This window comes from Rhabdonatronobacter sediminivivens (genome assembly GCF_013415485.1).
In the GTDB taxonomy this organism is placed as follows: Bacteria; Pseudomonadota; Alphaproteobacteria; order Rhodobacterales; family Rhodobacteraceae; genus Rhabdonatronobacter; species Rhabdonatronobacter sediminivivens.
On record NZ_JACBXS010000004.1, the window covers coordinates 1 to 57,671 of the forward strand.

Below are 57,671 nucleotides of genomic sequence, written 5' to 3' on the forward strand. Positions count from 1 at the left end.
TCGGGATCCACAGGTTCCTCGGGGTCCACAGGCTCCTCGGGGTCAACGGGCTCCTCGGGATCCACAGGCTCCTCAGGGTCCACAGGCTCCTCGGGGTCAACGGGCTCCTCGGGATCCACAGGCTCCTCAGGGTCCACAGGTTCCTCGGGATCCACGGGCTCCTCGGGATCCACAGGTTCCTCGGGGTCCACAGGCTCCTCAGGGTCAACGGGCTCCTCAGGGTCAACGGGCTCCTCAGGGTCGACGGGCTCCTCGGGATCCACGGGCGCCTCGGGGTCCACAGGCTCCTCGGGGTCAACCGGCTCCTCGGGGTCGACAGGCTCCTCGGGGTCAACGGGCTCCTCGGGATCCACAGGCTCCTCAGGGTCCACAGGTTCCTCGGGATCCACAGGTTCCTCGGGGTCCACAGGCTCCTCGGGGTCAACGGGCTCCTCGGGATCCACAGGCTCCTCAGGATCCAGAGGCTCCTCAGGGTCGACGGGCTCCTCGGGGTCAACAGGCTCCTCGGGATCAACGGGCTCCTCGGGGTCCACGGGCTCTTCGGGGTCCACGGGCTCTTCGGGGTCCACAGGCTCCTCGGGTCCGTCGAGCACCGCGAAGATGGGGTAGGTGGTTTCCTGCTGGAACGCATCCCGGTCGTCGCCCGGATAGGTGTTCAGCGGTGTGTCGCTGCCGATGGCCTGTGCGCCGAACAGGGCGGGGGCCAGGAGGGTGATCTCCTCTGCCGCGCCAATCAGGTCGACGGTGATGGCCGCGGTGCTGACCAGCTTCACGCTGCCATCGGCCGAGACCGCGTAATCCAGTCGCAGCGGCATGTCGCCACCATCCAGCAGCACATCGCCCGACGCCGCCGCGTGCAGCAGCGCACCGTCAGGCTGGCGCAGGTCCAGCGGGCGGCCCGCGGAGCCGATCCCGCCGTCGAATGCCGTCAGCCAATAGGCGCCCTGCCCCAGGCGGACCGGTTCGGAACCGTCATTCGCGATATCGCCTGCGGTGGCGGTCAGAACCACCTTCGCATTCGCCCCGGTGGCATACCCGCCCCCAAGCGACAGCCCGCCGCGCACATAGAGGTCCAGCGTCACATCGCCGCCCTGCAGCCCGATCAGGCGCAGATCGCCGCCGTTATCGATGACCGCCAGCCGGTCCAGCACCGTCAGGTCCAGCGCGCTGACGGCAGTCTGGAACCCCATGCCATCCACGCCACGGATATTCGCGGCTTCAATGCGCGCCATCCCCTCGGGCATCATGAACTGGATCGAACCGGATGTCCCGGCCACCAGATCGCCGCCCGAAACCATGCTCAGACCGGGCGCGTCCCTGTCGGTATTGGCGGATACCAGTTTCTGCACGACGATATCACCGGCCGCTGCCAGACGCGCCGTGCCTTTTTCCAGCATGATGCCCGCCGAAGGCGCCATGATCAGCGCGCCATCGGTCGCTTCCAGATCCAGCGCGCCAGCAACGCTCAGCCCGCCATCGAGGGTGATCTTCAGTGCGTGCAGGGTCAGGTCGGCGCCGAAATCGCCGCCCTCGGTCAGCGCGACCGTCCCGTCGGGGGCGTGGATGGTGGCGTTTGCGCCAGCCTGCGCCCTGCCGATGAACAGCCGCCCTTCCTGTGCCGTGGCCAGGAGATGCGCCGCGCCATCTGCGCGCAACTCAAGCATGACCTGAGGCCCAGCCAGCACCAGCGGCGCAGAGGCGGTTCCCGGCTGCCCTCCGTCAAGGGTGACAGCCTCCGCATCCAGCCGCCCCAGAACCTGGGTGCCGGGCGCGGCGGTCAAGCTCACCGCGGAGGCCAGCAGGTCAGGCACACTCAGCATGGCCCCGTTTGCCGATAGCATGACCGGCGCGCTGGCGGTGATCCGGTCCACCTGGACCATCCCGCCAGCGGCAACCTCCAGCGTCCGCCCGACGGCCATGGCGATCTGCGCGCCCTGGCTGAAGGCTGCGACATCGCGGCCCGCGGTCAGCACGGCGGCGCCGCCTATCTCCAGGGCGTCATCGCCGTCAAAGCGAAGGTCACGACCGGCACTGACGGTCAGGCCATCGGGGGTGCGCGCGCGCAGGCTGCGGCGCAGGGTCACGTCATGGCCGGGGCCGCTGCGCAGCACTGCGCTGGCGGCATCGATTCCGCCAAGATCAAGCACCAGACCCTGCGCGGCATCCAGCCGCAGGGTTCCGGTGCCCATGTTGGCGCCTTCCAGTGTCAGGGCACCGCTGTCCGCGAAGGTCGCGTTCAGGAAGCTGCCCGCCGGGTGGACACCGATGTCCAGCCTGCGGATATCGGTCTGCAGCGGGGCCTCTGTGCTGCCGGCAACGCCCATCAGTCGCAGATGCGCCAGCCCGCCCGCCGCAAGTGCGCCGCGCTTCTCATCTTCAAGCAGCAACCCGCCCTGCACGGCAAGCGTCAGGTCGCTGCCCGCCATGATCGCCGGTTCCGGCAGGTCGCGGCCGCTGAGGGTCAACGTGCCGGGCAGGGTCAGCGTGGCATCTTCGCGCGCCGTGATCTGCTGCAGCCGCAGCACATCGCCCAGCAGGTCCAGCCAGATATTGGTCGCCGCGGCGGTGTTCACGCCATCCGGGTCGGTCAGTTCCAGCACCAGCGGGGCGTCCTTGGCCCCGATATCGCCTTCGGCACTCAACTGCGCCTGCCCCACCAGCGCCACTGTCGCACCTGCCAGATCGCTGAGCAGGATGGAGCCGCCGGTGGCCTGCAGCATGAAGGTTCCCGGGGTGAACACCTCGGTCAGGGCCGCGCCCTTGCGGGCGTCGATCACTATGTCGCCCGCCGCGCGGGCGGCCAGGCTGCCGGTCATCGGCATGTCCAGAGCCAGCGCACCAGACGCCCCTGCCCCGATCCCGCCCGTGGCCGCTTCCAGCACGATATCGGCACCGCTGATCAGGCCCGCGCCCTGCGCTGCATGCATCGCGCCTGCGGTTTTCAGCCGCAACCGCTCGCCCACCGAAATCTCGCCCACCGTGATGTCGATGGCCGAGCCGATGAAGCCGTCGCCGCGCGCGGTGGCATCCAGCACGCCGGTGGCATCGACATCGACATCCTCGATCCGGTCGATGAAGACCTGGTTGCCGATGATGCGGTAATCACTGCGTTCCGCGGCGAAGAGCGCCAGCCGGTCCTCGCGGCTGAGCACATGACCTTCGGTCAGGATGATCGGATCGTCGATCCGGCCGATGTTGGTGGCCGCGTCCAGCACCACGTTGCGGCCCACGACATTCGGCGCCTCGATCCGCAATTCGGTGTCGGTGATCGGCAGGATCACATCGGCGCGCAAGGGCGCTTCCAGCTCCAGCGGCTTGAAGTAATAGGCCTCATAGAAGGCGTCGATCTCGGCTGCCGTGGGCTGATACACGTAATCCGGGTTGAAAGGCGACGCGGCATGCAGTGCGGCCTGCGCATGGAATTGCGCGTTCGATTCCGCCAAGAATTCGTCGATCTCGGCCTGCGTCATGCCATCCGCGACCATCCGCGCGCGCTGGCTGGCGCTCAGGGTGATGTATTGCACCTCCGGATCGTAATCGCCGCGATCCACCTGCTGCAGCCGCTCCCACCAGTCGAAATAGGCGGCGGTGCGGGTTTCGATCTGCCGTTGCAGATAGGGGTTCTGCGCCGATTTCTCGATCAGCAGCGCGTCGCGCAGGGCGTTGGTTTCCTCGGGCGTCAGGGTGATCTTGATCTGGGGATCGTAGTCCTCACCCAGCGCCAGGATCTGCGGGGCCAGCGCGTGGAAATCGGCGGCGCGCGCGAATTCCATCTGCGCGACCTCGGCCTCGGTCAGGCCGCGCTGCAACAGCCCGCGCCGCGTCTCCTCGTCGTAGGGGAAGCCCATGTCGGGGTCGTATTTACCGACCTCGACCACCTGCCCGGCGCTGTCCCGCTCGATCAGGTTTTCCCACCAGTCCAGGTACTCGTCGGTGCGTTCGCCGATGATCGCCGCCTCGGCGGCAGCCAGTTCGCCCGGCGTGACCTCCTGCCAGCTTTCGTTGTCCAGAAGCTGCAATTCGTTCCACAGCGCTTCCAGCAACCCGGCTTCGGCGCGGCGGTCGCGGGTTTCCTGATCGTTCACGTCCAGGATCGCACCATAGGGGTTGACCAGCGTCACATCGCCGAAGCGCGAGATCACCTGATTGACCGGCATGTTGGTGGGGCTGTCTGAATCCTCGAACAATGCGATCTGGGCGTCGGTGGCGTGGTTGACCAGCCGGATGTCGTCGGCGGCATGGGCGGTGATACTGCTTGCCGCGCTCACATTCAGCACCGGGTCATTGCCGAAGGGGCTGACAAAGGCACCGATCCCGCCGGTGTCCGAGGTCAGGCTGACCCGGTCACCGCGCACCAAACCATCCTCGAAGGTCGGCTGGTGGATGCTGCCGCGCGCCTGAAGCGTCACATCGAACAGATCCTCGCCGGTGACGAACCCGCCGGGCACCTCGAACGTTTCCGACGCCTCGGCCCGGCGCACGGTCAGATCACCCGCCGATTGCAGGATCTGCATGTGCCCGCCGGACACGATGTCGATGAACGTGCCTTCGGGGCGGTTCAGCACCATGAAGGTGTCGGCGCCGATCGCGCCCGGTTCGCGGCGGATTTCGTTGCGCCAGACCGGGATCGGCTCGCCGGGCAGGACGACCTGAAGCTGTAGTCTCCCGTCGTTCTCCGGCGTGCGATAGGCGGGCGAGCCGGGCAGCACGCCGCCCACATCGCCATCGGCACGGATCCGCAGATTGGCGACGTTCAGCGCCGCATCTTCGCGGTTGGTCAACACCGCGCCTTCGCTTTCGATGATCGTCTGGCCGGTGCGGTTGGTCAGCGCATTGGCGATACGCACATCGCCGCGCGAGTCGATCTCGACCCGGCCCGAGTTGTAGCCGTTGAAGGCGATGTCGATGGGCCGGTTGGCCGCGATCCGGTGGCGCCATACGGTGGTTTCGGACCAGGTATCGCCAAGCTGACTGCCCGGCGTGCCGGAGGACTGCGAATAGGTCCGGAAGCGATAGGGTTCGGCATCCAGGTCCTGCGCCGTTCCCACATCGCGGCGGAAGATGTTGTCCACCGCCTCGAAGGGGACCCTCTGGGTGGTGATGACAGGCTGGTCCGGAAGGGTGACGCCGCCGACGGTGGGGAAGGTAATGACCCCGACGACTTCGGAGGTATCAATATACCCGCCGAGCATCACCAGCGCCTGATTGCCGATGATCTCGTAGCGGTCAGTGGGCAGCGGGTCGCCGAAGATATCGCCGGGCCGGGTCGAGGACACCTGCACCGTGCCGTCGGGGGCGATGGTGTAGACCGTCTCGATCGGGACCGACTCGCGGGCGCCGGGCTGGAAGTTGGTCGGGACGGTCTGGTTGCGGTCGATGATCCGGATCATGCCGCTGACGCCGTCTTCGGGGCCGGTGTCCAGCCGCGAGATCTGCAAGGGCCGGACGCTGCCGGAATAGATATCCACCCGGCCATAGCCGTGCGCGACCTCGATCCGGCCATTGCCGGTGGACACGATATGCCCGGCCAGTTCCACATAGCCGCCCCGGGTGACGATCTGCCCGAGGATCAGGCTGTCGGACCATGAATCGTAGGTGACCGAGATATTGCCGGTGATATAGTCATCGCCCGGCATCGGGGTCGGCGCGTTGACCCCGTCATAAGTGCCGTCCGGGTTTGTGCCGCCGCCCGAAGCCGCACCGCGCGGCGGGCTGAAGATCGGGGTCAAGCCCTGACCGATCCCGTCGCGGATCACGACCGTATCGACAATCGGTTCGATATGCAGATGCCAGTCGGTGACGCCGGACTTGATGGTGCCATCGACGTTGATGGTGTTGGCGTAGACAAAGATTTCGCCCACCGCCAGCAGCATCCCCTCGGGCGCTTCTACCGCATAGTCCGCCGGGTCCGGGACAGAGCGCCCCGTGGCGACCCATGCGTTCCGCGCCGCAGCGCTGTCGATCCCGCCGTGGAATTCATCCACAAACGCCTGATATTCCTCGAAATTCCGGAAGAACTCGAAATTCGTGGAATAGGGGTTGGAAACCAACGACACCACGCTTTGCGATGGCGCCAGGAAGAAATCGCCGCCCGAGTCGATGAAGATGTTGCGCGCCCGGACATTGCCGCCCAGCACATAGATATCGCCATCCTCGGTCCGCAGGTTGACGTTGCCCATCAGGTTGTCGATATCGCCGCGCACGAAGATATCGGCGGTCGGACGGTCCTCGGTCTGGATGAAGCTGTTGTTGACCAGAATTCGCGGTGGAGTCAGGCGGGTGGTGTTGGCGATGATGTCGATTTGCGACTGGATGGGGAAGAAGCCCTGATTGTCGCCGCCCCGTTCGCGCAACTCGGCCAGGTTGGCGACGGGAATGCCGTTGAACCGCACCTCGCCCGCTTCCTCGAACGGGATGGTCATCGAATTGATGTCAAGGCTCAGATGCGTGTTGTTGATGAACTCGATCAGCGCATCGCCATTGGCCTGCACCAGCCCGTCGCCGATCAGGTAGTCGCCGATCACATTCACATTGCCCGCGCGGGCCTGCACGTCCTGAATATAGATGAAATCGGTGACCAGATTGCCGCCACCCGATTGCAGCCGGGCAAGCCGCGCCGTGATGCCGTCGATCTGGATTTGCAGATCCGTGAACACCTCGGAGTCTGCGGCCACCTGCGCTTGCTGCGCCTGCAGCCCGGCGATGATGCCCGCGAACTGCTCGGCGATATCGACGCCGAAGGCGATGTCGTATTCGAAATCCTCATCCGCCGTGATGCTCAGATGCGCCACTTCGGTGGTGTCGAACTGGTTGCGCCCGCCGAACCCGTAGTTCACGGTCATCCGCTGCGCGCCAAAGGCGCCCGCTTCCACCCGCCCGTCGATCCAGGCGCCCACGTTGCCGACGACCACCGTTTCACCCGAGGTCCGTTCGAGCGAGATTTCTTCCGCCCCCACAAGCCCGCCGAAGAAATTCCCCACGGCCTGCGCGGCCTCGCGGTATGCGTCGATGGACGAGCCGAAGGCATAGGCGTCGATCTGCCCTTCGGTGGTGATGATGTTCACATCGCCCGCCGCGCGCACCTGCCCTGCGAATATGTTGCCCTGCTGGCCTGTCTGCGTTGGGCCGACATAGACGCGGTTGGTTTGGGTGATGCGCGCCTCGACATCGGGTTTACGGTTCAGGGGCACCGCGGTGCGGTTCAGCATCCGCCCTTCGGCATAGATATCAATCTGCCCCTCGCCCTCCAGATCACGGCCCGCAAGCAGGTTCACATCGCCCCGGCGGCTGACAACATTTCCCGTGGTGGCGACGGTGACCAGGTTCTCGGCCCGGTAATCGGCAATCGCATCGATCCGCGACCGACCGGCCAGACCATAGGTGCGGATGAAGCCTTCGGGGTTGAGGTCCGCATCCGAGCGCACGGCAAGCGTCACATCGCCCACCGCATCGATCCGCCCGTCGATCCCGATCCGCGACAGCGCCGGGATCTCGTTGTCCTCATCGACGCCGCGCACGTTCAGGATGCTGCGCAGACGCGGCAGCGCCACCCCTGCGCCCACATCGGCGGTCAACCTGTCGGCCATGTCGTAATTGTTGCGGATGCCGATCAGCACGCCGCCGGTATTGTCCACCGGGCGTGCCGCGTTCGACAGCTGGCGCAGTTGCACGCCCTGCGCCACGTCAATCCGCACGGTGTTCTGCACTTCGGTTTCCGAGCGCAGCGCCTCGCGCGAGCCCAGAATGCCGACACCAAACGTGCGGCCATTGAAGTCGCCGTCGACCTCCTTGGTGATATCGGCGCCCGCCGTGATCGCCATGTCGCCCGCATCGACGTGCGTCGCCATGTTGACCAGGCTTTCGGTGCGGAGATTGTTGCGCAACCGCACCGACCCCGACCCCACGCCCGAGACGGATTTCGAGTCTATGCTGGTGTTGAAGGTAATGTCGCGTTCACTGCGCACCACCAGCGCGCCCGCTTCGATCCCGGCATTCCCGGCCAGTTGCACGCGGGTCACGTTGTCGGTGTTCAGCCGCTGCCACGCGGCGTGGATGGACACCAGCCCGCCCTTGCCGGAGATCGCCTCGCCCAGCAGGTCTGCAGTGCCCAGCGCCTCGGCACGCAGGGTGCCGCCGATGTCGGCCTTCTGGCTGTTGAAGGTCAGAAGCGTGTCGGCCCGGGCGCTGTCTTCGACCCGTGCCGCGGACATGCCGACACCGATCAGTGAAATCGTGGTGCCGCTGGCCGTGTATTCCACAGAACTGACGTTCGAGCTGGTGAACCTGGCATCCCCCGCCACATCCGCCTGCACGAAGGAAATATCGGTCCGCACGTCCGAGCGGTTGACCGCCCGCGTGGACGCCCCGCCGACCGTGACCCCGCCGATATCGGTGGACCAGGTGCGCGCGAAGATCGTCGCGGGCTGGTTGGGGGTGTTGTCGGTGGCCAGCATGTTCACGCTGCCCGCATTGATGCGCATGTTGACGCCGCGCAGGCGCACTGTGCCCTGACGACGCGACGCCGCCGCATTGACGCCGCCGCCGATGGCCCCGCCGACCAGCGACCAGGAATAGGAATCCAGCGCTCCTGCGTTGATCGCGTTGACATTCAGCGCGCCCGGCGTGGTCAGATGCGCGCGGCCCATGTGCACCGTGACGCGCGCTGAATCGCGCGCGATGGCGCTGCTGCCGCCCAGTGCGATGGCGCCGATCGACACAAGATCGACCCGTGCGTCAGCCTCGCCCAGGCGGCGCGCGTCGATGGTGATATTGGCTGCGCTCAGCTGGGGCGCGGTTTCGCCCGGCGCCAGGTTGATCTCGATCTCGCTTTCGCGGAAGGCATTGCCCAGCGCCAGCCCGGCGCCGATGGCCCCGATGGTCGCGCCGGTGACGCGGGCGCGGGTCTGGCTGGCCTCTTCCGCCTCGAGGGTAATGTCTCCCCCGGCTGTCAGCCGCGCATCGGCGCCCAGTTCGACCTTCATCACCCGCGCGATGCGGATGTCCGACATGGCAAAGCCGACCGCGATGGCGCCAGCGGACCCGGCAATCGCTTCGGGTTCGCCGTCATTCACATCGGCGATCGCCGACAGCACGATATCGCGGTTGGCGGTCAACCGCGCCCCCGCACCCACGCGGGTGAACAGCTGCGTGCCGCGCCGCACCAGCGCCACGCCATGCGCCCCCGCCACCGCCCCGGCCGAGCCGCCGCCCGCCAGTAGCTGAAGATCACCACCTTCGCGCGCGTCCAGCGTGATATCACCCGCCATGATCACGGCATCCTCGCCGATCCGTGCGGTGATGCTGTCACGTTCCTCGCCGCGATAGGAACTACGCATGTTGAACGACCGGCGCACCGAAAGCGCCTCGCCGATGATGCTGTCGATCAGTTCGTCGCCACCGAACCCGATGGAGTAGTTTCTCTCCGCCTGGTCATGACCAGTTTCATTGAAGGGGTCGCCCTGCAGATCATCATGGGCATCGTCCACGGCATCGCCGGGATCGCTCAGGTCATCGTCCTCGACATCTTCGTAATCGTTGGGGTCGATGTCGATATCGACGCGCTTGCCGAAGGTGATCAGCACCCCCGCCCCCTGGAACGAGAACACGCCGCCCCCGCCCGCAACCGCCGCCCCCTTGAAGCTGCGCTCGCCATAAGCATCGACGGTGACATCGCCGCCCACATCGACAAAGGCCTCGTCGTCGATTTCAGCCAGCACGCGGTTGCGCATGGAGGTGATCACCCCTGCGGCCCCCGCGCCCACGAACCCGCCGCTGGAGGCCAGGACCATCACGTCCTGACCATATGTCTGCACGGCGGTCACGTTCACATCGCGCGCCGCAGCCCCACCCAGAACCGAGGTGCCCCGGCCCAGCCGCGCGACCACTTCCTGGCTGGCGTTGGTATACAACATCTGCGCGGACACCCCGATCGCACCGCCCGCCGCGCCAATCACGGCCTGATTGACCTCGATCGTGCCATCGCTGCCCGGCGCCTGAAGGCGCGACTCGCGGCCAAAGGGTATCATCCGCGCTTCGGCATGCACGTTGACATCTTGACCGGCCATCAGCACCACGCCGTCATCGGCTGTGGTCCTGTCTTCGGTCTGTGCCAGCACGGTATCGCCCGCATCCAGCACCACCAGAACCGGCGCCACACCGACGAATCCGCCCGCAGCGCCCGCGGCATTCTGCTGAATCCGGCGCGGCGCCACGGCGCCCACCGAAATGTCACGCCCGGAGGCGACCAGCGTGTTCTGGCCCAGCCGCGCCACCGTGACCGAGCGTGCAACCGCAATCTGGTTCACCCCGGCCACCCCGGCCCAGATCCCGCCGCCGACCGCGACCGAGATGAAGCGCAGCGACTCTGGCGTCACCGCTTCGACAGTGACATCGCGGCCGGCCACAACCACGGCGTCACGGATTTCGGCCAGAGTGGACTTGCGAATGCGGAACACCTCGGTCGAAGCGCCGACACCGGCCACACCGCCAAGCCCGCCGGAAACGACGAAGCTGGTGATCCGCGTGGCGTTGCCCGCCAGCACGTTCACGTCATCGCCGCTTTCGATCTCGGCATCGTCGATCACGGCGGCGACCTGATCCTCGACAAAGATCAGCGGGATCTGCACCGCCACCCCGGCAGTGATCCCGACCGCGACTGTGGCCGTCAGCGTACCGACGTCGATGGCATGATCCGCCAGCACGGTGACGCCACGGCGCTGCGCGGTGACCCGATCCAGCCAGTCGCTGTCGCCTTCGGTCCGGGCCAGCGTGGCCAGCCCCGCCCCCTGCCCGCGCGCGGTGATGTCGCTGCCGTCGCCGATTTCCGCCGACACATCGGCATAGGACCGGATCGCGGCGATGGACACGCCCACCCCGGCAACGCCGCCAAAGGAAATGCCCCCCGTGGCCTGATCGAAGACGGCGTTGAAATCCTCAAGGTTGGATTCGTTGCCGCCGCCAAGCGAATCGACCGCGCCGCTGCTGACCGCTTCCACCAGCACAGCGTCATCGACCTCGATCCGGCTGTTCATGACCTCGGCGCGGACAGTGTCATCGCGCCAGGTCACGCTGACCGAGCCGGTGACCCCGGCGGTCAGGCCGAAGGCACCGCCCACGGCACTGCTGACGGCATCGGACAGGTTGCGCGCCCGCACCACCGCGCTGGCACCGGTTTCGGCACCGGCACCGATGGCACTGTCATTGGCCTGCGCGAGTGTCAGCCCCTTGTCATGGGCGATGGCCAGCGACGCGCCGATGCCCGCGGTCGAGGCTACACCCAGCGTGAACGCCAGCGAGGTCATGCGCTGGCGGCGCAGCGCATCCACCACCACATTGTCCCCGCCGGTATAGATATCCGTTCCGTCGCGCATCCGCGCGCGCACATTGCTGCGCGCCGTGGCCACGCTGATTGACGCGGCGACCCCCGCCGTGCCCAGCGACCCGGCACCGCCCGCGCTCAGCGCCAGCCCGCGCGAGGTGTCGCGCGCGGCGATGGTGGCGCCCCCGGTATCGCGGTCGAGGGCCTCGATACGCATGTTGGCGATCTCGGCCAGGGTTTCGGTGTTCATGTCCAGAACGCCCAGCGCCAGACCGACGCCGACATTATTGATGCCAAACTGCGCCACTGTCGCAATGGCCTGATTGCGCCCGCTGGTATCGGCTTCGACCTTGACGGATGAAGCCATCAGAACTGGTCGGTTCGATCCGTCCGGGCCAATGATCGCCGCGCGCACAAGCTGCGCCTGCCGGGTGATCGCACCGCCCGCGCCCACGGCATCGCCTGCGAAACCCGCGCCCACCGAGGTGGCCAGGCTCTTGGTCTGCGATGTTGCGGTCACGCTGACCGCGCCGACCTCGTTCAGGCCGGGCTGCGTCAGGTGCAGCTCTGCCTCGACCAGCCCGCCCAGGCGGACCCAGGACAGGCCGACGCCCACGGAAATGCCGCCCGTGCCGCCGCCTGCGCCGTCTTCGGCGCCGTCGGCAACGTCGTCCGCCGCATCGGCGCCTTCGCTGTCTGCGGGGGTGTCGATTTCGGCGGTGGTTTCCTCGGCGTCGATATCCGCGTCGGCCACGGCATCGGGGTCCGTGTCGGGGTCCGGGTCATCCTCGGACTTGCTGGAGCCGGGGAAGATCGGGCGCATGCGCACCTTCCACTTGCCCTCGTCATCGCGCTCCAGCTTGAACTGGTCGAAGATCTTGCCGGTCACGCCCAGATCCAGCGACAGGCCCACCGTGCCCGACAGCGCAAAGGCCTCGCGCGCGTCTTCGGCGGCAATGGTCACATCGCCATTGACCCGCATGCTGGGCACCGTCACGCGGGCGGCGATCTCGGTGTCCGCAAAGGGCAGGTTCAGCTCACCCAGGTTCACACCGGTGGCATCGGCAACCTCGGCCAGTGCGTCGTTGATGACCTCCTGGATCCGCTCGCGCAGCGGCAGGGTGCGCTCATCCTCGTCCACGCCAAAGGCATCTGCGGGGCGGGGCCCGAAGTCCAGATACCCGAAGGAGCCCACACCGCCGAAGCTGTCCGACCCCACCGACACGCCCAGCGCAAGCTGAATCACCGAGGTTTCGTTGCGCGCGCGCACCTCCATGTCGCCGGCAACCACGACAGATGCGCCATCGCCGACTTCGGCCAGCGTGGCGCCGCGGAACTTCAGAATGCCCGCGGCAATCCCCACCGAGTTGGAGGCGGTCGAAGCGGTGCCCTGCACCGTCAGATAGGTATCTTCGCGCCGCGCAGCGACCGTCAGATCCCCCGCGCTGACAACGCCGCCACCCATGATCTGCGCCGCGACATCGCGCCGGTCGGCGGTCCAGCTGAACGTGCCCACGCCCCCGACATCGCCGCTGCCGCCAACGCGGCCCACCATCACATTGGCGGCCTTGTGCTCGGAGGTGGCGCGCAGGCTGACCGCGCCTTCGGTGGTTGCCAGATCGCTGTTGAGCGATTGCGCCAGCGTGTCACGGCGGTAGAGATCGACGGCAAACCCGCCATTCACGCCGATGCTGCCCGCACGCGACATGCTGTTGGCCAGCACATCGCGCAGGGCCTTGTCGGTGGCGGTGATCTCGATCTCGCCGGCGCTGACCTTCGCGTTGCTGACAATGGCCGAGGTTTCCCCCACCGAACGCAGCACCGACAAGATCCCGTCGCCGCCGGCTTCGCCCTTGCCATCGCGCAGGGCGATATTGCGATAGGTGGTGTCGGTTTCGGCCTTGAGCGTATAGCCGCCGCTCAGCGCAATCGTGCCCGCCGCATCGCGCGCCTGCACAACCGAGCGGTGATAGGTAAAGGCCGCGCCGACGGTGATATTGATCCCGTCCAGATTGGCCGCGGCATCCTGGCGGTTCTCCACCGTGGCCTTTTCCTTGGCCGAGATCGTCAGCCCATCGCCGCCTTCATGGTTGACGCCGAACTGGTTGGCGGTGGTGGCCCAGTCGGTATCAAGGACCGCGATGGGGATGGTCAGCGCGAAATCGGTGTCATCCTTCTTGTCCACGATCTCGCCGACGCCGGCCTTCATGCCCGCATGCACGGCACCGGTCAGCTCGGCCTCAAGCGTTACATCGCCGCCGCCGGTCACGGTGCGGCTGTTCATCCGCGCAACCGTGCGGCGCGTGTCCTTCTGCAACAGCCCCATCAGGCCCAGGGCAAAGGCTTCGGAGGCGCCCGAATAGCCGATGCTGGCGCGGTTTACGCTGCTGTTGGTGGCCTTGATCTTCAGGTCACCGCTGACCTGCGCACTCTCGGTCTGGTCAAGAAGCAACGCGGTGCCCAGCCGCGCTTCGGTTTCCTGATCGACGATATTGGCCAGGAGCGAGATGTTGACCCCGATATCCGGCGCCGGTGAGACCGCGGAAGAGGCGGTCGAGATCTGGCGCGCGTTCGCGGCGGTGATTTCGGCGCTCCCGGCGGTCAGGTCACGGTTGTTCATGACCGCGACCACGGTTTCACGCTGCGCGTTCGAGGCGAAGGTCAGGATCAGCGCGAAGGAATCGCTTTCATCCTCCCCGTTCCCGGTGCTGTTCCCATTTCCGTTGCTGTTTCCGCCTGAATCGCTGCCGTTGCCGCCCGAACCGTTGCCAGAGCCCGAGCCGCTGCCCGAACCACCATCACCCTCGTTCCCGGTCCGGTTGCGCAGCCCTTCCTGCACCACCGCCAGCCCGTCCCGGATATTGAGCGACTCTTCGCGCGCCTCCTTTGCAACCTCACGCGCAAGGGACCCGGCCACGGCAATGCCATGCCCTTCGGATTTCGCATCGATCTTCAGCGCGCCATCAAGCTCCAGCGTGCTGTTTTCGGACCGGGCCTGCGTGTTGCGGCGGCCCAGGTTCAGCGCACCGCTGCCGACCAGCGCGAAATCGGCCTCATCGGCGCCGCGCCCGGCGGCCAGCGCCACCGTGCGGGCATTGTCCAGCGCCTTGAGGCTGAGCCCGCCCTCATCGAGCGTCCGGCGCCAGCCGCCACGGTTCTGCGCCAGCACATTGACCCGCACCCCGGTGATCGAAGCCGACCCGGCCAGCCCGACCGACCCGCCGCTGGCCACGGTCGCGCCACTGGCGGCATAGCTGTCGGCGGTGTTCTCGGCCTCGATGGAAATGCTGTCGGCGATAACCTCGGACCCGGCGGCAAGGATTGATGACGCCCGGTTGCGCCCGAACACACCGGCGAAATCGGCGGCGATGCCGATGCCGAATTCGGTTTTCTTCTTGCTGCCCGCGCCGGTCTGATCGCCGCTTCCGTCGTCTTCGCCTTCCTCGTCGTCACCATCGGGCGTGTTGGGCGTCTCTTCCGGCACGCTCTGGTTGCTCAGCTCCTCGGCAAATTCCTCACGCCGCGCGGCCAGCAACTGGTTGGATACGGCATCGGACAGGTTGGTCGCGCCCTCCCTGGCCTCTTCTTCGCCCTCACCGGGGGTGTCGCCGTCGGTCTGGTTCGTCCTGTCATCCGCGCGCTGCGATCCGGGCGCCACACCGGCCGACCCGGCCGAAGCCGCCGCCGCCGACCACCCTTCGGACTTGGCGCTGATTTCGACCGTGCCCAGCTTGAGCGGAACAAACCCCTCCCAGCCGATATTGCTGCCACCGGCGACGATCAGGTCGCGCTGTCCACGCACGATCCCGGCCAGCGCATCGCGGTCGGCAAAGATCAGCCCCGCCCCCAGCCCGATGGACAGCTTGCCGCCTTCGGACCCGGCCATGCCGCCTGCGTAGAGCCGCGCGCGGTCCACCGCAGTCATGCGCAGGTCCGGGGTTGCGACATCGGTGCCGAAGAGATCACCGAACGGGTCGCCCCCCGCAACGCGGCGCGCATGGATCAGCGCATCGGCGCGCCCGCGATAGTTGACGATCCCCACACCGGCGTTGATGGCCACGTTGTCGGCATTGCCGTAGGATTTCGCCGCCGCAATGCCGACGATGTCATTCTCGGCGTTGATGGTGGTGTCGCCGATAACCTGCCCTTCCCAACCCTCGGGCGCGGGCCCGACGGAGGCGCGGGTGGTGATGCGCAGGCCCAGATATTGCAGCGCGCCGCCATAGCCCGCCTTTGGCCGGTCATCGGCGGTGGTGCCGCCCAGGTTATAATCGTCGTCATCTTCATCGCCCGCGTCCTTGCGGGTCAGATCGCGCATGGCGATGATCCCGCCATGGGTGCGGGCCGAAACGGTCAGCTTCGCCCCCTCGGGCAGCAGCGTATCGGACAGGATTTCCGCCACCGTGCGCACGCGGAAATCATGCACGCCCACGTCGAAAACAAAGGACACCCTGTCTGCCGAGCCGTCAGTGCGGTTGAGCACGTTCCACCCGTCGCGCTCCAGTTCCACAACGGCATCCGGCAGCAGGTCGGACTTCAGCAGCTCGCCCACCTTGGCATCCGCAACCACGCTGCCTGCGGTGTTGCCCAGCTTGGTGCCCAGCGCATCGACATCGGCGTTGGGAAGCGCGGTTTCCGCGGTAAGCGCATAGGTGCCGCCGATGCTCCAATCCGACCCGCTGCGGGCCTGGGTGGCGCGGGTGGCGAAATTCTGAATCCCGATCGCCCCGGTCCCGATGAACCCGATCGAGGTGTCATCGACACTGCCCGCGCGGCTGGCGGTGACCTTGCGATACCGCCCCATGGTGGTGCGCGCGCTGACCGTGGCATCGCCCGAGGCACGCAGCGCCGCCATGGCATAGGTATCTGCATTGCCGAACAGCGTGTCCTCGTCCGTGCCCAGGCGGATGTTCACCAGGCTGTCATGACGGTCCAGGTTCAGGGCAATGACGAAACTGCCGCGCTTGTTTTCTTCCTCATCATTCTGGGAGCCGTCGTTTTCCGCGTCCCCCTCGGGGGCCTTGGGGTCGACCGCCTCATCATCCTGGGTGCGGTCCTGAACGTTCGTGGCCAGCGCGGCCAACCCGTCGCGCAGCGCGCTGCTGTCCGTGCCGGTATCCTCGCCATCGGCGATGTTCGCCGCCTTGACGCCGTTGCCGCCGGGCTCGGGCGGGGTGTCGCCGGGGCTGGTGCTGTCCTCATTGGCGTCCTTCTTGACCCCGTCGACGCTGAATTCACCGGTCACAACCGCAACGGTGGACTCGTATCTCGTGAAATCGGACTGCGCGGTGACGGTCACATCGCCCCGCCCGGCGCGCAGCAGGTTGCCCAGCCGGATTTCGGTTTCCGCATCGGCAAGCGAGATCACCGCCGCCCCGGCGATGATCAGCTCGCTGCTGTCGGCCGCAATGGCCGTCAGGGCAATGTCATGTTCGGTGATCGCCTCGACCCGCGTGGCCTTGCCACCGTAGAGGCCGAACATCTCGTCATGGTGGATGTCCTGCGGGGTGTTCTCATCGATCCTTATGCGGTTCGACAATTCGCGCAGGGACAGAACGCCCGCCACCTTGTAGCGGGAGCGGTCGCCCACGCGGGCGGCCACGTCCTGAAACTCGCGCGCGGTGGAGCGGACGGTGATTTCGCCATTGCCATCGGCCACCAGCAGGCTGCGCGCGATCTCGATGTCGGAATGGGTGCGCGAGAGCGCATAGGACAGGCCAATGAACCCCGAACGGGCCTCGACCGTGGAGCGCGTGATCGCCGAGGAGGTGACCGAGATCACGCCCGCGCGGCTGCTGTCTTCGTCGCTGTCGCCGTCCTTGTCACCGGGGCGGTCCAGCTGATACCCGCCGCTGGGGTCGCGGTCGGCATGGATGTAGCTGTCGGCGACATGGGTGCGCGCGTGGACGATCAGTTCGCTTGGCGCCACCGCGATGGTCAGGCCCTTGAAGCCGCCGGGATCGCCCTCGGCTTCCTGTTCCTTTTCCTTCGCCTCTTCCTCGGGGTCGGCATCCGTGTCGGTCGCTTCGGGGTCGGCGGCATCCGGCGCACCTTCGGTGGCCTTGCCCGCCTCGACCACCTGATCGGCCACTGCGCCCATCACCTGCCCGGCGCTGGTATCGGCGCCCAGATTGTCGCCGATGCTCAGCACGGTCAGGGCGGATTTGACCTCGACCTCGGCGCTGATGTCGGTGTCACGGCCCCTGGTATTGGTGCCGCATTCCACATCGCCGCACCAGTCCTTGGCATCGGAGACGAAAACCGCGCCGATCCCCTTTTCGATGGCCAGATCAAGCGGGATCTGGCGGGTATCGCCCAGCCGGATATCGCTGTTCAGCACCTCGGTTTCGACCGCGGCCTCGAACCGGTTGAAACTGGCCGAGATCGCCACGCCCCAATTGTCCTGCCCGTGGCCGGCCTTGCCGGTGGCGATCACGTTCATGGCCGAACGGTCGATGCTGGCGATCGTGGTCTTGCCCGGCGCATTGGTTGCAGCGCCGGTTTCGTTGACGGTGACAATGCGGTTGACCATCCGCGCGCGGGTGTCGTGGTCGATCAGCGAGATGCCGAAGGCGCCGGAAATCCCCACGCCATCGGCGGCCATGGCGGTGACGGCGCTGGCCTGGCCATATTGCACATCGGTGGTGGCACGGACGGTTACATCATCCTGAAACCGCGCCGTGATCTTCTGGTCTTCGGATCGTGACGGCCGCGAGATTTCGGCCAGCGTCACCACATCCGCGAAGGTCCCCGCAAAATCACCCGAGAACGCCAGCGTGGTGGTTTCCCCCTCCTGGTTGCCGCCGCCCCCGTTGCCGCCGCCATCACCGGTGCCGTCGCCATCGCCATCGCCATCGCCCGGCGCGACCCGGGTGACATCGGCCACCCGGTCGGCATTGTCGCCCAGCAGATTGCGCCCGATTTCCACCGCGTCGGTCGGTTCGGTGTTGGCGCCCACCGGCTCTTCCGGGGTGCCATCGCCCGGGGTGCCATCGCCGGGGGTTTCGGGGGTGCCCGCGCCCGGGTTTGCCGCAGCATCATCCAGCACCGAGGCGACCCCGGCGGTCAGCACCGGGCCGCGCGTTTCCGCCGTGACCGCAACACTGCCAAGCCCCAGTTCGCGCGCCGTCACCTGCGCCCGCGTGTCACGGTCCACAAGCCCCAGCGCCACGCCAAACCCAAAGCCGTTCTTGGCACCGGTGCTGCCGGTCCCTGCCAGCGTGACCACCGCGCTGCGGTCCAGCGCGCCGATTTCGGTCTTGCTGGCCGCGATGTTGCGCGCAGCATTGCTCGCACGGGTTTTCAGATCGGCCTGCGTCACCGCCACCGACACGCCCAGCCCGACCGAGGCCGCGCCCAGCAGGTGCGCGCGGGCGGTGTTCAGGATCACCAGATCATTCTCGGACTGCTGCGCGAATTGCGGCATCTCGATTTCGGCTTCGCCCGATGCACGGGTTTCGGCATTGGCATTGACCCGCAGCGAGGTGATGGAGATCCCCACCCCGGCCACATCGTTTGCGCCAAGGCTGTTGCCCGGCGCACCGGCGGCGGCGATGATGTCGCCTGTATTGCGCGCCGTCAGGCGCAGTGCTGCAGTGTCCAGTTCGGTGCGCCACTCACCACTGCGTTCCTCAAGCGCCTTGACGGCGTCTGTGTCATCGGGGTCCTCGGGGATGAACTGGTGGCTCCGGTCCTGCGTGACCTCGACATCGCTTTCGCCCATGCTGACGCGGTTGTCGGTGTCCACGCGCGCGCTGACCACGCTGACGCCCAGCGCGCCGTCTTCGCCGCGCCCGCGCACCTCGGCCAGGATCATCCGGGTGTCCAGCGGGGTTGTTGCGGGGGCCTTGTCGGCATCTTCCTCGGTTTCCGGCGTGCCGGTTGCGGCGCCATCGGCGCCATCGGGGGCGGACCCGCCCGCGCCTGCGCCGTTTTCGGTTGCGTCTGCAGGCGCCTCACCGGTGAGCGAGGCCGCTTCGCCCCCGCCAAAGGCCGCCAGCCGGCCCTTTGGCTTTTCCTCTCCGTTAGCATCGCCCCCGGCGCCCGTGCCATTCTCGGCGCCCGCCGCTGCCTCGGCCTTCTTGTCCTCGACCTTGATCAGGTCCTCGCGGTATTCATCCCACCAATCGCCGATATCGTCGCGGCCCTCGGTCCTGGGCATCACGGTTTCGGCCAGGATCGTCGCGCCGACCGGGAACAGGATCACGGCCGGAATACGTTCCGATGCCGCGCCTGTCTCCAGCGCCACGCGGTTGGCGATATCCCAGTTCGATACGGTGATGCCACCGATCAGCACCACCTCGCCTGCAACACCGAAAGCGGCCTCGCCGTCTTCATCTGCCCCGGCAAGGACAATCGCCTCGACCCGCGGATCGTTCAGGACCGTGCGGGCGCGAACGGACAATTCCGCCGAATCGAGGTCGATCTTGCTGGCATCGGCGACCAGGTCATCCTCGGCATGCGGCAGGCCCGGATTGGGGTCGCGCACGCTGCTCAGATGCGGTGAGATCACGCCATAGGCCGCGCCCGAGACGGGATCGAGCACCTGCAGGTCAGGGCCGCCCAGCAGTACCGCGTTTTCCATGCTGTGCAGCCCGATATTCACCGCCACGGCAAAGCGATTGCCTTCGGGGGTGTCACTGTCATCGGGCTTGGCCACGTCTTGCACCGCATTGGTGACAGCGCCGTTCTGGCCGTCGGCATCGGCGGTCGCATCGGCCTCGGCCACGCTGCCGGTCAGGGCGGCGGCCAGCAGCTGCGGGGCGGCACCGTCGGCCATGGTGGTGTCCACGGCCTGACCATCGGCATCGGTGATCTGGCCCGGCACCGCCTGATCGCCGGAACTGACCCGCGCGCGGGTGGCGTATTTGGTCACATCCGTCTGGGCGCGGATATCCATCTGCGCGGCTTCGGACACGATGGACCCGCCGACGACCACCTGCGTTTCGCTGTCATCATATGACAGGGTCAGCGCCCCGCCGGGCGCGCCCGCAGCAACCACCGCATCGGCCATCAGCGCCACCGAACGGGTGATGTCGGCGGCGATCTCCACCGCCTTGGCGGCTTCGACGATCGCATATTCGCGCGGGTCGATGAGCTCGGATTCAGAGCTCAGCGGCGAACCCCAGGGCAGCAACTCCCCGTCAAGCGCCTCTGCGTCATAGGCAATGTCAGGGCGGATGCCATTGACCACGGTGGTCGCCTGCGCGCGCCGCAAGCCTGCGGCCAGTGCCAGGTTGAATTTCGCATCGCCATCGGTCACGCCGGAACTTGCCCGCAGCTCCTGCGTCTCGGTCACTTGCGAACGCAGCGTGACCTTGCCACCCGAAACCAGCGCGCTGTCCTGCACGAAGAGATGCGCCTGCGTGTCGCTGATCCCCAGCGCCAGCGCCAGGCGCTTGCCTTCGGGGGTGATCCTGATCTCGGTCTCCGCCATGGCGCGGATCGACAGATCGTCGCGCGCGGTGAAATGCGAATTGACGATCGAGACCTCGGCCGTGGCCTTCAGATAGGCGGGCCAGTCATCGACGTTGAGCTTTTGCAGGAACCCCTGCGCGCCCTCGCCGATGGAATCGAACAGATCGACCAGTTGCTCCACCGCCAGCAGCTTGCCATCGGGGCCGAACAGCGCCGCACCGAAGGAACTGGCGGCGGCCTCAAGGTCGATGATGTTGTCCTTGTAGACATCGGCGCGGATGTCGATCTCGCCCGCGCGGATCACCGCGCCATCGGCCATGATGGAGACCCGCGCAATCGGCAGCGCGTTCTGCAACGCATCCGCCAGCGCATCAGCCCCCGAGAGCCGGTCATCAAGCCGCGCATGGACCGTCACCTTGCCGGCGGCATTCGCGGCGGTGGTGTCGATCACGGCCCCGTCCAGCAGTTCGATATGCGGCGCGATCAGCGTCAGATCCCCTGCATCATCATCGCCGCGTGCGGTGGTGATGGTGGCGCCGCGCATGGTGATGCGGTTTTCCGCCTGCAGGATCAGGTCGGCGCCTTCGGTGTCCTGGTCGTTGATGTCCAGGTTGACGGGATCGATATAGATGGTCCCGCCCTGCCCGGCGCCTGCGGCATGGGCATGCAGACGCCCATGCGCACGCACCGTGTCCCGGCCGGAAAATTCGACGAAGCCGCCATCGCCATCCCCGCGCGCCGCGACCGAGATCACGGCATCGGGCTGCAGCCAGGCATTGCGCCCGGCCATGACGAAGATGCTGCCACCATCGCCCGCGCCATGGCCTTCGGCATCGATCCTGGCGCCGCCGGAAACGGTTACATCCCCGTCCGTGGTGATACGCATACCCCCGCCCGCCGCGCCGTCACGCGCGCGCAGCCGTGCGCCGGACCGGATCTGCACGCCACCCCCTGCGTGGATCTGCAGGCCGCCGCCGGTGTTCATGGCCGCACCCAGAAGCGTGGCGCGTTCCCCCACCGACAGCGTGCCGCCCACCACCACCTGCCCGCCCGCGCGCAACCGCAGGCGCGAACCGGCCTCGATCCCGCCATCGACGACGATATCGCCCCCCGGCGACAGCGGCGCCGCGCCATCGATCAGTTGCTGGACATGCCCGCCGGGAATGCCGTTGCCCAGCATCTGGTCGATCATCGCCTGCGCGGGCGTGGTGACATTCACCGACCCGCCGCGCAACATCCCCGAAGGCCCGATGACAACGCCGTTGGGATTGGCGAAATACATGTCACCGCCCACCGCGCCGCCCGCAGTGACCGACTGCACCATCCCGTCGATCTGGCTGCGCGGGCCGTTGACGATATTGACGGTTCCGCGCGTGCCCGTCGGCGCATGCAGGTTGGTGACCGTTCCCGCACCCGTCGAGAACCGCGAAAAGCTGTTGACGCCGTGATCGGCCCGGATGGTGCCGGTGTGAATGTCGGTGACATTGCCGCTGCCGCGGATCGTGGTGGCGGTGTTGCCATCCGAGACGATATCGCCGCGCGCAGCGGTTCCGTTCAGCACCCCGCTGACCATCAACGCCATCGCAGCCACCGAACCCCGGTATCGGGGGCGCTGCATTACCTCAGTGCGAAACCGGAGCGGGAAGCGGGGGCGAAAGGTCATCGGATCACTCCGTCACGGATGCATCTGCAGCAAAAGGGTCAGGCTGGTCCAGCGCGGCGGCCAGGGCCGAAAGCCCATCGGCCAGGCCGGACGGATCGACGCGGAACACCAGGGGCGATGCATCGATGGCGGGACGATAGGCCGCAACCCAATCCGGCAATGTGTCCAGCGCCGATGCGATCTCCGAATCTATCCGCAGCAGCGCCTCGCAGATATCGGGCGAACAGCTCTGCCACTCGAATGTGTCGATCCGTTCCTCGCCGTTCTCCGCATCATCGACCCTGAACGAAAACCCCGAGGGCAGGAACACGCCATTGGGAACCCGCGCCGCAACCCAGCCCGCAGGCTCATCGGTGCTGGCAAAGGCCAGCAGATCGGCCAGCAGGCTGCCATCGGCGGCGCTGACCAGACGCTGGGACAGCACACAGACGGTTTCATTGACGGCCAGGGCCTCGCAGGCAACCGTCCAGCCCCCGAATCGCGTCCCGTTCTCAAGGCGTTGTGCCTGGGCATCCTGCGGCGAAAGGGACATCAGCCCCAAAAGAGTGGCGCCAAGAATCTTCGAAATTGCTTTTTCCAATGCCTTCCCCTTCATACGTTCCGCCACGCGCAAGGCAGGAGGCCAAAGCGCATGCCGTCGCATCCCGCAGGGCAGCCGAGCGGAGACCCGCCCAAACCAGGGGCAGGCGCAGTGTGGTAATGTCGAACGCGCCTGTACTGCGCGCACGCCTGGAATACCGGCCTGCCATGTCCTGAAAGCCGTGCGATCGGTCGTATAGCGTTGCTTCAAATTGCCCGCGCGCACCAAGGCCCGCGGATCCTCAAAACCATTGCAAGGGGATCGTCTTCGAACAACTGCGGAAAAGGTGCTCTTCCCTCAAACGTTAATATTTACCATGAGAATGCTCTGCATCCGGGGCGCATCTACCCCAATTGGGGTATGCGGGGCATGGCAGATGGAGGGGGGGGCGTCGGCGATCCGCCTCACCCCGCACCTTACAGCGACCCATCCCCCGAAGGAAAGCCCGTTCAACGCCTTGGCGAGGGTGCAGCCAGAGGGGCTTTGGCGTATAGCCATCTGCACAGGGTGGGGATCGGGGCAAGACAGGCGCGGGATGCGCCCCCGGCGCGGCGGCCCGCGCGGGTCAGGTCCTGCCCTCGGGTTCCGCGTCTTCATCTTCCGAAGCGTCGACGGATGGCGGCATCTCAGGCGCAGTCGGGTGGATGTCTTCCTCGGCCTGCCGCGCGGCCTCGCGCTCATCCTCGCGCAGCAGCAGGCGTTCGATGCGCATGGTCAGCAGCCGGTCGGTTTCGGCCTTCAGGGCAATCTCCTGCGACAGATCCCGATACAGGGAAATCGCGATCAGGATCATCAGCAGCATGAAGGGAAATGCCGCGATGATCGACACGGTCTGCAGGCTTTCCAGCCCGCCCGTCAGCAGCAGCACCACAACCATCATCAGCTGCAACACCGCCCATAACACCCGCAGGGTGGTTGTGGGGTTGAGCACCCCCCTGGAGGTGAACATGCCCAGCACGAAGGTTGCCGCATCCGCCGAGGTAATCAGGAAGAGGCAGACCAGCATGATCGCCGCAGCCGTCAGAAGCCCGCCGAGGGGAAGCTGTTCAAGCATGACGAAAAGGCCCGAGGGGACCTCGGCGGCGACGGCATCGGCAATGCCCGCATTGGCGAATACCTCGAAATGGATGGAGGCACCGCCAAAGACCGAAAACCACAGCATGCTCAACGTCACCGGCACGATCATCACGCCCAGAACGAATTCGCGGATGGTCCGCCCGCGCGAGATACGCGCGATGAAGCTGCCCACGAAAGGCGCCCAGCTCAGCCCCCAGGCCCAGTAGAACATCGTCCATTGTTCCACCCAGCGGGTATCGGAAAACGGTGTGGTCACCAGGCTCATCTGCACGACATTGCCCAGGTATTCCCCCAGCGTCTGGGTCATCACGCCGAAGATGAACGCGGTGGGGCCAAAAGCCAGCACGACGATCAGCAGCGCCCCCGCCAGCACCATGTTGAGATTGCTCAGCAGCCGCAGCCCCTTGTCGAGCGCGGTCATGGCCGAGAGGATGAACAACCCGCCGATCCCCGCAAGAATGGCAAATTGCGCGGGAAAGCCGAAGGGAATATCGGTCAGGCGCGATATCCCGCTGTTGATCTGCAACGCCCCGAGCCCCAGGGTCGTGGCCACGCCAAAGACGGTGGACACGACCGTCAGGATATCGATGGCCTTGCCCCAGCCGGTTTCCACCCTGTCCCCCAGAACCGGCCTGAGGGTTTCGCTGATCAGGCCGAAACTGTGGTGGCGGAAGCGCACATAGGCGATGGCAAGCCCCACCAGGGCGAAATTCGCCCATTGATGCAGGCCCCAGTGAAAGAAGGCATAGGTCATCCCGGTCTGCGCGGCATCGGCGGTGCGCGGCAGGCCGCTGCCCATGGGCGGGGCGTTGTAATGCATCATGGGCTCGGCCACGCCCCAGAACACCAGCCCGACCCCCATGCCGGCCGAAAAGATCATCGCCAGCCAGCTGGAATAGGAGAACTCCGCCGGCTCATCTTCGGCGCCAAGGCGGATGGCGCCGAATTTCGACAGGCCCAGGAACAGCACGAAACCGACAAAGACGGTGATGACCAGAAGATACATCCAGCCCAGATTGGTCGCCGTCACCTGAAGCACCGATTGCGCCGCCTGCCCGACAGCCCCGGGCGCAACAGCCGCCGCAGCGACAAACAGCACGATGACCGCCGCCGATACGCGAAAGACACTGCCGACATCACCCAACAGGGTGCGGATCATTTCGGACGCTGCTCTCATCCGGCCCCACGGATATCCTTTTGTTTGCAGATTGATGCACCAGGCATCCCGTCATGCGCGGCGGTATATGCCAGATGCGGGCGCGGGTCAAAAATGCCCCGGGGTATCGCGTGAAGCAGCCCCCCGCCCCTGCCCCAGCCCCTGCCGCCACGCCAGCTGCGCCGCTCTGATCTTGACACGCTGCGGTAAAGGAAAGAACACTTTGTGCAGTGTCTCACGGTTGCCACCATGGCCTGACCGGAGAATGACCAGATCAGGGAGACTGACATGTTCATGATGCCAAACCTGCGCACCGCGCGCGCCGGGCTGATGATGGGTGCCGCTGCGGCGGCGCTTGTACTGACCAGCGTGACCGCCGATGCCGAAACGATCCGCTGGGCCCGCGTGGGCGACGCGCTGACGATGGACCCGCACAGCCAGAACGAAGGGCCGACCCATACGCTGAACCATCACATCTACGAGACTCTGGTCGGCCGCGCCGATGACGGCAGCCTGACCCAGCGTCTGGCCACCGACTGGGGCATCAGCGAAGAAGACGAAAACGTCTGGGTCTTTACCATCCGCGAGGGTGTGAAATTCCATGACGGCAGCGACATGACCGTCGAAGACGTGGTCTTCTCGCTGGACCGTGCGCGCACGCCGCCTTCGGGCATGGCCGCGCTTCATGCCGCGGTCGAGGAAGTGACCGCCGTGGATGACACCACTGTGCATGTGCGCATGTCCGGTCCCGCGCCGCTCTATGTGCAGAACCTGACCAACACCTTCATCATGTCCAAGGCCTGGGCCGAGGCAAATGGCGTTGAAACCTCGCCGAATTTCGCCGCCGGGGAAGAAGCCCATTCGGTGCGCAACACCAATGGCACCGGCCCCTACATGCTGGTCGAACGTGACCCCGAAGTGCGCACCGTTCTGCGCGCCTTCGAAGACCACTGGGCCGATGCCCCCGAAGTGACCGAGATCATCTATACCCCGATCACCGAAGCCGCGACCCGCGTGGCCGCGTTGCTGTCGGGCGAGGTGGATATCGTGCAGGACGTGCCGGTGCAGGATATCGCGCGGCTGGAACAGACGGATGGCATCAGCGTGGTGCGCGGCCCGGAAAACCGCAACATCTTCTTCAGCTATGACATGACGTCCGACTCGCTGGCCTCGTCCAATGCCGACGGCAACCCCTTCGCCAGCCCCGAGGTGCGCGAGGCCATGTCGCTGGCGATCGACCGCAACGCCATCCAGCAGGTGGTGATGCGCGGCGAAAGCCAGCCCTCGGCCGCCCCGCTGCCCCCCTTCGTGAATGGCTGGACCGAGGACATGCACGCCTTTGGCGACCCCGATCTGGCCCGCGCGGGCGAGCTGATGGCCGAAGCCGGGTATCCGGACGGGTTTTCGGTGCAGCTCGATTGTCCCAATGACCGCTACCTGAACGATGAATCCATCTGTCAGGCGCTGGTGGGGATGCTGGCCCGGATCAACATCCAGGTTGACCTGAACGCGCAGACCCGGTCGCTGCACTTCCCGCTGATCGAGAACTGGGAAACCGATTTCTACCTGCTGGGCTGGGGGGTTCCGACCTTTGACAGCCAGTATGTGTTCGACTTCCTGGTGCACTCGCGTGAAGGCAGCTACGGTTCGTTCAACGGCTCGCGCTATTCCAACCCGGAACTGGACGAGAAAATCCAGGCGCTGGCCACCATGACCGACCTGGAAGAGCGCGATGCCCTGATCGCCGAGATCTGGGACGAGGTGATGGAGGAACGCATCTTCCTCAACGTGCACAACCAGGTTCTGGCCTATGCCATGCGCGATGGCATCAATCTGGATGTCCACCCGGAGAACCAGCCGCGCATGACCACCGTGACGTTCGACTGATCGAAGGTCTTGACCATTCGGCCCGCGCGGGATAGCTCGCGCGGGTCCTTTGATTAGGGCAGAATTGCTGACCGTTTCTGCTGTCTATGCGGGGTCTGACATGCTAGCCTTCATTCTGCGCCGACTGGTGCAATCCGTCATCGTGATGCTGACCGTGGCGCTGGTGGCCTTTGCGCTGTTTCGCTTCGTGGGCGATCCCATCGCCTCGATGGTGGGGCAGGAAACCACCCTGGCCGAACGCGCCGAGATGCGCGAGGCGTTGGGCCTGAATGACCCGTTCGTGGTGCAGTTCGCCAAATTCGTGACCCGCGCGGCGACCGGGGATTTCGGCATCTCATACCGCCTGCAGCAACCGGTGATGGAGCTGATCCTGTCACGCCTGCCCGCCACGCTGGAGCTGGCGCTGGTCTCGGGGGTGGCGGCCTTCGTCTTCGGGGTGGGGTTTGGCGTCTATACGGCGCTGAACCGGGGCAACTGGCTGTCGGGCACAATCATGACCGCCTCATTGATCGGGGTGTCCCTGCCGACCTTTCTCATCGGGGTGCTGCTGATCTGGGTCTTCGCGGTCGAGTTGCAGTGGCTGCCGTCATTCGGTCGGGGGGAGACCGTCTATATCGGAAACTGGTGGCGCACCGGGCTTCTGACCGAAAGCGGGCGGGCCTCGCTGATCCTGCCGGCGATCACGCTGGGCCTGTATCAGATGACGCTGATCATGCGGCTGGTGCGCGCCGAGATGCTGGAAGTCCTGCGCACCGATTACATCAAGTTCGCCCGCGCGCGCGGGCTGTCCAACCGCGCCGTCCATTTCGGCCATGCGCTGAAGAATACCTTGGTGCCGGTCATCACCATCACGGGCCTGCAGCTGGGCAGCATCATCGCCTTTTCCATCATCACCGAAACCGTGTTCCAATGGCCGGGCGTGGGGGCGCTGTTCATCAATTCGGTGCGCTTCGTCGATGTGCCGGTGATGGCCGCCTATCTGATGCTGATCGCGCTGGTGTTCGTGGTCATCAACCTGATCGTTGACCTTTTGTATTACGCCGTGGACCCGCGCCTGCGGGTGGACCGCGCCAATACCCGGCACTGAGGAGGCAGACATGGCCGATTTCACCCCCGGGAACCGCCCCAATGCCCTGGCCCGCGCCTGGGACAGCGATATTGCCTGGTCCTTCCGCCACTCGCCGCTGGCCGTGATCGCAGCCTTTGTCTCGATCCTGATCATCCTTGCCGCGGTCTTCGCGCCCTGGATCGCGCCGCATGACCCGTTCAACCCGGCCTCGCTGGACCTGATGGACGGGTTCACCCCGCCGATGGAGCCCAATGCCTTTACCGGCAATGTCTACTGGCTGGGCACCGACAATCAGGGCCGCGATGTGTTCTCGACCATCCTTTATGGTGCGCGGATATCGCTGTTCGTGGGGTTCATGGCGGTGCTGTTCGCCATGGTGCTGGGGATCACGCTGGGGCTGATCGCGGGCTATCGCGGCGGATGGCTGGACAGCCTCTTGATGCGGGTTGCGGATGTGCAGCTCACCTTCCCCTCGATCCTGCTGGCGCTTCTGATCTTTGGCGTGGCGCGCGGCTTCATTCCCCCCGCCTATCGCGAGGCGATGGCGATCTGGGTGCTGATCGTGGCCATCGGGCTCTCGGACTGGGTGCAATATGCCCGCGTGGTGCGCGGCGCCACGATGGTGGAAAAGAACAAGGAATATGTGCAGGCTGCGCGCGTGATCGGCGCGCATCCGGCCAAGATCCTGATCCGGCATATCCTGCCCAATGTGATGGGGCCGGTGCTGGTCATCGCAACCATCGGCCTTGCCCTCGCCATCATTGCCGAGGCCACCCTGTCCTTCCTTGGGGTTGGCGTGCCCTCCACCCAACCCTCGCTTGGCACGCTGATCCGCATCGGTCAGGGGTTCCTGTTCTCGGGGGAATGGTGGATTCTCCTCTTCCCGTCGATCACGCTTCTGGCGCTGGCGCTCTCGGTCAACCTGCTGGGGGATTGGCTGCGCGATGCCCTGAACCCGAGGTTGCGCTGATGGCCCCCCTGCCCAACAAGCCCCCGCTTCTGTCCGTCCGCGATCTGGTGGTGGAATTCCCCACCCGCCGCGGCACCCTGCGCGCGCTGGACAAGGTGTCCTTTGATATTTCCGAAGGCGAGGTTCTGGGCATGGTCGGCGAATCCGGGGCGGGGAAATCTCTGACCGGGGCGGCGATCATCGGGTTGCTGGAGCCGCCGGGCCGTGTGGCCTCGGGCGAAATCTGGCTGCGCGGTGAACGCATCGACAATCTGCCGCGCGAGAAGATGCGCCGCATACGGGGCCGCCGCATCGGCATGGTGTTTCAGGACCCGCTGACCAGCCTCAACCCGCTGTATACGGTGGCCGAACAGCTGATCGAAACCATCCGCACGCATATGGATGTATCCGAGAAAGAGGCCCGCGCCCGCGCCGTGGCCCTGCTGGACCGCGTCGGCATCCCGGCGGCGGCGCGGCGCATTGACGATTACCCGCATCATTTCTCGGGGGGGATGCGGCAGCGGGTGGTGATCGCGCTGGCGCTTGCGGCCGAGCCGGAACTGGTCATCGCCGATGAACCGACCACGGCGCTGGATGTCTCGGTCCAGGCGCAGATCATCGATGTGCTCAAGGAAATCTGCGCCGAGCGGGGCGCCTCGGTCATGTTGATCACCCATGACATGGGGGTGATTGCCGAAACGGCGGACCGGGTGGCGGTGCTCTATGCCGGGCGGCTGGCGGAAATCGGCCCGGTGCGCGATGTGATCCAGGCCGCCGAACACCCCTATACCGTGGGCCTGATGGGCTCCATTCCGACCCTGACCCAGACCGCCGAGCGGCTGACCCAGATCCCCGGCTCCATGCCCCGGCTGAACGCGATCGCGCAGGGCTGCGCGTTCAACCCGCGCTGCACCCATGCCTTTGAACGTTGCCGGGCCGAGCGCCCGGAGCTGATCGCGCGCGGGGGGGATCGCCAGGTCGCCTGCTGGCTCTATGACACGGAGGCGCAGGATGTCTGACGTGCTTCTTTCGGTCCAAGGGCTGACACGGCGCTTTGACGTCTCCAAGCCCTGGCTCAACCGCGTGATCGAGCGCGAGGACCGGCAATACCTGACCGCCACCGCCGATGTCAGCTTCGATATCCGCAAGGGCGAGACCTTTGCGCTGGTGGGCGAATCCGGGTCGGGCAAATCCACCATCGCCAAGATGATCGTGGGCCTGCTGGAACCATCGGCGGGCGAAATCCGCTTTGACGGCAAGGTGATGGATTTCGCTTCGGGCGCGGCCATGCGCGCGCTGCGCCGCCGCTTCCAGATGATCTTTCAGGACCCGTTTGCCAGCCTCAACCCGCGCTGGCGGGTGGGGGATATCATCGCGGAACCGATCCACACCTTCGGGCTTCTCAAGGGCGCAGAGGTCACGCGCGAAGTGGGGCGTCTGCTTGATCTGGTGGGGCTGTCAGCCGCCGATGCCGAGAAATTCCCGCATGAGTTTTCCGGCGGCCAGCGCCAGCGCATCGCCATCGCCCGCGCGCTGTCGTCCAGGCCCGAATTCATCGTCTGCGATGAACCGACATCGGCGCTGGATGTCTCGGTTCAGGCGCAGATCCTGAACCTGATGCGGGACCTGCAGGATGAATTCGGCCTGACCTATCTGCTGATCAGCCATGATCTGAGCGTGGTGCGGCATATGTCCACGCGCATCGGGGTCCTGTATCTGGGGCGGCTGGTCGAAATTTCGGATGCCAAGCGGCTGTTCATCGATCCCCAGCACCCCTATACCCGGTTGCTGCTGGATGCCGTCCCCGACCTGGCACTCTCCGGGCGCAGGCGCACCCCTGTCACCGGTGAAATCCCGAACCCGATCGCCCCGCCCCCGGGCTGTGCCTTTCACCCGCGTTGCCCGCATGTGATGGACATCTGCCGCAAGCAGCGCCCGGATGCCATTCCCACCGCCAGCGGGCAGGCCGCATGCCATCTGCTGACGCCCGAGGGTCAGAAGCCCCGCGAAACCACCGCCTGACGCAGGCTGGCATGATGGATCAGACGCAGTGAATGGTGGATCGGCGGGTCAGCGAACGCCCTGGGGCCGGGTTTGCGTCCCTGCAGGGATGACCCCATCGGCGGGGCGGCAGCGAGAAGCCGCCGGCAATGGTCAGCCGTCCTGACCCGCCCAGGGACGCCCGCCTGCCAGTTCCAGGGCCAGATGGTCGATCAGGGCGCGCAGTTTGGCGGGCATGGGGGAAATCGGCGGCCACAGGGCCAGGACCGCCATCTTTCGCGTGGGGTGGTCTGTCAGCACCGGTTTCAGGCTGCCCTCGGCGATGGATTGCGCAACGATGAAGCCGGGCAGCATGGCCAGCCCCAACCCGGCCCGGGCGAAATCGCGCATGGCCTCGCCGTTGTTCAGGGTCAGCCGACTGCGCACGGGCGCGGGCGCAAGCTTTCCGTCGTTTTCGAACTGCCACAATTGCCCGTCCGGCAGGTGGCTGTAACTCAGCACCTGATGCTGCGCCAGATCGGCGGGTGTCGCCGGGTGGCCATGACGCGCCAGATACGCCGGGCTGGCACAGGCGACCATCCGGTCGGTGCAGACCGTCTTGCCGATCAGGGCGCTGTCGCGGGGGTCACCGATGCGCAGCGCCAGATCGAACCCGTCGCGGACCAGATCGCGGGCGCGGTCGTCATAGTCGATCCGCAACTCCAGCGCCGGATGCGCCTGCGCGAAACGCGCAAGGATGGGGCTGAGGAACAAGATGCCGAAACTCATCGGCGCGGTGATGGACAGCCGCCCGCGCAAGGGGGCGGTCCCGTCCATCCCCCAGGATGCGCTTTCGGTCGCCGCCGTCAACGCGCCAAGCGCCGGGCGCAACGCCTCGGCCAGCCGCAGGGCCGCCTCAGTTGGCGTGACGCGGCCCGCATTGCGCAGGAACAGCGCCGCCTGCAACGCGCGTTCCAGATCGGAAATGCGCTTGCTGACCACGGATTTCGACAGGTTCAGATGCGCGGCTGCAGCGGTGACGGTGCCAAGCTCCATCACTGTCAGAAAGGTCTCGATCTCATCCAGCGTGTAGCGCATGGTGTCAGGATATCCCCGCCCCTGCCGTTCGGCAATCTCGAACACCGGGTTGCCGCCGGGGGCGCTGCACAATCGCCGCGTGCCCACCATATGAAGGGTAACGAAAGGAGGCCCCTCATGGACCTGACCGGCATTCATCATCTGACCGCCATCACCGCCGATGCCCCCGGCAACAACCGCTTCTATACCGAAACCCTGGGGTTGCGGCGGGTGAAAAAGACCGTCAATCAGGATGACACATCCGCCTATCACCTGTTCTTTGCCGATGGCGCGGGCAACCCCGGCACCGATCTGACCTTCTTTGACTGGCCCGTGGGGCGCGAACGGCGCGGCACCCATGCCATCAGCCGCACGGGCCTGCGCGTGGCCGAGGACAGTCTGGACTATTGGGCCGGTCGCCTGCAGGACGCCGGGCTGACCCGGGGCGGGATCACGCAGCTAGATGGCCGCGCCACGCTGGAGTTCGAGGACCCAGAGGGCCAGCGCTTTCGCCTTACCGCAGACACCCCCGGCCCGGCGCATCCCTGGCACCGCAGCCCGGTCCCCGATGCGCATCAGATCCGCGGGCTGGGGCCGATCACCCTTTCGGTGCCGCAACTGGCCCCGACCGAGGCCGTGCTGACACGCCTGATGAACATGCGCGCGGTGCGCGATTACGCCAGCCCCGATGGCACCGGCCATGTGCAGGTCTATGCGATGGGTGCAGGCGGGCCAGCGGCCGAGGTGCATGTGGCCGTGCAACCCGGCCTGCCCATGGCGCAGCAGGGCGCGGGTGCGGTGCATCATGTCGCCTTCCGGGTGCCGGACAAGGCCGCACTCGGCGCCTGGGCCGCCCGGCTGAACGCCCTGCGCATGCCCAGCTCGGGCGAGGTGGAGCGCTTCTATTTCCGCAGCCTCTACTTCCGCGAACCGGGCGGCAACCTGTTCGAACTGGCGACCGACGGGCCCGGCTTTGCGGTGGATGAACCCTTCGAGACCATGGGCGAGGCGCTGTCGCTGCCGCCGTTCCTGGAACCGCGCCGCGCCGCGATCGAGGCCGCATTGAAACCGCTGGAATGAGCGCAAAGCATCCCGCTGCAGGCATTGCCCCTGCGCCAGGCACACCGCCCCGCGCCGGGGCAATGCCCCTCCGAACACCATCGAAAGGATATACCCGATGCCGAAAACACTCCTTGGCCTGAGCGGCAGCCTGCGGCGCGCATCGCTCAATGCAGGCTTGCTGCGCGCGGCCGCCGAACTGACGCCAGAGGGCACAAGGGTCCAGATCGGTTCGATCCGTGATGTGCCGCTGTATGATGGCGACCTGGAAAAGGCGCAGGGCCTGCCCCCCGCCGTGGAAGAGCTGCAGGCGCAGCTTCAGGCCGCCGACGGGGTGCTGCTGGTCACACCGGAATACAACAACGGCATTCCCGGCGTGTTCAAGAATGCCATCGACTGGATGTCACGCGGGCCGGGATTGCGGATGTGGGCAGGCAAGCCGGTGGCGCTGATCGGCGCATCGCCCGGCGGGTTCGGCACGATCATGGCGCAGGATCACTGGCTGCCGGTGCTGCGCACCCTGAAGGCCGATTTCTGGGCCGAAGGGCGCTTGATGGTATCCCGCGCGGGCGATCTGTTCGATGCCGAGGGAAACCTGACCGACAGCGCCAGCCGCGACCGGCTGGCCACCTTCATGGAGGGGTTTGCAAAGGTCCTCTGACGGTGTGACGCTCCCCGCCCGTTCACGCGGACGGGGAGCGTTTTGCCGGGGGTCCCTCAACCCGCCACTTGCGCGTCCAGCCAGGCTTTCGCAAGCTCCGTATCCGCCGCCCCGATTTCATGGCCTGCAGGCAGGGTCCGCGCGTCCAGGGCCGCCCCGCTTTGGCGCAAGCTGGCCTCCAGCGCTGCGGCCATCGGGGCAAAGGGGTCCTGCGCACCGGACAGCAGCAGCACCTCGGTCCCGGCCAGATCGGGCTTTGGCATATCCTCCAGAACGGCAATGCCGCGCAGCAGGATCGCCCGCGCCACCAGCCCCGGATACAGCAGCATCACGGCCCCCAGAAGGTTCGCGCCGTTGGAATAGCCCAGATAGCTGAGGCGCCCGGCATCCAGCCCGTAGCTCTGGACCGCGCGCTCCATGAACCCCTTGAACGCCGCAGCCTCGGCCCGGATATCGGCCTGATCGAAGGATCCGGCATCATGGCGCCGAAACCAGCGGTTGATCCCCTCTTCGGTGGAGCGCCCGCGCAGGCCCAGCAGGGTCGCGCGCGGGGCGATGCGATGGGCCAGCGGCATCAGATCGGCCTCTGACCCGCCGGAGCCGTGCAGAAGCACGATGACCGACCCGTCAGGATCCTCCGGGGTGTGAAACCGGTGGATGAAGGGCAGATCCCGCAGGGGCCTTCGGGCCGCGCCGGGGCGGGCGAACTGGGGCAGCATCACGCGCAGATCCTGCGCGTGGGCAGCGTCATGCGGCGGGAAAAGCAGGGTCTGGCCAAGCGCCTCGGGCGCCTCATCCACGGCAAGGCCCGGCCCATCAGTGGCATACTCGACCAGATGCCCGCCAGGGTCGCGGACATAGAGCGACAGGAAGTAGCGCCGGTCATGCACTTCGGTCAGCCCCTGCGCGCGGCCCAGATCACGCCGCATGGCGCGCAGGGCCTCTGCATCACGCGCGCGAAAGGCCACATGGTCGATCATCCCCGTCCCGGGGATTGCAGGCACGAAACCGCTGCCATCGCGCAGGTCGATCACATCGGTATCCGACACCATGCGCTGCACGGGCCCGTCCACCGGGCCGGGGCGATACCCGAACCGCGCAAGGAATGCGGTTGATGCGGCGCGCTGCGCGCTCAGCAGGGTCACAGACCGCAGGCGCGTTGGTGCGCCCGGTTCCGGCAGCGGGGCCACGGCGGGAAGCTCTGCGCCCACCAGCTTGACAATGATCCCGTCCGGGTCGCGCAGGCGCAGGACCGGCTCGCCGAATTCACGCGCAGGGCCTTCGACCGGGATCTGCGCCTGCAGCGCGCGGGCCAGCCAGTCGCCGATGCTGGCGGGCGGCACGGCAAGGGCAAGCTCCAGAACCTGCCCGTGACCGCTGCGCCCGCGCGCGCCCGCCTCCCACACCAGAAAGGAGATCAGGCTGCCGGGACTGCCCGCCGCATCGCCATAGAACAAATGCAACTGTTCACCATCGGCAAAGCCGGCCGTCTGCTTGACCAGCTTCAGGCCCAGAAAGCCCGCGTAGAAATCGACATTGGCCTGCACCCGCGCCGTGATCGCGGTCAGGTGGTGAATCCCGGATGGCATGGAAGATCCTCCGTTCTGTGGCGCATGCGCCGGTTCAGGCGCGGATATGGGGATCGCCGCTGCGCATCACGACCGCGGATCGGGCGAATGCCGTGTTCGGCGCGGGCGAACAGGCTTTGCTTGCCGCATCCGCCACCACCCCATAGGCTGGCGGCCAAACAGGAGGATGCGATGAGCTGGAACCCGACCCTGGACCCCGGATGCCCCGATGATGTGGGGGTGGATGCCATTGAAACGCTGATCGTCCCCCGCGCGCGCGATATCGGCGGGTTCGAGGTGCGCCGCGCCCTGCCCGCCCCCAAGCGCCAGATGGTGGGGCCGTTCATCTTCTTCGACCAGGCGGGGCCTGCGGAATTCCTGACCGGCCAGGGCATCGATGTGCGCCCGCATCCGCATATCGGACTGGGCACGGTGACATATCTCTATCAGGGGGAGTTCCATCACCTGGACAGCACCGGCGCCGACCAGATCATCCGCCCCGGCGCGCTGAACTGGATGATGGCCGGTCGCGGCGTGACCCATTCCGAACGCACCCCGCAACTGACCCGGCACAGCCCGTCCAGCCTGTTCGGCATCCAGACCTGGATCGCCCTGCCCGAGGACCGCGAGGATGACGCCCCGTTCTTCGAACATCACGGCGCAGGCAATCTGCCCGAGATCATCGACACCGGCATCAAGGCGCGGCTGATCCTGGGCACGGCCTATGGCGCCAGGGCCCCGGCCACCATGTATTCCGAAACATTCTATCTGGATGTCCTGCTGGAGCCCGGCGCGCGCTTTCCCTTGCCCGATGACCATGAAGATCGCGGCCTCTACATCACCTCGGGCCGGGTCGAGATCGCGGGCGAGGTGTTCGAGGCCGGGCGCATGATGGTCTTTCGCCCCGGCGACAGGATCACCGTGCGCGCGGGCGAACAGGGCGCGCGGCTGATGGCCTTGGGCGGTGCCACGCTGAACGGGCCGCGCCATATCTGGTGGAATTTCGTCGCCTCCTCGCGCGAGCGGATCGAGGCCGCGAAGGAGGAATGGCGCGCGGCCAGATGGGGACAGGGGCTGTTCGATCTGCCCCCCCAGGACCGGGACGAACATATTCCGCTGCCATGAGCGCGCCGGGGGAGCGACGGCCCTTGCGCCCGGACGTGACGGCGTTCGAGATGTGGCATCGCGGCAAGAGCCGCAGCGCTGTCGGGCAGGCACGGCATGAGCGGCGGCGGCGGGGACGAACGAGCGTTCCGATGACATTGCCCCGCGCCTTTGCAGCCGCGCCGAACGCCGGACCGGCCCGCAGGCGCGGGCAGGACGCGGCGGCCACCACCCCATGACCATCCAGCTGACCACATACCCGCCGCAGGACCCGCATGAGGTGATCGAAACCGTTGCCGCGGTCGGTGTCTCTGCCAGGGGGTTCCTGAACGAACCCGACCTGGGCGAGGCCATGGCGGCCTGCCGCGACGGGCTGCGCCTGTGGGCGCAGGAGCTTGGCGCCGACATGGTCGCGGGGTGTCAGTTCCAGGTGGATTTCGGGCCAAAGGCTGTCAATGTCACCGGCTTTGGCACCGCCATCCGGCGCCTCTGACCCCCGTATTCCAACGCCCGGGCCGCAACTGCCGCAGCATGGGCCGTTCAGCCATGCCGCAGTCGCCGCCCGGCCGGGCACCGCCGGAAGAAACCCGGTTGTAAGTGATCGGCGTGGTCAGTAAGCCTCCGGGACCTCTCCCTGTGCAGGAACAACCCATGTCCGTCATCGCCGAAATCGAGGATCTGCGCCGCCTCTATCAACGCCGCACGCCGCGCATGTTCTGCGATTTCGTGGAAAGCGGGTCCTGGAGCGAACAGACGCTGCGCGCCAATACCGGCGATTTCAAACATCTGCGCCTGCGCCAGCGCGTGGCGGTGGACATGTCGAACCGTTCCACCAGAACCACCATGATCGGACAGGATGCCGCCATGCCCGTGGCGCTTGCGCCGGTGGGGCTGACGGGGATGCAATGCGCGGACGGGGAGATCAAGGCCGCCCGCGCGGCTGAAAAATTCGGCGTGCCCTACACGCTGTCCCTGCTGTCGATCTGTTCGATCGAGGATGTGGCCGAACACACCACGCGCCCGTTCTGGTTTCAGGTCTATACGCTCAAGGATGAAGACTTCATGCGCCGCCTGTTCGACCGGGCGCGCGCGGCGCAATGCGCGGCGATTGTCATCACGCTGGACCTGCAGGTGCTGGGCCAGCGCCACAAGGACCTGCACAACGGGCTGTCCGCACCGCCCAGGCTGACCCTGAGGAACCTGGCCAACATCATGACCAAGGTGCAATGGGGCCTGGGCATGCTGGGCACGAAACGGCGCGCCTTCGGCAATGTGGTGGGCCATGCCAAGGGGGTGACCGACCCGGGGTCGATCTCTGCCTGGACCGCCGAGGCCTTTGACGAGACGCTGGACTGGGACCGCGTGGCGCAGTTCCGGGACATGTGGGGCGGCAAGCTGATCCTGAAGGGCATCCTTGATGTCGAGGATGCGATCAAGGCCGCCGATCTGGGCGTCGATGCGATCATCGTCTCCAACCACGGCGGACGGCAGCTTGACGGGGCGATGAGTTCCATCCGCATGCTGCCGCAGATCGTCGATGCGGTGGGCGACCGGGTCGAGGTGCATATGGACGGCGGCATCCGCTCCGGGCAGGATGTGCTCAAGGCCCTGTCGCTGGGCGCGCGCGCCACCCATATCGGCCGGGCGTTCACCTATGGCCTGGGGGCGATGGGCGAAGAGGGGGTGACACGGGCATTGCAGGTGATCCACAAGGAACTGGACACCACCATGGCGCTCTGCGGTGCGCGCGATGTCCATGACCTTGGCCCCGACAACCTGATCATCCCGCAGGGCTTTGACGATCCGACCGTGACGCTCTGAGCCGTCCCCGCAGCCGGGATGGCGGGCGGGCCGCGCGCTGGCTGCGCGGCCCGGTGTCTGGATCAGATCAGCATCAAGGGTTGCTCAACGCAGGTAGCCAAGCTCACCCCAGCGGCTGTAGTTTTCGCGGAAGGCGCTGTAGCTTTCATAGACGCGCGCGAAATCGGGATCTGCTGCGGCCTGTTCATCGGCGACTTCCAGCCACGCGGCTTCCAGCGCTTCCAGGATCTCGTCCGAGAAGGTGTGGATGGTGACGCCGCGCTCTTCAAGCTCGGCGATGGCGCCGTATTGAAGCGCCTCGCCCTCGGCCAGACCATAGGCGATATTCGCATTGCACACGGTTTCGATCTTGAACTGGGTGCTTTCGTCCAGGCTTTCCCACACATCCAGGTTGATCATCAGGTCCAGCAGGGTCGATTGCTGGTGCCAGCCGGGGAAGTAATAGTGCTGCGCCACCTGATAGAAACCCAGGTTGAGGTCGATGGCCGGCATCGAGAATTCGGCGCCGTCGATGGCGCCCAGTTCCAGCGCGGGGAAGATGTCGCCGGGTGCCAGAAGCTGGGTGGACACGCCCATCTTTTCCATGACCAGCGCGCCCAGGCCAAAGAACCGCATGGTCAGGCCTTCGAAATCCTCGACCGTCTCGATCGGCTGCCGGAACCAGCCTGCGGCCTCGGGGGCGATGATGGCGCAATGGATCGACTTGACGTTATGCGGCTCCCACAGCTCGTCAAACAGCTCCCTGCCGCCGCCGAACTTGACCCAGGCCAGGTATTCGCCCGCCTGCGGGCCAAACGGCACCGAGGCCAGCAGCTGCAGCGCCGGCACGCGGCCCGCCCAGAAACCGGGTGTGGACCAGCCGGCTTCGACTGCACCCGTGCCCACCGCGTCAAACACTTCAAGTGCCGGAACGATACCGCCCGGCTCATGGAACTCCACCGTTATCGCGCCATCGGTGATCCGTGTGATATGCTCTGCGGTGCGCACCCCCAGCGTGCCCAGCTGCGTGAGCGACCCGGGATAGGTGGATTGCATGTTCCATGTCTCTTGCGCCTGCGCGGCTGGCGCGGCCATGGCGGCACAGAGTGCTGTGGTGGTCAGGAATTTTTTCACGGGACTCCCCCCTCAGGTTATGTGATCCCAAAGTGCGGAACGGGATCAGTTGCTTGCGCAGGAGGGGCGCCAATGCACAGCGCCCCGGCCCTGGCCGTGCGCGGCTGCTTTCGCAACTCCTCCCACCCGTGCATGTGGTATAGATTATGCCCGGACTGTCCAGATATCTTGCCACAAAACACGCCCGAAACGGCATTTGACCCGGGGCGGCGCAGGCAGCCCACGGATCAGCCATCGGCATGGTGACGCAGCCCGCATGCGCCACAAGGGGGGGCAACACCCCCTCGCCACCGGCCCGGGGCAACGCGACATTGTGCCGGACGCCATGGCGTGGTTAGGTGCGCAAAACTTGCGGTTGCCTGCGCAGCCTGTCGAAACCAGCAAAGGGTCGCCCCAATGTCCGTCACCAGATTGCAACCCAACATGGACCACTGGCAGGAGCGCGTGCAACTCGCCGCAGCGTTCCGGTGGACGGCGCGGCTGAACATGCATGAAGCGGTGGCCAATCACTTCAGCCTGGCCGTGAACGAAAGCGGCACGCAGTTCCTCATGAACCCGAATCAGGTCCATTTCAGCCGCGTGAAAGCCAGCGACCTGCTTCTGCTTGACGCCAATGACCCCGAGGCGCTGAACCACCCCGATGCCCCCGACATCACCGCGTGGGGCCTGCACGGGTCCGTCCACCGGCGGTGCCCGCATCATCGCTGCGTCATGCATGTGCATTCCATGCATGCAACCGTTCTGGCCAGCCTGGCCGACAGCACCCTGCCCCCGATCGATCAGAACTGCGCAACCTTCTACAACCGCTATGTGATCGACGATCATTATGGCGGGCTGGCGATGGAAGACGAAGGCGAGCGCTGCGCCGCGCAGTTGCAGGACCCGCGCAAGCAGGTCATGATCATGGGCAATCACGGCGTGCTGGTCCTTGGCGACAGCGTGGCCGATTGTTTCAACCGGATGTATTACTTCGAACGCGCCGCCGAGACCTACATCCGCGCGCTGCAAACCGGTCAGCCGCTGCGCATCCTCAGCCATGAGGTGGCCGAGAAGACAGCGCAGGAGCTGGAAGACTATCCCGGACAGGGTGACCGGCACCTGGCCGAACTCATGGCCATTCTTGACGACGAAGGCGACGATTACGCCAACTGAAACGCCGCCCGGCACCGGCCCCATCCGCCGCCCCCGCGCGCGCCTGTGGGGATCCCGCGCCCGCGCGCGCCTTGGGGATGATGCCTTGCATCCGCTCCCACGCGGGCTTAGGCAACACGGATGCTGTCCGTTGTCTCCTCCTCGCTGCCCACCGTGCCTGCGACCTATAACATGGCGCAGGACGTGCTGGCCGCCGGCGCTGCCTGCCCGGACAAGATCGCGCTGCAGGTGCTGCGCGCCAGCGGCGCCGAACGCTGGAGCTTCGCCCGCCTGACCGAAGCGGTTCGCGGCACCGCCACCGGCCTGCAGGCGCATGGCCTGAAACCCGGCGACCGGGTGCTGCTGCGGCTGGGCAACAGCGTCGATTTCCCCATCGCCTTTCTGGGCGCGATTGCCGCGGGGCTGGTGCCGGTGCCGACCTCGGCCCAGCTGACCGGCCCCGAGATCACGGCCATGGCCCGCGCCCTGGACCCCGCGCTTGTGGTGGCCGGGGACGGGGTCGCCCTGCCGGACCACCCCGCCCCGGTCCTGCCCCTGACCGATTTGCGCGCCATGCGCCAGCAGCCGCCCGCCGCCTGGCACATGGGTCCGCCGGACCGCCCCGGATACATGGTCTTCACCTCGGGCTCATCGGGTGTGCCGCAGGCCGTGGTCCATGCCCACCGTGCCCTGCGCGCGCGGCGCATGATGTGGGACGGCTGGTACGGCCTGCGGCCGGATGACCGGCTGCTGCACGCGGGCGCCTTCAACTGGACCTACACCATGGGCACCGGGCTGATGGATCCCTGGGCCATCGGTGCCACGGCGCTGATCCCCGAACCCGGGGCGCCACTGGCGCTGCTGCTGCGCCGCTTTGACGCCACGCTCTTCGCCGCCGCCCCGGGCGTCTACCGGCAGATGCTCAAGGGCACCGACCGGCTGGACCTGCCGCGCCTGCGCCACGGCCTCTCGGCGGGCGAAAAACTCCCCCCCGCCATGGCCGAGGCCTGGCAGCGCGCCACCGGCACCCCCATCTTCGAGGCGCTGGGCATGTCCGAATGCTCCACCTATGTCTCGGGCAGCCCCGCGCGCCCCGCCCCCGACGGCGCCATCGGCTACGCCCAGCCCGGCCGCACCATCGCCGTGCTGGATGACAGAGGCCAGCCCACGCCGCGCGGCACCCCCGGCACCCTGGCCGTGCACCGCAGCGATCCGGGCCTGATGCTGGGCTACTGGCATGCGCCGCAGGCCACCGCCGCGCGCTTCACGGGCGACTGGTTCACCACCGGCGACACGGTCAGCATGGCCGCCGATGGCGCCATCACCTATCTGGGCCGCGCCGATGACATGCTCAACGCCGGCGGCTACCGCGTCTCGCCGCTAGAGATCGAGGCCGCGCTGGACGCCCACCCCGCCATCCATGACAGCGCCGCCGTGGAGTTGGAGGTCAAACCCGGCACCACCGTCATCGCCGCCTTCTACACCGCCGACACGCCCATCCCCGAACCCACGCTGCAGGCCCACGCCAGCACGCGCCTGGCGCGCTACAAGCAGCCCCGGATGTATATCCACCGCGCCAGCCTGCCCCGCGGCGCCAACAACAAGCTGCTGCGCCGGGTGCTACGGCAGGACTGGGAGCGCGCGCATGATCCGGCTTGATATCTGGTCCGACCCCATCTGCCCGTGGTGCCTGATCGGCAAGGCCGCGCTGGACCGTGCCCTCGAAAGCCGCCCCAAACATCCTTTCGCCATCCAATGGCACCCCTTCCAGCTCAATCCCGACATGCCCCCCGAAGGCATGGACCGGCAAGAGTACCTCAGCCTGAAATTCGGCGAGCCGCAGGCCGTGCTCGAAGCCTATGCGCCGGTGGTGGAACGCGCCCGCGCCGAAGGGCTGACCCTCGATCTGCCGGCCATCACCCGCACGCCCAACACCCTCGATGCCCACCGGCTCATTCACTGGGCAGGCCTCGAGGGCCGCCAGAACGCCATGGTCGCCACCCTCTTCCGCGCCTATTTCCGCGAAGGGCGCGATATCGGTGACCGCGCGGTGCTCGCCAGTCTCGCCGCCGATGCGGGCCTCGACCGCGCCACCACCGAACGGCTCCTGGCTTCGGATGCCGAACGCCGGGAAACCGCCGAGGCCGACCGCCAGGCCCGCGCCCGCGGCATCACCGGCGTGCCCTTCTTCGTCGTCGCCGGCGAATACGCCGTCCCCGGCGCCCAGACCACCGACCTCTGGCAACGGGTCATCGACGACATCGCCACCGGGCAGCCCCAGCCATGACCAGCCCGTCCATACCCCCTGGCTCTTTCACCCTTGCAAAAATATCCTCGGGGGGAGGCGCCCGGAACGGGCGGCGGGGGGCAGACAGCCCCCCAGCCCCGGCCCGCCATCCGCGCCAACGTCCGGCAGGCACCCCACCATGACCCAGACCACCCCCGACACCCCCGCCCAACCCGGCATTCGCTTCGCCGAATTCGTGGCGCTGATGGCGCTGATGTTCTCCACCATCGCCTTTGCCATCGACGCCATGCTCCCCGCCCTGCCCCGCATCGGCGCCGAACTGGCCCCCGATGCCGCCCATCGCGCGCAACTGGTCGTCACCACCTTCGTGCTGGGCATGGGGCTGGGCACGCTGGTCTGCGGGCCGCTGTCGGATGCGCTGGGGCGCAAGCCGGTGATGATCTGGGGGATCGGGCTCTTCGTGCTGGCCGCGCTGGTGGCCGCGCGGGCCGAGACGCTGGAAACCCTGCTGGCGGCGCGCTTCGTGCAGGGGCTGGGGGCGGCGGCGCCGCGGGTGGTGGCGCTGGCCATGGTGCGCGACCGCTATCAGGGGCGGATGATGGCGCGGGTGGTCTCCATCGTGATGACGCTCTTCATCCTGGTGCCGGCGGTGGCCCCGGCCATTGGCGCGGGGCTGATCTGGATCTGGGACTGGCGCGCGATCTTCCTGGCCTTCTGCCTCTTCGGCCTGACCTCGGCCAGCTGGCTGGCCCTGCGCCAGCCCGAAACCCTGACGCCCGAAGCCCGCCGCCCCCTGCGCCCCGCCCTCATGGCCGCCGCCATATCCGAGATCCTGAGCAACCGCGCCGTGCGCGCCTATATCGTGGTGCTGGCCTGCGCCTTTGGCTCGATGTTCACCTGGCTGTCCAGCGCGCCGCTGATCTTCGACGATGTCTTCGACCGCGCCGCCAGCTTCCCCTTCTGGTTCGCCGCGCTGGCGCTGATGGCGGGGGCATCGAATATCGTCAACGCCCGGCTGGTGATGCGGCTGGGGATGCGCAAGCTGGCGACCTCGGCCTTTGCGCTGCAGGTGGCGGTGTCTGTCCCCGTGGCGGGGCTGATGGCACTGGGCCTGCCCGCGCCCTTCGATTTCGCGCTCTTCTTCGGCTATATGTGCGTGGTCTTCTTCTCGTTGGGGCTGACCTTCGGCAACCTGAACGCGCTGGCGCTGCAGCCGCTGGGCCATATCGCGGGCATGGGGGCGGCGGTGATCGGGTCAATCTATACTGTGCTGGCGGTGGGGATCGCCGTGCCCATCACCATGGCCTATAACCAGACGCCCCTGCCGCCGGTGCTGGGCACGCTGGCCTGCACGACCCTTGCGCTGATCTTCATGGCCCGCGCCCGCCGCTTCGACCCCGAGGACGGCTGACACCCGCTATTGCGCAGCCTCAGCGCCCTGCGCCTTGCCCTGCGCTTCGGGCGTGGCGGCGCCTTCAGGGCGCAGCACCTGCGGGAAGCTGACGCGGAAGGCCGCGCCCCCCTGCCCCGGCACGTAGCTGATCGACCCGCCCAGATTGTTCATGATCTCGCGGCAGATGGCCAGGCCCAGGCCGGCGCCGCCCGCCTGCATCTGATCGGTCAGCCGGGCGAATTTCTCGAAGATCAGCGCCTGTTTCTCCGAAGGAATCCCGGACCCGTTGTCGGCGAAATCGACCTGAATCATCCCGTCAAAATCCGAGACGGAAATCCGCATCACCGGCCGGTCGGCATCGCAATACTTGCGGGAATTCGACAGCACATTGATGAACACCTGTGCCAGACGCCCGGTATCGGTGGTCACGGTCAGGGTTTCGGCATCGCGGTCACGCAGGATGCGGAAGTCGCGCTGCGGCTGGACCGAGTTCGAGGCCAGGATCGCCCGGTCGATCAGGTCGCCCAGCTTTGCCTCCTGAATGTCCAGATTGACCTGCCCGTTTTCCAGCACGCTCAGGTCCAGCAGATCGTCCAGCAGCCGGGTCAGGCGGATGGTTTCATCATGGATGATGCGGGCGTATTTGGTCTGCTCCTCGGGGTCCATGCCTTCGGCATCCATCAGGATTTCCGAAAACGCCCGGATCGAGGTCATCGGCGTGCGCAATTCATGGCTGATCTGGCTGAGGAACGCATCCTTCTGCACGCTCAGCTTGGTGAGCATGTCATTGGCCTCGCGCAATTGCCGCGCGGTGCGTTCCAGCTCGTCGGATTTGGCCTCAAGCTGGTTGGAATATTCCATGATCTGCGCGGTTTCCGAGGCCACGGCCATCAGATCCTCAACCGAGACGATCGCCCGCCCCACCACCTGCGCGATCATCGCATGGGCCGTGGCCGCGCCGACGGAGCCCGCCAGCTTGCGCTCCAGCGCGTCCAGGAACTGCGGCGTGGTGTCGGGCAGGAACCCGGCCTTGCCCTGCGCGCTGGCGTGGCTTTGAAAGAAGCGCTGGGTTTCGGCATGGCCCAGGATGCGCTGCGCCATGGCCAGCAGGTCCTCGGCCTCGGCCGCCGATTGCGACCAGCCGCGCGCGCCCGCCTGCACGTCAAAGGCATTGACGAATTGCGCCGCCTGCACCCGCTCCAGCGGCGAGGGGAAGCCCAGCAGCGTCCCGGCGATGAAGGCGACCGTGTTCAGCGCCAGCGACCAGAACAGCGCGTGCAGCAGCGGGTCCATGGTGGTCACGCCAAAAAGCGCATAGGGCCGCAACCAGTGCAGACCGAACAGCCCCTGCTCCATCACCTGCGCCGACAGGAACACGCCGGGGCCGAAACTGGGCAGGAACAGTGCAAACAGCCAGACCGCAAAGCCGATCCCCAGCCCCAGCCCCGCGCCGATCCGGTTCGCCCCGCGCCAGTAGAGCGCACCCAGCAGCGCAGGCAGGATCTGCGCCACCCCCACGAAGGCAATCAGCCCGATCGCCGCCAGCGCCGCCGAACCGCCGGTAACGGCGTAATAGACATAGCCCAGCCCCAGCAGCACGCAGATCGCCAGCCGCCGCGCATTCAGCACCAGCCCGCGCATGTCGCCCCGGCTGGCCGGGCTGCCCCGCTTGAGCTGCAGCCACAGCGGCACCATGATGTGGTTGGACACCATCGTCGCCAACGCAATGGTAGAGACGATCACCATGGATGTCGCCGCCGAAAACCCGCCCAGAAACGCCAGCATCGCCAGCCCGTCCTGCCCCAGCATCAGCGGCAGGGTCAGCACGAACAGATCCGGGTTGGACCCGGCCGGCATGATATCCAGCCCGATCACGGCGATGGGCAGGACAAACAGGCTCATGGCAAAGAGATACAGCGGAAACGCCCAGGAGGCCGTGGCCAGGTGGCGTTCATCGGCGTTTTCCACCACCAGCACCTGAAACATGCGCGGCAGGCAGATGATTGCCACACCGGCCAGAAAGATCAGCCCCAGCCAGCGGCCGGGCTGGATCTGCCATTCGGGGCGGGCGGCGGCTTCGATCCGGCTCAGGATATCGGCGGGGCCATCGGCCAGCACCCAGACCACGAACACCCCCACCGCCACCAGCGCCAGCAGCTTGACCACGGCCTCCACCGCGATGGCGGTGACAACGCCGGGGTGCTGTTCATTGGCGTCCAGGTTGCGCGTGCCAAAGAGAATGGTGAACAGCGCCAGCCCCACCGCCACCCAGAAGGCAAAGAGATCCGGCTGCCCCACCACAGGCCCGTTCGCCGGGCCGCCGGTAAAGGCGGCAAAGGCCAGGGCGATGGACTGCAGTTGCAGCGCGATATAGGGCGTGGCGGCGGCAATACACAGCAGCGTGACAATCACCCCCAGCAGGTTCGACTTGCCATAGCGCGCCGAGATCAGGTCCGCGATGGAGGTTACCCGCTGCGCCTTGCCGATCCGCACCAGCTTGCGCAACAGCAGCCACCAGCCCACGAAAACCAGCGTCGGCCCCAGATAGATGGTCACGAATTCCAGCCCCGAGCGCGCCGCATAGCCCACCGCGCCGTAGAACGTCCAGGCGGTGCAATAGACCGACAGCGACAGGGTGTAGATCAGCGGCGAGCGCAACCACCTCACCTGGCCGCGCGCAGCCCTGCGTTCCACGGCAAAGGCCACCAGGAACAGGAACACCACATAGACCAGGCAGGCAAAGACCAGAAGGTTGAGCGACATGCGCTACAACTCCTTGCCGTCATCGGCGGGGTCGGGCTCCATCACCGCGACCAGTCGGCGTGACAGCGCCCAGGCTGCCACCACCAACGCCAGCCAGACCACGAACAGATAAACGCCTTCGCGCGCGGCATTCGGGGCTTCGCCCACGGGCACGGGCCAGAGCATGGGCAGCAGCACCAGAAACAACCCCGCAAAGGGCAGCACGCGGGCGGCATCCATCAGGCGGCGGCGGCGAAAGGTCTCGCGCGCCAGGAACAGCGGCTCGGGCCGGCGGGTCATGCCGCCCCCATGGCGCGCACCGTTGCCACCAGTTCCGCATTGGCGAAGGGTTTGGTCATGAAGCGGGTGGCGCCGTAGCGTTCGGCGGCCGCGCGGTCCGCGCTCTGGCCCTTGGCGGTCAGCATCAGCACCGGCAGCGCCCGGGTCTGCGGCACCTCGCGCAGGCTGCGCAGGATCTCCAGCCCGCTGCGCCCGGGCAGCATCACATCCAGGATCAGCACATCGGGCGCATGGCGCGCCACCACCTCGGCCGCGTCGGCGCCATCGCCATGGGTGCGCACCTCCCACCCGTCGCGCGAGAGGATGAAGCGGATCGCCTCGGAGATATTCGCCTCATCCTCGATCACCAGCACGCGCCTGCCCATCAGCTCCCCCTCTGCTGGCCGCGATCGTCTGCGTGTTGCGCCCGACTATTCAGAATAATCGGCGCCATGTCAAAACCCGCCTTCGGCCGACGCCAGGGCGCCCCCCGTGCCCATGGCGCCCTCAGCCAATGCGCCGCCCGCCAGGATCGACGGTTCGCGCCGCGCGGGGCAGTCCCTTTCGGCGCAGATGCGGCAACTGGGACCGACCCGGCGCGGCCTGGCCGTCGGCGCATCCCCCGTGGGCAGGCTGTCCGGAACCAGCAGCATCGTCGCCTCGACCACGGGCGGGGCATCGAAGCGCGCCGTGCCGCGGGTATCGGCGCAGGCATAGGCGGTGAAGCGGCGCCCGATCCGCCCGCCGGTCTGCACCGGCACGCACAGCGGCTGCGCGGGGCGCAACAGCGCCTGAAAGAGCGGCCAGACCGGACAGGCGCCCCCGAACCGCGGCAGCGCAAAACCGTCCACGGGGCGGCGAAAGGTCAGCGTCCCCGACCCGTCGCACAGCACCAGCCCCACATCCGGCACCCCCGCCCCCTGCGGCAGGCAGGCAATCCGGCGCAGCACCTGCGCCAGCGGCGCATCAAACCGCAGGGCCAGCCTGTCCGGTGCCAGCCCCAACTCTGCGACCGCTGCCAGAAACGGGTCCAGCGGCAGCGCCCGCGCATCCGCCTGGAAACGCCGCAGCCATTTCAGCGCCAGCGCCCGCGCCGCGTCCGAGGACAGCTCTACCTGATCGGCCACAAGCGCGCGCAGGTCAGAGGCGCAATCGGCCTCCAGCTCGGCCGGGTGATAGTTGCGCGCGGCCAGCCAGGCCTCGACCTCTTCCTGCGGGGCGGCCAGCCCGGTTTCCCCCGCCCCCGAGGCATCGAGGTAATTCACCAGCGCCTCGGCCCCATCGGCAAGGCGCGAGCTGTCGGCCAGCAGATTGGCAAGGAACTTGCGCTGCCAGTCGGGGTCGATCTCCTCGCCATCGGCCAGGATCGCCGCCGTGGACTGCACCGAGGTCACCGCCGAGACGATCTCATGCAGTGCGGCGGGCAGATAGGGGTCATGCGCCATGCGGTCGCTGAGCTGTTCGACCACGCGCTCCAGCTCATCCACCCGGGCATGAGTGGCGGCCAGCACCGCAGCCCAGCCCGGAAACCGGCCCAGGAATTCCTCGATTCGCTCCAGCTCGGGGGGGGTCAGGGTGCCAAGCGGCCCCTTGTCGGCGCTGTTGGCGCGATGGGTCAGCCCTGCGGCGGCGGCGCGCACGGCCTCCATCACTTCGCCCTCGCTGCCCTCCAGCAGCGAATCCGGCGCCACCCCCAGCGCCTTGGCCAGCTCTCCCAGCAGATCAGCGCCGACATTGCGGCGGTTGTGTTCGATCAGGTTCAGATAGGAGGGCGACACGCCCACGGTGCGCGCAAGATCGGCCTGACGCATGCCGCGCGCCGTGCGTCGGGCCCGTATACGGGTGCCGGTCAATGCCGTGCGGGGCATGCGCCTGTCCTCCTCCGCAGGGAGTTTACAGCGATTAACAGCCCTGACAATTCCCTTTACAGGCCTTTGCGCGGTGATCGCAGATCCGCGATCACCGCGAATGAAGCTTCACAGGGCGCAAACACTGACGTATAAGCGCGCGAACCGGCGTTCAGGCTACCGATCCGCCGGAAAACCGAGGCTTTCGAGGACGGCAATGACCCAAGAGCGCAATGATGCAGACGTGGCCTTTATCCGGGCCCTTGCCGAACTGCTGAATGAAAACGATCTGACCGAGCTGAATGTGAAGCGCGAATACGGCGAAAGTGACAGCCTGAATGTCCGGGTTTCGCGCATGACGGCACCGCCGCCCGCCCCTGCCCCGACCTATGCCCCCCCGCCGGCCGCTCCGGCCCAGACAGCGCCGGTGTCCGAAGCGCCAGCGGTCGAACGGACCAGCGGCGACCCCGCCGAGCACCCCGGCGCCGTGACCTCGCCCATGGTGGGCACGGCCTATCTGTCGCCCGAGCCCGGCGCGGATGCGTTCATCACTGTTGGCGCCCAGGTGGCCGAGGGCCAGACCCTGCTGATCATCGAGGCCATGAAGACCATGAACCACATCCCCGCCCCGCGCGCGGGAACGGTCAAGCGCATTCTGGTGACCGATGGCAGCGCCGTGGAATACGGCGCGCCGCTGGTCATCGTGGAATAAGCGGGCGGTCGGGCCATGTTCTCCAAGATCCTGATCGCCAATCGCGGCGAAATCGCCCTGCGCGTGATCCGCGCCTGCCGCGAAATGGGCATCGCGTCGGTGGCCGTGCATTCCACTGCCGATGGCGATGCCATGCATGTGCGCATGGCTGATGAAGCCATCTGCATCGGCCCCGCACCGTCCATGGACAGCTACCTCAACTTCCCCTCCATCATCTCGGCCTGCGAGATCACGGGGGCCGAGGCGATCCACCCCGGTTATGGCTTCCTGTCGGAAAACGCGCCCTTCGTGCAGGTGGTCGAAGATCACGGCCTGACTTTCATCGGCCCCTCGGCGGAACATATCCGGATGATGGGCGACAAGATCACCGCCAAAGACACCATGAAGGCCCTGGGCGTGCCCTGCGTGCCGGGGTCCGATGGGGGTGTGCCCGACCTGGACACCGCGCGCCAGGTGGGCGCCGAGATCGGCTATCCGGTGATCGTCAAGGCCACCGCCGGGGGCGGAGGGCGCGGCATGAAGCTGGCGCGCACGGCTGATGAGCTGGAAACCGCCTTTCGAACCGCCCGGGCCGAGGCCAAGGCCGCCTTTGGCAACCCCGATGTCTATATCGAGAAATACCTGGGCCGTCCGCGTCATATCGAAATCCAGGTGTTTGGCGATGGCAAGGGCAATGCCGTGCATCTGGGCGAACGGGACTGCTCGCTCCAGCGCCGCCACCAGAAGGTGTTCGAGGAAGCCCCCAGCCCCGCCATCGATGCCGAAACCCGCGCCCGCATCGGCCAGATCTGCGCCGATGCAGTGGCCCGCATCGGCTACAGCGGCGCCGGGACCATCGAATTCCTCTATGAGGACGGGGAGTTCTATTTCATCGAGATGAACACCCGCCTGCAGGTCGAACACCCGGTGACCGAGGCCGTTTTTGGCGTGGACCTGGTGCGCGAACAGATCCGCGTGGCCGCCGGGCACCCGCTGTCCTTTACCCAGGCGGAGCTGACCCCCCAGGGCCATGCGATCGAGGTGCGCATCAACGCCGAAAAACTGCCCCGCTTCAGCCCCTGTCCGGGCCGCGTGAACACCTTTCACGCGCCGGGCGGTCTGGGCGTGCGGATGGATTCAGCACTTTATGGCGGCTATACCATCCCCCCCTATTACGACAGCCTGATCGCCAAGCTGATCGTCCAGGGCCGCGACCGCCCCGAAGCGCTGGCCCGCCTGCGCCGCGCCCTGGGTGAGCTGATCGTGGATGGCGTGGACACCACCGTGCCGCTGTTCTTTGCCCTGCTGGAGCAGGAGGACATCCTGCGCGGGGATTACACCATTCACTGGCTGGAGCGGTTCCTGGAAACCGTGAGCGAGTGATGCCGCCGCCCCTTTGACGACGCACCCGACCGCCGGTTACCGGCCCAGCGCCTGCGCGATGGCCTGCCTCTGGGCGTCGATGTCGATGGCCGTTTCGCTGAGCACTTCGAAATCGCGGTCCTCATAGACATCGCGGTCGGGATAACGCTCGCGCCGGGCGGCGAGGGCGGTGTCGCGCGCGTGGACCAGGGCTTCGATCTGGGGCCGGAACAGCCGCACCATGGCAGTCAGCCAGCGGTTCGTGGGCCAGCTTGGCCAGGCGTGATCAATGGCGAAATGCGGCAGCATGCGGATCACGTCTGCGCCCGGATACCAGGTTTCGGCGGTGACCCAGCGGTTGGTGGTGAACAGCCCCGTCGGGGCGCCGAACCTGTCCATCGAAATCGCGATCAGATGCGAGAGCGCCTGATCGCCCGCGGGCCAGTCGCGCCCGGCAGCCTCGGGGGCGGGGGCGCAGCCGGGGGGCATGCCCCTGGCGCGCAGGAACAGGTGGAAATGCCCATGCTCGCCACTGCGATGCGCGTGGTAGTAATACTGCGCGTGGGTGTCGCGGTCATAGACATCGCCCTGCGGATAATGCGTCAGCCGCACGAACTGGCCCTGCCCCTTCAGAACCTCGCCCACGATATTAAGATTGACCTTGCGCAGCACACGCATGCAGTCGGCGACCTCATGTCCCGCGGCCTGCATGGCCCGCAAATCCTCGCGCGGGAGTTGGCTGAAATCAATGCTCGCAGGGTCTGGTGCAGCGTCTTGCAGGATCATCTTTGCGTCCTTTGTCATACGGGGCGCGCGCGCCATGGCAGCAGTATGCGCCCGGCCAGCCCGGCCAGCAGGGCCAGAACCGCGACCGATCCCACCTGCCAGACCAGCACCATCAGGGCCGCATCCTGCGTGTGAAAGAAGCGCAGCGCAAAATTGCCGATCCCGGCTGCGGCAAGGCCCGCCAGCAGCGTGGTCCAGCGCGGGGCCAGCGGCACGCCCCGGCGCAGCATCATCAGCAGCACCAGCGCCGGCAACGATCCGATCAGCGCGATATAGACGAAGCAGGCCGGGTCCGGTGTGATCCGCACCCCCGCAGCCCCCATCTGCGCCCAGTCCCGCAGGCAGCCCAGCGACAGCGTGCCGACCCAGACCGCAGCAGGGATGACCGGCAGCAGGCGCAACAGCATCGGCGCGCCCGGAATGGTCAGGGCCAGGGCCGCTATCGCCGCCGCAACCCCCGTGGCAAGGGCTGCGCCCTGTTCCAGCAGGAAGCGCGCATCGGACACCCGCTCGGCCAGGTCGGGGCGCGGGCCGATGGCCCAGACCATCGCCGCGCCGAAGGCCAGCGCGATGACCGCCCATGTCATCGCCCGGCGCAGCGGATGCGCCATCGCGCGCACGGGGGCTGCATCGCGCGCCAGCCGGGCAATCAGGGCGGCGGTATCGCCTTCGGTATCGGTGCCTTTAGCCACGCAGGTCAGTCCTTCCAGAGTGTGCCCTTCATCCTAAGCATCGCGCGGTGGATTGCCACCTTCAGCGCGGCGACGGTCGATCCGCTGGCTTCGGCGGCCTCGGCCAGGGTCATCTCACGCAGGCGCAGCAGTTCCACAGCCTGTTTCTCGGCCGGTGTCAGCCCATGCATGGCCTTGCGCACCGACATCAGGTTCACAACAGTCTCTGCCTGGCTGTTCGTCGGGATGTCACAAAAGGTTTCAGCCAGTTCCGCAGCGGCAAGATCAATGCGCATGCGGCGCATGTAGCGGCGCGCGTTATCGGCCAGCCGGGCGCGGGCGATGGCGACAATCCACGGCAGGAACGGGCGCGCGGGGTCCCATGTGCTGCGCGCCTGATGCAGCGACAGCAGTATGTCCTGCACGATATCCTCCACATCCTCGGGCTTCAGCCATGGTGCACGGCGCTGCACCAGGCGGCGCATTCGGGCGGCCACCTCCGACAGGAGCCGATGATAGGCCCCCGCATCCCCGGCCTGCGCCCGTTGCATCAGGTCTTCGAGCGGGGGCGCCCCCTTCGCCTTTGCCTGATCTGCCGGTGCCGTCATGCGCCTGTCCCGATGCCGCCGCTTGCGGCCAGATTACAGGCAAACGCGGCCAATGCGGCTGACTTTATTTTGTCACGGGCGGGTGAACTTTCCTTGTAACCCGGCGGCGGGTCGGGGCGAACCCCTTTGGTGAACGCTGTCATTCGGGTGGCGTTCGGATACGGGATACAGAACATGGAGGATCACATGGCCAAGCTGATGCCAGACCGCAGAGGCCTGAAACTGCGCGCGGGGTTGCGCTCCAGCACGGCGCTGAGTGTCGCACTGATGCTGGGCGCGGGCACGCTGGGCGGGGCGACCGTCATCACACTGGCCAGCGGCAACCCCGCTTTCGCCGAAGGGTCTGCCAACCCCTGCGCTGCAAATCCCTGTGCCGCCAACCCCTGCGCTGCCAACCCCTGCGCTGCCAACCCCTGCGCTGCCAACCCTTGCGCCGCCAATCCATGTGCCGCCGATCCCTGCGCCGCCAATCCATGTGCCGCCGATCCCTGCGCGGCCAATCCTTGTGCGGCAAACCCCTGTGCTGCCGACCCCTGTGCTGCCAATCCCTGTGCGGCGGCAGATCCCTGTGCGCCCTGCGGCCCCTGCGGTCCCTGTGGCCCCTGTGGCGCGGCCGAAGGTGCCGCGTCAGGTTGTTTCGTTCCGCGTCTGGCGGAAGCCGCGGCCAATCCTTGCGCGGCGGAGCCCTGCGCCGCCAACCCCTGCGCAGCGGACCCCTGCGCCGCCGACCCTTGCGCCGCCAATCCCTGCGCAGCAAACCCCTGCGCCGCAGCGAACCCCTGCGCCGCCGCCAATCCATGTGCAGCCTGCGCCCCATGCGGACCCTGTGCTGCCGCAGCCCCCCCGCCTGAGCTCAGCGATGAGGAACTGCAGGCCCTCTATGCCTGCCTGATGGAGTCGATGAGCGAACAGGCCGCGCTGGACGGCAGCAGTGACCTGATCCCGGCCTCCTGGACCGATTCCGAGCGCAGCGAAGGCAGCGATTTCGCCGGATGGACGAATTTCGCCGCCACGCCCTATATCAGCTTCACCCATGGCGAGCGCTTTGCCACCAACCACGCCAATGACATCGCTGCTGCGCAATACGGCCTGTTCGAGGATGTCGAGGCGATCCCCCCGGGCGGCATCATCGCCAAACCCACCTTCAGCGTCAGTGACGCGGGCGAGGCGCTCTGGCAGACCTTGTTCCTGATGGAAAAGGCCGAAGCGGGCCAGTCGCCCGACACCAACGACTGGATCTATACCGCCATCATGCCCGATGGGTCGCTGATGGGCCGAACGCTTGGCCAGAATTCCGACCGCATGTATTTCTGCGCTGCCTGCCATATGGGCGGGGGCATGGATACGGATGACCTGTTGTTCATGGAGCCGGAATACCGCGTCCGGAACTGACCCGGGCAAAAGCGCGGCGCATGGGGCGCGGGTTGCGAAAGGATCAGCCGCCCCATGCACGCCTTGCCCGCCGCGCATTTCCGGACTGTCACCCCCGCGCCGGCGCCCCTGCCGCTTCGGCAACCGGCGCGGACGTGCTGATTGCACCGCATCCAGCCTGGAGGATCCCCATGCGCCTGCCGACCCCCCTCATCGCTGCGGCCTTCGCCATCTGCGCCACTGCGGCCCTGGCCGATCCGGCGCAATGGGTGCGCGAATGGCCGCAGACCGATTTCACCCGCACGACAATCGCATTCGACGAGGTCATCGCGGGCGGGCCGCCCAAGGATGGCATCCCGGCCATATGGGCGCCCGCGCATCTTCCGGCGGCGCAGGAAACCCGGCTTGATGACCGCGAACCCGTGCTGACCTATGATCCCCCGGACGCGCCTGCCCGGGCCTATCCCATCCGCTACCTGATGTGGCATGAGATCGTGAATGACGTGGTGGAGGGGTTGCCCATTGCGGTGACCTATTGCCCGCTGTGCAATTCGGCCATGGTCTTCGACGCCCGCGTGGATGGGGTGCGCCATAGCTTCGGCGTGTCCGGCAAGCTGCGCCATTCCGACATGATCATGTATGACCGCGAAACGAAAAGCTGGTGGCAACAGGCTGTTGGCAAAGGCGTGGTGGGCGCCCACGCGGGCGCGGTTCTGACCCAGTTGCCGGGCTGGATGGAAAGCTGGGCCGAATTCCGCGACCGCAACCCCGACGGGCTGGTGATGGATCAACCGGACTGGCGCCGCGCCTATGGGTCAAACCCCTATGTGGGCTATGACAGCGCGGCGCGGCCGTTCCTTTACCGGGGCGAGGACCCACCCCACGGGATCCACCCGCTGGCCCGCGTGGTGCGGGTCGGAGATCGCGCCTGGACCTTTGCGCGATTGCGCGCGGCGGGCGAGATCCGCGAGGCCGGGGTGGTGCTGAACTGGGCGCCCGGGCAGGCCTCGGCGCTGGACAGCCGCACCATTGCGGACGGGCGCGATGTGGGCACCGTGCGGGTGCGTGATGCAGAGGGGCGCGACCTGCCACATGACATTCCCTTCGCCTTTGCCTTCCACGCCTTTTTCCCCGATGGAGTCTGGATGCTGGGCGACTGAACGCGCAGGGGCGTGGCGCGGCACCCCGCAGGCGCACCGGGTTGCCTCTGACCGGCATATGGCGTGCAAACCATGGCGCCGGGCGTGGGCGCCAGGTGAGGGCGCCAGGTGTGGGCTATGCCTCGCGCATCCCTTCGAATCGCGCCTCTTGCCGGGCGGTCCAGTGCACGGTGAGGGTCACGCCCTCTTCCCCGGCCGCCTCGGCCTCGACCACGCCTTGCTGGTGCAACCAGGCCCGCGCGCGGCCTTCGTCATGGGCCAGGGTCAGCACCGTCCGGTGACGGGCGCCGTCCAGTTGCGCGCCGATGGCGGTGTAAAGCGCCGCCAGCCCCTCGCCGGTCAGCGAAGACCCGGTCAGCACGCGCGGATCACGCGCGGCGCGGGCTTCGACGGCGGCGCGCTCCTCGGGGGACAGCAGATCGCATTTGTTCCACAACTCGAACACCGGGACCGTGTCGCGCACCCCCAGATCGGTCAGGATCGCCAGCACATCGGCGGCCTGGGCCTCGCTCTCCGGGTGGGAGATATCGCGGACATGGACGATCACATCGGCCTCCAGCACCTCCTCCAGGGTGGCGCGGAAGGCAGCGACCAGTTGCGTCGGCAGGTCCGAGATGAAGCCCACCGTGTCCGACAGGATCACCCGCCCCGCCCCGGGCAGGTCCACGGCGCGCATGGTGGGGTCCAGGGTGGCAAACAGCATGTCCTTGGCCAGCACCTCGGCCCCGGTCAGCCGGTTGAACAGCGTGGACTTGCCCGCGTTGGTATAGCCCACCAGCGCCACCACCGGAAACGGCACGCGGCGGCGGGCGGCGCGGTGCAATTCGCGCGTGCGCACGACCTTTTCCAACTGCCGGCGCAGGCGGACCATCTGTTCGTCAATGGCGCGGCGGTCGGCCTCGATCTGCGTCTCGCCCGGCCCGCCCACGAAGCCCAGGCCCCCGCGCTGGCGTTCAAGGTGGGTCCAGGCGCGGACCAGACGGGTGCGCTGGTAGCTGAGTGCTGCCAGTTCCACCTGCAGCACGCCCTCACGGGTCTGGGCGCGGTCGGCAAAGATTTCCAGGATCAGCCCGGTGCGGTCCAGCAGCTTCACGCCAAGCGCGCGCTCCAGATTGCGCTGCTGCACCGGCGTGACCGGCCCGTCGATGAGAACCAGTTCAATCTCCTCGGCCTCGACCCTTGCCTTCAGTTCCTCGATCTTGCCGCTGCCGAACAACTGGCCCGGATGCGCGCGCGGCAGGCGCACGACATCGCCGCCGGTCAGCTCCAGCCCCGGCAGCGCGCGGGCAAGGGCCATGGCCTCGGCCAAAGCGTCGGCCGCATCACGCGCCCGCCCCGCACCCCGGATATCCGGGTGCAGCACCAGCGCGCGGGTTGGCCGCGTGCCGCCTTCGCCCCCCAGTTCGGCGACGTCAATGCCCACGCAATCCCTCAGTCGCCTTCATAAAGCGTGATTGGCTGGCCCGGCATGATGGTCGAAATCGCATGCTTGTAGACAAGCTGGCTTTGGCCGTCCCGGCGCAACAGCACGCAGAAATTGTCAAACCAGGTAATCACACCCTGAAGCTTCACCCCGTTGATCAGGAACACGGTCACCGCGACCTTGTTCTTGCGCACGTGGTTGAGAAATGCATCCTGCAGATTCTGTTTGTCACCGGCCATATCATTGCCTTTTTTTCTGGTTTTCTTTCCGGTAATTCGGGCTTTGCCCTTATCTCCCCGCAGGCGAGTATGAAGGGGACAGGCCAGAGATTCCAGCCCAAAATGCCGCCGCGGCAGCTTTGCAGTGGCATCAGCGCCGCGCGGGCCCCAGAAAAAGCGTCAGCACCAGCAGGATTTCCAGCCGCCCCAGAACCATCGCCAGCGCCAGCACGGCGCGGGCGG

35 protein-coding genes (1 of these 35 running past the window's edge) are annotated in these 57,671 nt (G+C 66.9%); 19 read left to right on the forward strand and 16 right to left on the reverse strand.

Annotated features, from left to right (window positions below):
* From HUK65_RS02570 to HUK65_RS02580, 3 genes are all read right to left on the reverse strand, one after another.
* The coding region (locus HUK65_RS02570) for a leukotoxin LktA family filamentous adhesin (protein ID WP_179904568.1) at positions 1–22,316 on the reverse strand (22,316 nt) is incomplete at its 3' end.
* Between the two features lie 85 nt (positions 22,317–22,401).
* Positions 22,402–22,929: an invasion associated locus B family protein gene (locus HUK65_RS02575; RefSeq protein ID WP_179904569.1), complete on the reverse strand. Its 528-nt coding sequence runs from the start codon at positions 22,927–22,929 to the stop codon at positions 22,402–22,404.
* Between the two features lie 613 nt (positions 22,930–23,542).
* A complete protein-coding gene (locus tag HUK65_RS02580) occupies positions 23,543–25,213 on the reverse strand; it encodes a BCCT family transporter (protein WP_235441727.1) in 1,671 nt (556 codons plus the stop codon).
* Between the two features lie 291 nt (positions 25,214–25,504).
* Between HUK65_RS02580 and HUK65_RS02585 the strand changes: the two genes are divergently transcribed.
* The 5 genes from HUK65_RS02585 to HUK65_RS02605 all read left to right on the forward strand — a co-directional run bounded on the left by HUK65_RS02585 (position 25,505) and on the right by HUK65_RS02605 (position 31,137).
* The gene (locus HUK65_RS02585) at positions 25,505–27,097 is read left to right on the forward strand and encodes an ABC transporter substrate-binding protein (RefSeq protein ID WP_407692407.1); all 1,593 of its coding nucleotides are present in this window, start codon (positions 25,505–25,507) and stop codon (positions 27,095–27,097) included.
* Between the two features lie 100 nt (positions 27,098–27,197).
* Positions 27,198–28,184 (forward strand): ABC transporter permease, encoded by a 987-nt coding sequence (locus HUK65_RS02590; protein ID WP_179904571.1) that lies wholly within the window; start codon positions 27,198–27,200, stop codon positions 28,182–28,184.
* A 10-nt stretch (positions 28,185–28,194) separates the two neighbouring features.
* Positions 28,195–29,136: an ABC transporter permease gene (locus HUK65_RS02595; RefSeq protein ID WP_179904572.1), complete on the forward strand. Its 942-nt coding sequence runs from the start codon at positions 28,195–28,197 to the stop codon at positions 29,134–29,136.
* Positions 29,136–30,134: an ABC transporter ATP-binding protein gene (locus HUK65_RS02600; protein ID WP_179904573.1), complete on the forward strand. Its 999-nt coding sequence runs from the start codon at positions 29,136–29,138 to the stop codon at positions 30,132–30,134. The genes HUK65_RS02595 and HUK65_RS02600 overlap by 1 nt, the downstream gene beginning before the upstream one ends.
* Positions 30,127–31,137 (forward strand): ABC transporter ATP-binding protein, encoded by a 1,011-nt coding sequence (locus HUK65_RS02605; protein WP_179904574.1) that lies wholly within the window; start codon positions 30,127–30,129, stop codon positions 31,135–31,137. Before HUK65_RS02600 ends, HUK65_RS02605 begins: the two co-directional genes overlap by 8 nt.
* 132 nt (positions 31,138–31,269) lie before the next feature.
* Here HUK65_RS02605 and HUK65_RS02610 read toward each other — a convergent pair whose 3' ends face one another.
* Entirely contained in the window at positions 31,270–32,280 is a 1,011-nt protein-coding gene (locus HUK65_RS02610; RefSeq protein WP_327787019.1) for a LysR family transcriptional regulator, read from the reverse strand.
* Between the two features lie 30 nt (positions 32,281–32,310).
* On the opposite strand from HUK65_RS02610, the gene HUK65_RS02615 reads away from it, so the two are divergent.
* Both HUK65_RS02615 and HUK65_RS02620 read left to right on the forward strand, forming a co-directional pair.
* Positions 32,311–33,252 (forward strand): ring-cleaving dioxygenase, encoded by a 942-nt coding sequence (locus HUK65_RS02615; protein WP_179904575.1) that lies wholly within the window; start codon positions 32,311–32,313, stop codon positions 33,250–33,252.
* 97 nt (positions 33,253–33,349) lie between these two features.
* A complete protein-coding gene (locus HUK65_RS02620) occupies positions 33,350–33,892 on the forward strand; it encodes an NADPH-dependent FMN reductase (RefSeq protein WP_179904576.1) in 543 nt (180 codons plus the stop codon).
* Between the two features lie 56 nt (positions 33,893–33,948).
* On the opposite strand, the gene HUK65_RS02625 is transcribed toward HUK65_RS02620, so the two are convergent.
* Positions 33,949–35,481: a VOC family protein gene (locus tag HUK65_RS02625; RefSeq protein ID WP_179904577.1), complete on the reverse strand. Its 1,533-nt coding sequence runs from the start codon at positions 35,479–35,481 to the stop codon at positions 33,949–33,951.
* On the opposite strand from HUK65_RS02625, the gene HUK65_RS02630 reads away from it, so the two are divergent.
* From HUK65_RS02630 to HUK65_RS02645, 4 genes are all read left to right on the forward strand, one after another.
* The gene (locus HUK65_RS02630) at positions 35,475–35,627 is read left to right on the forward strand and encodes a hypothetical protein (protein ID WP_179904578.1); all 153 of its coding nucleotides are present in this window, start codon (positions 35,475–35,477) and stop codon (positions 35,625–35,627) included. The two genes, HUK65_RS02625 and HUK65_RS02630, sit on opposite strands and share 7 nt — an antisense overlap.
* Before the next feature lie 25 nt (positions 35,628–35,652).
* Positions 35,653–36,585, forward strand: a complete 933-nt coding sequence (locus HUK65_RS02635; protein WP_179904579.1) for a pirin family protein — start codon at positions 35,653–35,655, stop codon at positions 36,583–36,585.
* Between the two features lie 214 nt (positions 36,586–36,799).
* Positions 36,800–37,057, forward strand: a complete 258-nt coding sequence (locus HUK65_RS02640) for a hypothetical protein (RefSeq protein WP_179904580.1) — start codon at positions 36,800–36,802, stop codon at positions 37,055–37,057.
* A 158-nt stretch (positions 37,058–37,215) separates the two neighbouring features.
* On the forward strand, positions 37,216–38,385 hold the full coding sequence (locus HUK65_RS02645; RefSeq protein ID WP_179904581.1) for an alpha-hydroxy acid oxidase: 1,170 nt from the start codon (positions 37,216–37,218) through the stop codon (positions 38,383–38,385).
* Positions 38,386–38,469: 84 nt separating this feature from the next.
* Here the strand turns inward: HUK65_RS02645 and HUK65_RS02650 are convergent, their stop codons facing one another.
* Complete coding sequence (locus tag HUK65_RS02650) at positions 38,470–39,498, reverse strand: TRAP transporter substrate-binding protein (protein WP_327787020.1); 1,029 nt, start codon at positions 39,496–39,498, stop codon at positions 38,470–38,472.
* A 396-nt stretch (positions 39,499–39,894) separates the two neighbouring features.
* On the opposite strand from HUK65_RS02650, the gene HUK65_RS02655 reads away from it, so the two are divergent.
* From HUK65_RS02655 to HUK65_RS02670, 4 genes are all read left to right on the forward strand, one after another.
* The gene (locus HUK65_RS02655; protein ID WP_179904582.1) at positions 39,895–40,650 is read left to right on the forward strand and encodes a class II aldolase and adducin N-terminal domain-containing protein; all 756 of its coding nucleotides are present in this window, start codon (positions 39,895–39,897) and stop codon (positions 40,648–40,650) included.
* Between the two features lie 120 nt (positions 40,651–40,770).
* The gene (locus HUK65_RS02660) at positions 40,771–42,288 is read left to right on the forward strand and encodes a class I adenylate-forming enzyme family protein (RefSeq protein WP_179904583.1); all 1,518 of its coding nucleotides are present in this window, start codon (positions 40,771–40,773) and stop codon (positions 42,286–42,288) included.
* Positions 42,275–42,916 (forward strand): DsbA family oxidoreductase, encoded by a 642-nt coding sequence (locus HUK65_RS02665; RefSeq protein ID WP_179904584.1) that lies wholly within the window; start codon positions 42,275–42,277, stop codon positions 42,914–42,916. Before HUK65_RS02660 ends, HUK65_RS02665 begins: the two co-directional genes overlap by 14 nt.
* A 139-nt stretch (positions 42,917–43,055) precedes the next feature.
* Positions 43,056–44,288, forward strand: a complete 1,233-nt coding sequence (locus HUK65_RS02670) for a multidrug effflux MFS transporter (RefSeq protein ID WP_179904585.1) — start codon at positions 43,056–43,058, stop codon at positions 44,286–44,288.
* 6 nt (positions 44,289–44,294) lie between these two features.
* Here HUK65_RS02670 and HUK65_RS02675 read toward each other — a convergent pair whose 3' ends face one another.
* From HUK65_RS02675 to HUK65_RS02690, 4 genes are all read right to left on the reverse strand, one after another.
* A complete protein-coding gene (locus tag HUK65_RS02675) occupies positions 44,295–47,033 on the reverse strand; it encodes a sensor histidine kinase (RefSeq protein ID WP_179904586.1) in 2,739 nt (912 codons plus the stop codon).
* A gap of 3 nt (positions 47,034–47,036) precedes the next feature.
* The gene (locus HUK65_RS02680; protein ID WP_179904587.1) at positions 47,037–47,312 is read right to left on the reverse strand and encodes a hypothetical protein; all 276 of its coding nucleotides are present in this window, start codon (positions 47,310–47,312) and stop codon (positions 47,037–47,039) included.
* Positions 47,309–47,677, reverse strand: a complete 369-nt coding sequence (locus HUK65_RS02685) for a response regulator transcription factor (protein WP_179904588.1) — start codon at positions 47,675–47,677, stop codon at positions 47,309–47,311. Before HUK65_RS02685 ends, HUK65_RS02680 begins: the two co-directional genes overlap by 4 nt.
* A gap of 69 nt (positions 47,678–47,746) precedes the next feature.
* A complete protein-coding gene (locus HUK65_RS02690; protein ID WP_179904589.1) occupies positions 47,747–49,159 on the reverse strand; it encodes a helix-turn-helix transcriptional regulator in 1,413 nt (470 codons plus the stop codon).
* A 196-nt stretch (positions 49,160–49,355) separates the two neighbouring features.
* Between HUK65_RS02690 and accB the strand changes: the two genes are divergently transcribed.
* Positions 49,356–49,850 (forward strand): acetyl-CoA carboxylase biotin carboxyl carrier protein, encoded by a 495-nt coding sequence (gene accB, locus HUK65_RS02695; protein ID WP_179904590.1) that lies wholly within the window; start codon positions 49,356–49,358, stop codon positions 49,848–49,850.
* A gap of 15 nt (positions 49,851–49,865) precedes the next feature.
* Complete coding sequence (accC, locus tag HUK65_RS02700; RefSeq protein ID WP_179904591.1) at positions 49,866–51,212, forward strand: acetyl-CoA carboxylase biotin carboxylase subunit; 1,347 nt, start codon at positions 49,866–49,868, stop codon at positions 51,210–51,212.
* 36 nt (positions 51,213–51,248) lie between these two features.
* On the opposite strand, the gene HUK65_RS02705 is transcribed toward accC, so the two are convergent.
* Genes HUK65_RS02705 through HUK65_RS02715 form a run of 3 tightly spaced genes read right to left on the reverse strand, consistent with a single transcriptional unit; the run spans position 51,249 to position 53,256 of the window.
* A complete protein-coding gene (locus HUK65_RS02705) occupies positions 51,249–51,977 on the reverse strand; it encodes a DUF6969 family protein (protein ID WP_179904592.1) in 729 nt (242 codons plus the stop codon).
* A gap of 14 nt (positions 51,978–51,991) precedes the next feature.
* The gene (locus HUK65_RS02710; RefSeq protein ID WP_327787021.1) at positions 51,992–52,669 is read right to left on the reverse strand and encodes a DUF1109 domain-containing protein; all 678 of its coding nucleotides are present in this window, start codon (positions 52,667–52,669) and stop codon (positions 51,992–51,994) included.
* 5 nt (positions 52,670–52,674) lie between these two features.
* Positions 52,675–53,256, reverse strand: a complete 582-nt coding sequence (locus HUK65_RS02715) for a sigma-70 family RNA polymerase sigma factor (protein WP_179904593.1) — start codon at positions 53,254–53,256, stop codon at positions 52,675–52,677.
* 900 nt (positions 53,257–54,156) lie between these two features.
* Between HUK65_RS02715 and HUK65_RS02725 the strand changes: the two genes are divergently transcribed.
* Together HUK65_RS02725 and HUK65_RS02730 are read left to right on the forward strand one after the other, a co-directional pair.
* Positions 54,157–54,648: a hypothetical protein gene (locus HUK65_RS02725; protein ID WP_179904595.1), complete on the forward strand. Its 492-nt coding sequence runs from the start codon at positions 54,157–54,159 to the stop codon at positions 54,646–54,648.
* A gap of 170 nt (positions 54,649–54,818) precedes the next feature.
* Entirely contained in the window at positions 54,819–55,787 is a 969-nt protein-coding gene (locus HUK65_RS02730; protein ID WP_179904596.1) for a DUF3179 domain-containing protein, read from the forward strand.
* A gap of 115 nt (positions 55,788–55,902) precedes the next feature.
* Here the strand turns inward: HUK65_RS02730 and hflX are convergent, their stop codons facing one another.
* The 3 genes from hflX to HUK65_RS02745 all read right to left on the reverse strand — a co-directional run.
* Positions 55,903–57,210, reverse strand: coding sequence for a GTPase HflX (gene hflX, locus HUK65_RS02735; RefSeq protein ID WP_327787022.1), 1,308 nt, complete (start codon positions 57,208–57,210; stop codon positions 55,903–55,905).
* 8 nt (positions 57,211–57,218) lie between these two features.
* Positions 57,219–57,449, reverse strand: a complete 231-nt coding sequence (hfq, locus tag HUK65_RS02740) for an RNA chaperone Hfq (RefSeq protein ID WP_179904597.1) — start codon at positions 57,447–57,449, stop codon at positions 57,219–57,221.
* Between the two features lie 130 nt (positions 57,450–57,579).
* Positions 57,580–57,671, reverse strand: the 3' end of a protein-coding gene (locus HUK65_RS02745; protein WP_179904598.1) for a TrkH family potassium uptake protein. Its footprint extends 1,444 nt past the window's final position; the window shows 92 of its 1,536 coding nt (coding positions 1,445–1,536); the start codon falls outside the window, past its right edge — the gene reads right to left on this strand; its stop codon occupies positions 57,580–57,582.

What these genes read in the sequence shown, in the direction of transcription:
- HUK65_RS02645 (WP_179904581.1), top strand. Translation starts at nt 37,216, where the DNA reads ATGTCCGTCATCGCCGAAATCGAGGATCTGCGCCGCCTCTATCAACGC.
- HUK65_RS02680 (WP_179904587.1), bottom strand. Translation starts at nt 47,312, where the DNA reads ATGACCCGCCGGCCCGAGCCGCTGTTCCTGGCGCGCGAGACCTTTCGC.
- HUK65_RS02685 (WP_179904588.1), bottom strand. Translation starts at nt 47,677, where the DNA reads ATGGGCAGGCGCGTGCTGGTGATCGAGGATGAGGCGAATATCTCCGAG.
- HUK65_RS02630 (WP_179904578.1), top strand. Translation starts at nt 35,475, where the DNA reads ATGGCATGGAAGATCCTCCGTTCTGTGGCGCATGCGCCGGTTCAGGCG.
- HUK65_RS02665 (WP_179904584.1), top strand. Translation starts at nt 42,275, where the DNA reads ATGATCCGGCTTGATATCTGGTCCGACCCCATCTGCCCGTGGTGCCTG.
- HUK65_RS02635 (WP_179904579.1), top strand. Translation starts at nt 35,653, where the DNA reads ATGAGCTGGAACCCGACCCTGGACCCCGGATGCCCCGATGATGTGGGG.
- HUK65_RS02670 (WP_179904585.1), top strand. Translation starts at nt 43,056, where the DNA reads ATGACCCAGACCACCCCCGACACCCCCGCCCAACCCGGCATTCGCTTC.
- HUK65_RS02725 (WP_179904595.1), top strand. Translation starts at nt 54,157, where the DNA reads ATGAGCGAACAGGCCGCGCTGGACGGCAGCAGTGACCTGATCCCGGCC.
- hfq (WP_179904597.1), bottom strand. Translation starts at nt 57,449, where the DNA reads ATGGCCGGTGACAAACAGAATCTGCAGGATGCATTTCTCAACCACGTG.
- HUK65_RS02705 (WP_179904592.1), bottom strand. Translation starts at nt 51,977, where the DNA reads ATGATCCTGCAAGACGCTGCACCAGACCCTGCGAGCATTGATTTCAGC.
- HUK65_RS02675 (WP_179904586.1), bottom strand. Translation starts at nt 47,033, where the DNA reads ATGTCGCTCAACCTTCTGGTCTTTGCCTGCCTGGTCTATGTGGTGTTC.
- HUK65_RS02615 (WP_179904575.1), top strand. Translation starts at nt 32,311, where the DNA reads ATGGACCTGACCGGCATTCATCATCTGACCGCCATCACCGCCGATGCC.
- HUK65_RS02730 (WP_179904596.1), top strand. Translation starts at nt 54,819, where the DNA reads ATGCGCCTGCCGACCCCCCTCATCGCTGCGGCCTTCGCCATCTGCGCC.
- HUK65_RS02595 (WP_179904572.1), top strand. Translation starts at nt 28,195, where the DNA reads ATGGCCGATTTCACCCCCGGGAACCGCCCCAATGCCCTGGCCCGCGCC.
- HUK65_RS02690 (WP_179904589.1), bottom strand. Translation starts at nt 49,159, where the DNA reads ATGCCCCGCACGGCATTGACCGGCACCCGTATACGGGCCCGACGCACG.
- HUK65_RS02580 (WP_235441727.1), bottom strand. Translation starts at nt 25,213, where the DNA reads ATGATCCGCACCCTGTTGGGTGATGTCGGCAGTGTCTTTCGCGTATCG.
- HUK65_RS02590 (WP_179904571.1), top strand. Translation starts at nt 27,198, where the DNA reads ATGCTAGCCTTCATTCTGCGCCGACTGGTGCAATCCGTCATCGTGATG.
- HUK65_RS02660 (WP_179904583.1), top strand. Translation starts at nt 40,771, where the DNA reads ATGCTGTCCGTTGTCTCCTCCTCGCTGCCCACCGTGCCTGCGACCTAT.
- HUK65_RS02600 (WP_179904573.1), top strand. Translation starts at nt 29,136, where the DNA reads ATGGCCCCCCTGCCCAACAAGCCCCCGCTTCTGTCCGTCCGCGATCTG.
- HUK65_RS02640 (WP_179904580.1), top strand. Translation starts at nt 36,800, where the DNA reads ATGACCATCCAGCTGACCACATACCCGCCGCAGGACCCGCATGAGGTG.
- HUK65_RS02625 (WP_179904577.1), bottom strand. Translation starts at nt 35,481, where the DNA reads ATGCCATCCGGGATTCACCACCTGACCGCGATCACGGCGCGGGTGCAG.
- HUK65_RS02605 (WP_179904574.1), top strand. Translation starts at nt 30,127, where the DNA reads ATGTCTGACGTGCTTCTTTCGGTCCAAGGGCTGACACGGCGCTTTGAC.
- HUK65_RS02585 (WP_407692407.1), top strand. Translation starts at nt 25,505, where the DNA reads ATGATGCCAAACCTGCGCACCGCGCGCGCCGGGCTGATGATGGGTGCC.
- HUK65_RS02575 (WP_179904569.1), bottom strand. Translation starts at nt 22,929, where the DNA reads ATGTCCCTTTCGCCGCAGGATGCCCAGGCACAACGCCTTGAGAACGGG.
- HUK65_RS02715 (WP_179904593.1), bottom strand. Translation starts at nt 53,256, where the DNA reads ATGACGGCACCGGCAGATCAGGCAAAGGCGAAGGGGGCGCCCCCGCTC.
- accC (WP_179904591.1), top strand. Translation starts at nt 49,866, where the DNA reads ATGTTCTCCAAGATCCTGATCGCCAATCGCGGCGAAATCGCCCTGCGC.
- HUK65_RS02620 (WP_179904576.1), top strand. Translation starts at nt 33,350, where the DNA reads ATGCCGAAAACACTCCTTGGCCTGAGCGGCAGCCTGCGGCGCGCATCG.
- HUK65_RS02655 (WP_179904582.1), top strand. Translation starts at nt 39,895, where the DNA reads ATGTCCGTCACCAGATTGCAACCCAACATGGACCACTGGCAGGAGCGC.
- accB (WP_179904590.1), top strand. Translation starts at nt 49,356, where the DNA reads ATGACCCAAGAGCGCAATGATGCAGACGTGGCCTTTATCCGGGCCCTT.